At 28.1% G+C, this 57,671-nt stretch carries 54 protein-coding genes and 1 pseudogene (1 of these 55 running past the window's edge); 10 read left to right on the forward strand and 45 right to left on the reverse strand.

The genetic code is table 11. The features are described from left to right. Nucleotides 1-53: 53 nt before the first annotated feature. The 5 genes from ACX6CF_RS13760 to ACX6CF_RS13780 all read right to left on the reverse strand — a co-directional run bounded on the left by ACX6CF_RS13760 (nucleotide 54) and on the right by ACX6CF_RS13780 (nucleotide 3,171). Nucleotides 54-473, reverse strand: coding sequence for a hypothetical protein (locus ACX6CF_RS13760; RefSeq protein WP_458785918.1), 420 nt, complete (start codon nucleotides 471-473; stop codon nucleotides 54-56). Nucleotides 474-628: 155 nt separating this feature from the next. Continuing rightward, entirely contained in the window at nucleotides 629-1,063 is a 435-nt protein-coding gene (locus ACX6CF_RS13765; protein ID WP_458785919.1) for a hypothetical protein, read from the reverse strand. A 23-nt stretch (nucleotides 1,064-1,086) separates the two neighbouring features. Further along, nucleotides 1,087-1,320, reverse strand: coding sequence for a hypothetical protein (locus ACX6CF_RS13770; RefSeq protein ID WP_458785920.1), 234 nt, complete (start codon nucleotides 1,318-1,320; stop codon nucleotides 1,087-1,089). A gap of 361 nt (nucleotides 1,321-1,681) precedes the next feature. Further along, complete coding sequence (locus ACX6CF_RS13775) at nucleotides 1,682-2,308, reverse strand: GNAT family N-acetyltransferase (protein WP_458785921.1); 627 nt, start codon at nucleotides 2,306-2,308, stop codon at nucleotides 1,682-1,684. A gap of 239 nt (nucleotides 2,309-2,547) precedes the next feature. Continuing rightward, nucleotides 2,548-3,171: a GNAT family N-acetyltransferase gene (locus ACX6CF_RS13780; RefSeq protein WP_458785922.1), complete on the reverse strand. Its 624-nt coding sequence runs from the start codon at nucleotides 3,169-3,171 to the stop codon at nucleotides 2,548-2,550. Nucleotides 3,172-3,519: 348 nt separating this feature from the next. On the opposite strand from ACX6CF_RS13780, the gene ACX6CF_RS13785 reads away from it, so the two are divergent. After that, on the forward strand, nucleotides 3,520-3,858 hold the full coding sequence (locus tag ACX6CF_RS13785; protein WP_458785979.1) for an arsenate reductase family protein: 339 nt from the start codon (nucleotides 3,520-3,522) through the stop codon (nucleotides 3,856-3,858). 117 nt (nucleotides 3,859-3,975) lie between these two features. On the opposite strand, the gene ACX6CF_RS13790 is transcribed toward ACX6CF_RS13785, so the two are convergent. The 5 genes from ACX6CF_RS13790 to ACX6CF_RS13810 all read right to left on the reverse strand — a co-directional run bounded on the left by ACX6CF_RS13790 (nucleotide 3,976) and on the right by ACX6CF_RS13810 (nucleotide 9,043). After that, nucleotides 3,976-4,452 (reverse strand): DUF2691 family protein, encoded by a 477-nt coding sequence (locus ACX6CF_RS13790; RefSeq protein ID WP_458785923.1) that lies wholly within the window; start codon nucleotides 4,450-4,452, stop codon nucleotides 3,976-3,978. A gap of 112 nt (nucleotides 4,453-4,564) precedes the next feature. Continuing rightward, entirely contained in the window at nucleotides 4,565-4,900 is a 336-nt protein-coding gene (locus ACX6CF_RS13795) for a hypothetical protein (protein ID WP_458785924.1), read from the reverse strand. 40 nt (nucleotides 4,901-4,940) lie between these two features. Further along, nucleotides 4,941-5,903, reverse strand: coding sequence for a hypothetical protein (locus tag ACX6CF_RS13800; protein WP_458785925.1), 963 nt, complete (start codon nucleotides 5,901-5,903; stop codon nucleotides 4,941-4,943). A gap of 813 nt (nucleotides 5,904-6,716) precedes the next feature. Then, nucleotides 6,717-7,631: an SMODS-associated NUDIX domain-containing protein gene (locus tag ACX6CF_RS13805; RefSeq protein WP_458785926.1), complete on the reverse strand. Its 915-nt coding sequence runs from the start codon at nucleotides 7,629-7,631 to the stop codon at nucleotides 6,717-6,719. Nucleotides 7,632-7,669: 38 nt separating this feature from the next. After that, on the reverse strand, nucleotides 7,670-9,043 hold the full coding sequence (locus ACX6CF_RS13810; RefSeq protein ID WP_458785927.1) for a nucleotide-binding domain-containing protein: 1,374 nt from the start codon (nucleotides 9,041-9,043) through the stop codon (nucleotides 7,670-7,672). Between the two features lie 172 nt (nucleotides 9,044-9,215). On the opposite strand from ACX6CF_RS13810, the pseudogene ACX6CF_RS13815 reads away from it, so the two are divergent. After that, nucleotides 9,216-10,598: pseudogene (locus ACX6CF_RS13815) on the forward strand (transposase). A 442-nt stretch (nucleotides 10,599-11,040) separates the two neighbouring features. Here the strand turns inward: ACX6CF_RS13815 and ACX6CF_RS13820 are convergent. From ACX6CF_RS13820 to ACX6CF_RS13850, 7 genes are all read right to left on the reverse strand, one after another. Further along, nucleotides 11,041-11,274 carry a hypothetical protein gene (locus tag ACX6CF_RS13820; protein ID WP_458785928.1) on the reverse strand — a complete coding sequence of 78 codons (234 nt, stop codon included), beginning with the start codon at nucleotides 11,272-11,274 and terminating at the stop codon, nucleotides 11,041-11,043. A 284-nt stretch (nucleotides 11,275-11,558) separates the two neighbouring features. Further along, nucleotides 11,559-15,467: an NACHT domain-containing protein gene (locus ACX6CF_RS13825; RefSeq protein ID WP_458785929.1), complete on the reverse strand. Its 3,909-nt coding sequence runs from the start codon at nucleotides 15,465-15,467 to the stop codon at nucleotides 11,559-11,561. A 394-nt stretch (nucleotides 15,468-15,861) separates the two neighbouring features. After that, nucleotides 15,862-17,991: an AAA family ATPase gene (locus ACX6CF_RS13830; RefSeq protein ID WP_458785930.1), complete on the reverse strand. Its 2,130-nt coding sequence runs from the start codon at nucleotides 17,989-17,991 to the stop codon at nucleotides 15,862-15,864. Nucleotides 17,992-19,404: 1,413 nt separating this feature from the next. Beyond that, nucleotides 19,405-20,085, reverse strand: a complete 681-nt coding sequence (locus tag ACX6CF_RS13835) for a DUF2284 domain-containing protein (RefSeq protein WP_458785931.1) — start codon at nucleotides 20,083-20,085, stop codon at nucleotides 19,405-19,407. Between the two features lie 129 nt (nucleotides 20,086-20,214). After that, nucleotides 20,215-21,027, reverse strand: a complete 813-nt coding sequence (locus ACX6CF_RS13840) for a hypothetical protein (protein ID WP_458785932.1) — start codon at nucleotides 21,025-21,027, stop codon at nucleotides 20,215-20,217. A gap of 61 nt (nucleotides 21,028-21,088) precedes the next feature. Further along, nucleotides 21,089-21,901 (reverse strand): hypothetical protein, encoded by an 813-nt coding sequence (locus ACX6CF_RS13845; RefSeq protein ID WP_458785933.1) that lies wholly within the window; start codon nucleotides 21,899-21,901, stop codon nucleotides 21,089-21,091. Nucleotides 21,902-22,066: 165 nt separating this feature from the next. Next, entirely contained in the window at nucleotides 22,067-22,357 is a 291-nt protein-coding gene (locus ACX6CF_RS13850; RefSeq protein WP_458785934.1) for a hypothetical protein, read from the reverse strand. A 94-nt stretch (nucleotides 22,358-22,451) separates the two neighbouring features. On the opposite strand from ACX6CF_RS13850, the gene ACX6CF_RS13855 reads away from it, so the two are divergent. Then, entirely contained in the window at nucleotides 22,452-22,682 is a 231-nt protein-coding gene (locus tag ACX6CF_RS13855) for a helix-turn-helix domain-containing protein (protein WP_458785935.1), read from the forward strand. A 133-nt stretch (nucleotides 22,683-22,815) separates the two neighbouring features. Next, on the forward strand, nucleotides 22,816-23,487 hold the full coding sequence (locus ACX6CF_RS13860) for a hypothetical protein (protein WP_458785936.1): 672 nt from the start codon (nucleotides 22,816-22,818) through the stop codon (nucleotides 23,485-23,487). Between the two features lie 315 nt (nucleotides 23,488-23,802). On the opposite strand, the gene ACX6CF_RS13865 is transcribed toward ACX6CF_RS13860, so the two are convergent. Next, nucleotides 23,803-24,366 carry a hypothetical protein gene (locus ACX6CF_RS13865; protein ID WP_458785937.1) on the reverse strand — a complete coding sequence of 188 codons (564 nt, stop codon included), beginning with the start codon at nucleotides 24,364-24,366 and terminating at the stop codon, nucleotides 23,803-23,805. 76 nt (nucleotides 24,367-24,442) lie between these two features. After that, the gene (locus ACX6CF_RS13870) at nucleotides 24,443-25,246 is read right to left on the reverse strand and encodes a hypothetical protein (protein WP_458785938.1); all 804 of its coding nucleotides are present in this window, start codon (nucleotides 25,244-25,246) and stop codon (nucleotides 24,443-24,445) included. A 499-nt stretch (nucleotides 25,247-25,745) separates the two neighbouring features. Between ACX6CF_RS13870 and ACX6CF_RS13875 the strand changes: the two genes are divergently transcribed. Then, entirely contained in the window at nucleotides 25,746-26,219 is a 474-nt protein-coding gene (locus ACX6CF_RS13875) for a hypothetical protein (protein ID WP_458785939.1), read from the forward strand. A gap of 107 nt (nucleotides 26,220-26,326) precedes the next feature. Continuing rightward, nucleotides 26,327-26,695: a hypothetical protein gene (locus ACX6CF_RS13880; protein WP_458785940.1), complete on the forward strand. Its 369-nt coding sequence runs from the start codon at nucleotides 26,327-26,329 to the stop codon at nucleotides 26,693-26,695. A gap of 205 nt (nucleotides 26,696-26,900) precedes the next feature. Here ACX6CF_RS13880 and ACX6CF_RS13885 read toward each other — a convergent pair whose 3' ends face one another. The 6 genes from ACX6CF_RS13885 to ACX6CF_RS13910 all read right to left on the reverse strand — a co-directional run bounded on the left by ACX6CF_RS13885 (nucleotide 26,901) and on the right by ACX6CF_RS13910 (nucleotide 34,399). Then, entirely contained in the window at nucleotides 26,901-27,428 is a 528-nt protein-coding gene (locus ACX6CF_RS13885) for a hypothetical protein (protein WP_458785941.1), read from the reverse strand. A gap of 242 nt (nucleotides 27,429-27,670) precedes the next feature. Further along, nucleotides 27,671-28,501, reverse strand: a complete 831-nt coding sequence (locus tag ACX6CF_RS13890) for a carbohydrate ABC transporter permease (protein WP_458785942.1) — start codon at nucleotides 28,499-28,501, stop codon at nucleotides 27,671-27,673. Between the two features lie 14 nt (nucleotides 28,502-28,515). After that, nucleotides 28,516-29,385: a carbohydrate ABC transporter permease gene (locus tag ACX6CF_RS13895; RefSeq protein ID WP_458785943.1), complete on the reverse strand. Its 870-nt coding sequence runs from the start codon at nucleotides 29,383-29,385 to the stop codon at nucleotides 28,516-28,518. Between the two features lie 85 nt (nucleotides 29,386-29,470). After that, a complete protein-coding gene (locus ACX6CF_RS13900; RefSeq protein ID WP_458785944.1) occupies nucleotides 29,471-30,796 on the reverse strand; it encodes an ABC transporter substrate-binding protein in 1,326 nt (441 codons plus the stop codon). Between the two features lie 260 nt (nucleotides 30,797-31,056). After that, nucleotides 31,057-32,613: a response regulator transcription factor gene (locus tag ACX6CF_RS13905; protein WP_458785945.1), complete on the reverse strand. Its 1,557-nt coding sequence runs from the start codon at nucleotides 32,611-32,613 to the stop codon at nucleotides 31,057-31,059. Then, the gene (locus ACX6CF_RS13910; protein ID WP_458785946.1) at nucleotides 32,606-34,399 is read right to left on the reverse strand and encodes a sensor histidine kinase; all 1,794 of its coding nucleotides are present in this window, start codon (nucleotides 34,397-34,399) and stop codon (nucleotides 32,606-32,608) included. Before ACX6CF_RS13910 ends, ACX6CF_RS13905 begins: the two co-directional genes overlap by 8 nt. A 351-nt stretch (nucleotides 34,400-34,750) precedes the next feature. Between ACX6CF_RS13910 and ACX6CF_RS13915 the strand changes: the two genes are divergently transcribed. Then, nucleotides 34,751-35,107, forward strand: a complete 357-nt coding sequence (locus tag ACX6CF_RS13915; RefSeq protein ID WP_458785947.1) for a hypothetical protein — start codon at nucleotides 34,751-34,753, stop codon at nucleotides 35,105-35,107. 32 nt (nucleotides 35,108-35,139) lie between these two features. On the opposite strand, the gene ACX6CF_RS13920 is transcribed toward ACX6CF_RS13915, so the two are convergent. From ACX6CF_RS13920 to ACX6CF_RS13985, 14 genes are all read right to left on the reverse strand, one after another. After that, entirely contained in the window at nucleotides 35,140-36,675 is a 1,536-nt protein-coding gene (locus ACX6CF_RS13920) for a multicopper oxidase family protein (protein WP_458785948.1), read from the reverse strand. A 228-nt stretch (nucleotides 36,676-36,903) separates the two neighbouring features. Then, nucleotides 36,904-37,446: a hypothetical protein gene (locus ACX6CF_RS13925; protein WP_458785949.1), complete on the reverse strand. Its 543-nt coding sequence runs from the start codon at nucleotides 37,444-37,446 to the stop codon at nucleotides 36,904-36,906. A 29-nt stretch (nucleotides 37,447-37,475) separates the two neighbouring features. Then, nucleotides 37,476-38,042: a hypothetical protein gene (locus ACX6CF_RS13930; RefSeq protein ID WP_458785950.1), complete on the reverse strand. Its 567-nt coding sequence runs from the start codon at nucleotides 38,040-38,042 to the stop codon at nucleotides 37,476-37,478. Between the two features lie 27 nt (nucleotides 38,043-38,069). Continuing rightward, nucleotides 38,070-38,891, reverse strand: coding sequence for a hypothetical protein (locus tag ACX6CF_RS13935; RefSeq protein WP_458785951.1), 822 nt, complete (start codon nucleotides 38,889-38,891; stop codon nucleotides 38,070-38,072). A gap of 37 nt (nucleotides 38,892-38,928) precedes the next feature. After that, entirely contained in the window at nucleotides 38,929-39,507 is a 579-nt protein-coding gene (locus tag ACX6CF_RS13940; RefSeq protein ID WP_458785952.1) for a C39 family peptidase, read from the reverse strand. Nucleotides 39,508-39,571: 64 nt separating this feature from the next. Further along, nucleotides 39,572-39,985, reverse strand: coding sequence for a hypothetical protein (locus ACX6CF_RS13945; RefSeq protein ID WP_458785953.1), 414 nt, complete (start codon nucleotides 39,983-39,985; stop codon nucleotides 39,572-39,574). A gap of 70 nt (nucleotides 39,986-40,055) precedes the next feature. Further along, nucleotides 40,056-40,778, reverse strand: a complete 723-nt coding sequence (locus ACX6CF_RS13950) for a DUF4367 domain-containing protein (protein ID WP_458785954.1) — start codon at nucleotides 40,776-40,778, stop codon at nucleotides 40,056-40,058. After that, nucleotides 40,756-41,325: an RNA polymerase sigma factor gene (locus ACX6CF_RS13955; RefSeq protein WP_458785955.1), complete on the reverse strand. Its 570-nt coding sequence runs from the start codon at nucleotides 41,323-41,325 to the stop codon at nucleotides 40,756-40,758. Before ACX6CF_RS13955 ends, ACX6CF_RS13950 begins: the two co-directional genes overlap by 23 nt. A 356-nt stretch (nucleotides 41,326-41,681) precedes the next feature. Further along, nucleotides 41,682-43,160 (reverse strand): hypothetical protein, encoded by a 1,479-nt coding sequence (locus ACX6CF_RS13960; RefSeq protein WP_458785956.1) that lies wholly within the window; start codon nucleotides 43,158-43,160, stop codon nucleotides 41,682-41,684. Between the two features lie 12 nt (nucleotides 43,161-43,172). Further along, the gene (locus ACX6CF_RS13965) at nucleotides 43,173-44,159 is read right to left on the reverse strand and encodes a M56 family metallopeptidase (protein ID WP_458785957.1); all 987 of its coding nucleotides are present in this window, start codon (nucleotides 44,157-44,159) and stop codon (nucleotides 43,173-43,175) included. A 12-nt stretch (nucleotides 44,160-44,171) separates the two neighbouring features. Further along, entirely contained in the window at nucleotides 44,172-44,537 is a 366-nt protein-coding gene (locus ACX6CF_RS13970) for a BlaI/MecI/CopY family transcriptional regulator (protein ID WP_458785958.1), read from the reverse strand. A 107-nt stretch (nucleotides 44,538-44,644) separates the two neighbouring features. Further along, nucleotides 44,645-45,790: a hypothetical protein gene (locus tag ACX6CF_RS13975; RefSeq protein WP_458785959.1), complete on the reverse strand. Its 1,146-nt coding sequence runs from the start codon at nucleotides 45,788-45,790 to the stop codon at nucleotides 44,645-44,647. Between the two features lie 220 nt (nucleotides 45,791-46,010). Continuing rightward, on the reverse strand, nucleotides 46,011-46,982 hold the full coding sequence (locus ACX6CF_RS13980; protein ID WP_458785960.1) for a sugar kinase: 972 nt from the start codon (nucleotides 46,980-46,982) through the stop codon (nucleotides 46,011-46,013). A 124-nt stretch (nucleotides 46,983-47,106) separates the two neighbouring features. Then, on the reverse strand, nucleotides 47,107-47,787 hold the full coding sequence (locus tag ACX6CF_RS13985; protein WP_458785961.1) for a FadR/GntR family transcriptional regulator: 681 nt from the start codon (nucleotides 47,785-47,787) through the stop codon (nucleotides 47,107-47,109). Between the two features lie 286 nt (nucleotides 47,788-48,073). Between ACX6CF_RS13985 and ACX6CF_RS13990 the strand changes: the two genes are divergently transcribed. From ACX6CF_RS13990 to ACX6CF_RS14000, 3 genes are all read left to right on the forward strand, one after another. Then, a complete protein-coding gene (locus ACX6CF_RS13990) occupies nucleotides 48,074-49,021 on the forward strand; it encodes a CAP domain-containing protein (protein WP_458785962.1) in 948 nt (315 codons plus the stop codon). A 282-nt stretch (nucleotides 49,022-49,303) separates the two neighbouring features. Then, the gene (locus ACX6CF_RS13995; RefSeq protein ID WP_458785963.1) at nucleotides 49,304-49,936 is read left to right on the forward strand and encodes a hypothetical protein; all 633 of its coding nucleotides are present in this window, start codon (nucleotides 49,304-49,306) and stop codon (nucleotides 49,934-49,936) included. A gap of 82 nt (nucleotides 49,937-50,018) precedes the next feature. Then, on the forward strand, nucleotides 50,019-52,286 hold the full coding sequence (locus ACX6CF_RS14000; RefSeq protein ID WP_458785964.1) for an FAD-dependent oxidoreductase: 2,268 nt from the start codon (nucleotides 50,019-50,021) through the stop codon (nucleotides 52,284-52,286). Nucleotides 52,287-52,368: 82 nt separating this feature from the next. Here the strand turns inward: ACX6CF_RS14000 and ACX6CF_RS14005 are convergent, their stop codons facing one another. The 6 genes from ACX6CF_RS14005 to ACX6CF_RS14030 form a co-directional block, all read right to left on the reverse strand. After that, a complete protein-coding gene (locus tag ACX6CF_RS14005) occupies nucleotides 52,369-53,547 on the reverse strand; it encodes a GNAT family N-acetyltransferase (RefSeq protein WP_458785965.1) in 1,179 nt (392 codons plus the stop codon). 150 nt (nucleotides 53,548-53,697) lie between these two features. Continuing rightward, nucleotides 53,698-55,317 (reverse strand): BCCT family transporter, encoded by a 1,620-nt coding sequence (locus tag ACX6CF_RS14010; RefSeq protein ID WP_458785966.1) that lies wholly within the window; start codon nucleotides 55,315-55,317, stop codon nucleotides 53,698-53,700. 515 nt (nucleotides 55,318-55,832) lie between these two features. Continuing rightward, nucleotides 55,833-56,069, reverse strand: a complete 237-nt coding sequence (locus ACX6CF_RS14015) for a thioredoxin family protein (protein WP_458785967.1) — start codon at nucleotides 56,067-56,069, stop codon at nucleotides 55,833-55,835. Nucleotides 56,070-56,106: 37 nt separating this feature from the next. Then, complete coding sequence (locus tag ACX6CF_RS14020; RefSeq protein WP_458785968.1) at nucleotides 56,107-57,075, reverse strand: permease; 969 nt, start codon at nucleotides 57,073-57,075, stop codon at nucleotides 56,107-56,109. A gap of 2 nt (nucleotides 57,076-57,077) precedes the next feature. Beyond that, nucleotides 57,078-57,383 (reverse strand): ArsR/SmtB family transcription factor, encoded by a 306-nt coding sequence (locus ACX6CF_RS14025; RefSeq protein WP_458785969.1) that lies wholly within the window; start codon nucleotides 57,381-57,383, stop codon nucleotides 57,078-57,080. Nucleotides 57,384-57,628: 245 nt separating this feature from the next. Beyond that, a protein-coding gene (locus tag ACX6CF_RS14030) for an NAD(P)-dependent malic enzyme (RefSeq protein ID WP_458785970.1) crosses the window boundary here: on the reverse strand, nucleotides 57,629-57,671 show its 3' end. It continues 1,133 nt past the right edge of the window; 43 of the gene's 1,176 nt are visible here — the last part of the coding sequence; its start codon lies off the right edge, out of view; the stop codon is at nucleotides 57,629-57,631.

The following is a 57,671-nucleotide window of genomic DNA, read 5'->3' on the forward strand; positions in this document are numbered from 1 at the left end:
TATTTTTTCTTTCAACCTATCCCACCTCTACTAGCTTTTTTATTATCTCCCGACTAATGATCTTGATGCAAATCAATTTTTTTCACACAATGCTTACTAAGAATATTGTCTATTCTTTCAATATCCATAGATTCTACTTGAATATCTATGGATCTAGCTTCAAAATATATAGTTATATTAGCATTATCTGCATCGTCAGGATATATCTGATAACCTTTACAAATTTCCCAACTTCGAAATACTCCTCTATATATTACACCATCTTCAAATATTCCCTCACCCACTTTAATATAATTATAAATAGCACTTATACATATTATACCGAATACAACTATTGCAACTACTAATTTGTACTTGGCATCAGGGTCATATTCTAGAGATATTAGTAGAATTATTATCATTATTACTGACCAAAATACCATCAATATTTGAATCATACACGTTTTTATTATTGATGATTTAATTCTATACAACTGCTTACCCCCTAGTATTTTTTCCCAGAGGGGTAAAGTACCAAAAATTAATAGTATAGCTAAAGCAAATAGAAAAGACATTGTAATCACCACCAATTTTATATTAAATATTATTTTTATTTTAGTAATAAATAACTTAGCTTAAGTAATATCTTCTATTTTATATTTTTAGATTCATACAGTTTATCTATATAATCCAATATATCAATATCACTTTTATCAGTCATCCCATTATAATTTTTCAATCTAGCTGTATAATGTATTAAATAATATTCATCGCCATCATAAATAGCTAATCCATAATGTTTTTCATTATTCATAAATGTTAATTCATATGTAGGACCATTAGGATAATTTTTAATATTACTCTTTTTATATTGGATGTTATTAAACGTATAAATAAGATGCGTTACTTCTTCTTTATCTTTAATGGTTATGTCTTCACCACTTCTCAAGTCAAGTATTTTAACTTTGCTAACTTTATTAGAAATATGTGGTGACCTAGATGAATTAATAAAATAATAAGCTATCAAAATTACAAATAATATTACTGACATAATAAGTATGTATAGGTACTTATTTTTACCCATAACCCACCTCCATAATTAACGAATTAATAGTGTTTCATATTTTTGTTGCTTATATAACTAGTTAATTTTTTTGCTTTAATATTTTTTAGCTCTCTAATTGTAGCAAAAATAGTAAATACACTAACTCCTATTAATAAATCTATCCAAAAATCTCCAGATATTATTTTATCACTAAAACCATATCTAATTAATCGCATAAGAAAAACTGTACATATACCCATGAGTGTGTAGTACAAAATATTTTTTATTGATTTCATTAATGCAAATCAACTCCTTAATAGCTACTTTCTTAATATATCTAGTTTACTGAATATATTATAACATAATCCTCATATTTATATTAACAATTTATCTTTAGCTATATAAACTATAAAATTAATTTATGAAAATATAGAGATATATTGTTAGAATAATACAAATTATACTTGCATATCACAAATAGTTAAAATAATTTTATAAATTATGAATATACATTCAAATTTAATTGTGTTATAATTAACCAAATAAAATTATTTATTCTTTACATATAAATAATTGCTGTAAACCAAAAGGTTATTAGGTTACAAATGTTTATTTAACCCAATAACCTTTCTCCTTTTTAGTAATTCTCTTATATGTTTAATCCGTAATTACTTTTTCCATTTCAGTATATTGATAAACACCTACTGCCCATTTCCCCATACGGGTAGTTATTTTATGTACATCCTTAAATCCTAATCTCTTATATAACTTATGAGCTTTGGGATTGTCTTCAATAACTGCTAAACTTACTTTGTCTATACCATTCATGGACATAGCAGTATCAAAAGCCTTATCTATTAATATACTACCTATTCCAAGACCTCTAGCTTTTTCTGAAACTGCAATATTATCTATATAAATCTCACCTTTTTTTGGATTATGATTCATTAGTATTAGCTTAGCCATAGTTTTTAAAGTTGATATAAGTCCATATTTCTTCACTAATAGAAAAAACTTAGGTTGTGTATTCTTTTGCCTTTCTTGTCCTACCCATCTAAGAAGCATCAATCCTATAATATCACCATCAATCTCAGCAATAAAATAACCTTCCTTATAATGGGTTCCTAGGATTCCAAAATCATCTAAAAAATCATTTTTGCGTTCATCAGGTAAATCTAGTAACTTCTTCACTTTACTATTAAATCCATCTAGATAGATCTTTGAAATATCTTTTTTATCTTCTGTTTTAAAACTTCTAATTATCAATTCATTAATATTATACATATCTCAACTCCTAACAATAATTTTTTTCATAACTTCCTCAACTAACTATTTCATACTCTAATATATATTAACATATAAATTTTAAATTTTCTTAATGTTATTATACTATTCAAAAACAGATATTTCAAATTAATAATTCAATATTTTTCAAATTATATAAATACGCAAAAATACCCTAGTAAAATATTTACTAAGGCATATTATTGTTATTTAAAATAAGTTTTATTAAATTTAATTAGTTAATTATTAATAAATTTTGTATCTAATTGCTCCTTTGTAAAATGCTTTTCCTTTGGTGGAAATTGCTTTTCAAATTCATTTAGTTCATCTGTTGTTATCTTAAAAACAGGGTCTTCGTAAAACTTACCAGTAATTCCGTCTAATGAACCTTTATGTAATTCTAATGCCATAAACTCTTCAAAATTAACTCCCCATGATGTTTGAATTTTATACTTTTCAGCATTTTCAAAACCAAAGCGATGATAATATTTGGGATTCCCAAAAATAATAATTGCATTATAGCCTAATATCTTGGCAGCTTCAATAGAATGTTTCATAAGTGAACTACCAATTCCTTTACCTTGATATGATGGTAATACGCTAATAGGTCCCATACACAAAACTTCAAATTCTTCATTATCTTCATTAATTACTTTTGCTTTTGAATAAATTATATTACCAATTATTTTGTCTTCATCACACGCAACAAAATCTAATTCTTTGATAAAAGCATTAGTCTTCCTGATTTTATTAACCACTACATGTTCATCACAACCAGGTTTATATTTATCCCAAAATGCTTCTCTTGTGACATTTTCTACTTCTCGATAATCTTTTTCATTTTCTAATCTAATTACTAACATTTTTAATAACTCCTTTGATATGTTATTTTTTTACTTAACCCAATCTATACGGTGGTAAAAGAATAGCACGCAAAGTAATAATATATTCACAAATATATCTTTGGCGTGTTACTTAAATACCACGCTTAATACAATGCTCAATTTTTTCAAACAGTCTATTTCCTTTCTTTCTATGATGTTGAAATTATATCATGTTTTATACTGTAATACAATTTATTAGGATGTTTTAATATTAAGATTACATCATGTATTACGATTACTTGACAGTAACTAATAAAGTCTGGAAGTTGTTTTTTTCTGACATTACTAGTATAATTATAATACTAAAAACAGTTAAGGAGAAACATGATGAACATTCAGATATTCGGAAACAAGAAATGCTTTGATACTAAAAAAGCTGAAAGGTATTTTAAAGAACGTGGTATCAAATTTCAAAAAATTGATCTAGTACAAAAAGGTGTCAGTCCGGGTGAACTAAAATCAATTATCCAGAGCGTTAGCATTGACAACCTCATTAATAAAGATTCTTCTAATTACAAAGAAAGCGTCCTAGCATATACTCAAGACCAGGACACCATGCAAGAAATTCTTTTAGAGAATCCAAAATTATTTAAAACACCTATTGTTAGAAATGGTAAGAAAGCAAGTGTTGGTTATCAACCTGATGTTTGGAAATCTTGGGAGTAAAGAACATTTAGCTCCCTCTTTTTTTATTTCCTTATTATAAATATTTAATGTGTATTATCATAATCTTTTAGTCTCCATAGTACTTCTAATATCTTCTCTAAAACTATAATTAATAATTTACCATACTAATAACCTTGTTCTTGTATCTTTTTCATCAATAAATTCAACATTATCATATCCACTTTGCACTGCACTTTCATATATGCTCAGTATGGTATTAACATCTTTACAATATATATCATAATAAATTGAATCAACTATTAATAATACTATTTCACATTTGCTTTTTCTAAAATCTTCAAATGTATTTATCTCTGTTACTTCTAAGTCCTTAGTAAAAGCTTTGAATTCACCAAATATAGTATAATAGATGTTTTCACTTATTAACTTTTTAAATTTTTTCCCTGATAATATATTCTTTTTCTTATCTCTAGAAAATAAGTTATCTACTATTCCTTCATTATCATTGCTTATATATATTTCATCTGAATCTATATGCCAGAAATACTTTTCAACATCTATAGTATTCAGAACATCTTGTAAAAGATGTCCGTATTCATTTGGTACTAAAAATCTTACACCTCTTTTTTTCATAGTAATTTCCTTTCAATACTATCTTTAAAGCTCTTTCGATAGTTGATATTGACATTAAACAATTTCATTACTTAATATCAATATGTTTCCATTTACTTTGTATGTAAATGTATTACCTGCATTCTTCGTCAAGCATATATTTTAAATGGTCTGGTATCATACATTTAGTAATCCAATCATTTAAATCTTTGTATGTTTTTGTTTTTGGATATTTGGAATTTCCCTCTCTCTTTCTTGAGTAAGTTAAATGTACTACAGCAAAACTTAATTCAGAATCATATACTTTAAATAATACATCATCACAATCATATCTTCTTCCTATTGCCATCACCATTTTTCCATATAAAATATGTTGTTTACCAACTTCACTATATAGTTCTTTTTCAATAGAACTTGGCTCTGTACATAGGCTATCCCAAGGCTCTAACCAATTTATGTCATTGACCATTTTACTTTCTCCTTACATTTTTTACTGAATTTATTATATACTAATATAAAACAGATAATTGGTTCTTGGTCATATCAAACTGTTGATAATAAATAGGTATCTTATATAGATTCCTGATATTTTGTATATAAGATATATTAATTTTACTAGGTTTATATTTCGTAACAATAACCAATTTATTGGCTTTGCTTTTATCATGATAATGACAATATTCCAACAATTGCCCTATAGCTAATCTTATCGCATTCTTTACATCACAAGTTTTAAGTTCATAAAATATTGTTTCTCCTGTAACCGTTTTAACTGTTATATCTACATTATTTACCTCACTAGTAACTGATTTATAATTACTATCTTTTTCTAGATATTTTACCATTGCATTTTGTAATTTGTTATGATGTAAGACTTTTATGTAACTTGATGGAGATACACTCACTATCCCCTCTTGTTTTTTCTTTTCCTCAGATTTGATATTATCTTGTTGTAACCTCTTTAATACGTATTGTTTATTAAACTCACTGTTTAACATACTAATACCTGATTCTTTATGTTTTCTAATATATTCATCTATAATTGGTTTTTCATTATCTAAGAAGCTTTGTAAACTATCAAGAAAGTAAACTTCTTCGGGATAATCATACCACCATTTTGTTTCTTTTATACGGCAAAAATTAACACCTGTCCTTTGTTTTAATATATGCACTAGCTCCTCTAAATACTTTGCTTTATGTGCATTATCTTTTGAACTCATTGATATAAAACATCTACCATTAGATTTTGCTCCCCATGCAATATTATGTATCTTTTCTATAGAATCACTACCATCCCAAAAAGATATATCTAAATAATCATCATTACCAAGAAAATAATATCCTTGTTCTAATCTATTCAAATTATTAATTTTTCTTGGTGCAAAATAAAAATTCCTATCCACCTTTTGAATATTAATTAAGTGATCCCAACATTTTGCGTGCATTTCAAGTATATTATTACTACCTATCAAGTACGTTACCTCCTTGTGTTATACTATCCTCAACAAATTTATCTTGTTATTATATTATTCTAATGTTTTTATGGCTATTGCTACTAATATTTTGTCATATTCAATAAGTGTTGTTATTAATGATATTACAGAGAGTTTAACAATCTTTCTTTTACCTCAAATGAATCAATCTTATTGAATCTATATAATAATCCATGCCTATTCTGATAATTATCTCCAAGCTCTGTACTTCTATAAAATTCTCAACCTATTGTTTTTCTGTAAACTATTACTAAAAATTTAGTATATTGATGTCCCCTCATTGGTTAAGGTCTTACCAGTTCTTAAAAACTTCAATAATTACTAAAGATTTTGGGTTTCTGCTCTTAGTATTCTGTTGAATAATAGAGATGTAATATTACCAAAAATCAAATATACTGCTTCGTTTAATTCACATTTTTGTTATACGAATTGAATCTAAAATAGTATTAATTCTATTTACTTGTTTTCGTAGGTGTGCAATCCAATAATTATTTTGTTTTCTCTTTATTGCCATAACATTTAATCATGCTCTAACAAACGCAAAGTAGTAACTTGTCTAATATTATATAAAATTGAATTGTAAGTTACATCAATTCAACAATTGTACAATCAGCAAATGCTTTTGACAACTGAACCAACAGATACCACTTGTGTAACTAGACCATTTTATAGTTTATTGATTTAGTATAAATACGTTTTATATTTTTCAAAGAGACTAATACAAAAAATAAGCTATGCTTATTTTTGTACGGTAACATGGCATTATAACTTGATTATTTATATATTTTTGCTTCATAGTTGTATCTCAATCTCATTTTTGCTTCTATTACTTCGTTTTTTCGTTAAATATTGAGTATTTTGTTGCAGTATTTTAGTTGTGTGGTCGGCAATAGTCTCTTGTAGATTACTACTCCCCACTCTCACTCCCAATGATTTAATTTCATCTTCTGTAGCAAAACAGTATTTATCCGAATTTGTGCTAAGTAATAAAAGGAACTCTTGTTCTTGATTAGCAGTTAAATCCACATCAACCACATCTGCCAACAACAATTCGTAGCATTGAAAATGCTCACTGTATTGGAGTTCAGTCATATGTCGACCGCAGTAATTATATCTCAGCACTCCAAACTTAGATGCATTTAAAATACCAGTGTCAAACAATTCTTCTTTAAATTCTCTGCTCAAATCCTGTACAACTTCACGATTTTTCGTTTTATTAAATCGACGAACGAACCTTCGAATATACTTGTCCTGTAATTGCAATCGATAATCTCTTTTTGATGACTGGTTAATAGGAATTCTATGATCATCTTCTACAAAATAATGTGTTTTTAAATACTGAGCTTCAGCTTGATCCATTTTATACACACCACCAACTGGTTGATATTTTTCAGTTCCACGAGCATTTTTTACAAGAAAATATCTTCCGTTAACTTTAATTCTGAACAAGTAAGCAAATGAAATTCTTACATTATCAGTTTTTTTAATAAAGTTCTTACGCACAAGTTTTCTTTGTGATGTTTTCCAATTTTCAGTATCCATAATATCTACAAAGCTTGATTTCAGAAAAGGAACAATTATACCTACCACTAAACCACCTAATGAGCTGCCTACCGGCCAACATTCCAATTCAAATAATATTATAATTGCAATACAGCCTAAACAAATTACCAAAAAAATAATCATTTTAAAAATCTTCTTAATCAAGCTACCTCAAATCCTTCCTATTACAGCTATGTATACTTTTACTCTATTCCAATTGGAATACTAATATGTCCAATTGCTACACAAATGTTGTTTTTTATTAAATAGCATTCTATATAATGAGATCCATTAAATAACGTATTCTCGCTAATCCAAGTACCTCTATCCTTAATTTGCCCACGAATATCGTTACGTCGTTCAGCTTCCTCCCCGACATTTCTTACTTTCCACAGCACTTTATCATAAGAATGAGCTGTTGTTTTTCCAACTTTACATTTCACCGTAAAATTATGTGGAATAAATCTTTTAAATTTAGGAGCATATGTTTCTATAAATTGATAAATAGGCGTTAGCATAAATCCATTCCCACTGACCATACAGTCTATGTATACATCATACCGCTCATTTATATCATACATATCTTCAATGAACTGCTCTGTATCAGTATAACCACAAGATTTTTTAATGCTAAAACTTTCACTTAATTGAGCCGTAGCCAATTCACTCCAGTAATTATGATTGAAAAATTCACTCCACGATGTAACAGCCTGACTATATGTACACTCCCCATCAAATAAGATATCCAGTTCTTTCAGTTTGGAATCACATCGGTTTTTCCAATTATTCATCTTCTGTCGATCACTATCTCGTGTTACAAGCAAACGGCCATTGTCTACAGGAGCGCTTACCTCGACATCATCATTCAAACGAATTTTAATCAGTTTCATTGTATGATAGAACAATTCATCAATTCTAGTATAACCTGCAAGTTGCTCATCACACAAAACTGTTTGAATCAATCCGCTCGGCATATTCTTCCATGAATCTCTTGATTTACAAAACATCTTTGAGAAGCGAATTACTTTTCTTAAATCCTTTCCCTTTTCCTCAATCTCACCTTTAAACCAATCATCAATAGCTCGAATATCACGAGATGTCCATTCAATTCCAGCATGTTCATATTTATACTCTACATCTGTTTCTGAATTTTTATACCTCCTATAAACTGCAAAGTCAACATGATAGCCATCTTCATATTTTATACGAACACAACTCGTTTTCACTTCTGGCTCTGCATTAAACTGCCTTGTTTTTCTTCTCAGTGCATTTGCAACAATATTACGCGTTGCCAATGGTCCTAAATTTCCTAATTTACTTTTTTCAAAAACAATTGCAACATCAATGTCATAATCGTTATTATCATTTTGCACCACAGTGTGCATTGCCATGCTTCCCTGAACTCGATTTTCACATATTTTATAATCTGTACCATTTTCCTCGTTATATTCAGTTAAGCCATTTTCTAATCGTTTGATATTAAGTTTTCTTTTTTCTCTAAGTTCATTTTGAACAGTGGCTGGTAAAACTACTTTAGTACGATAAAACTTATCAAATTCAGTTGAAAGATCATACATTCTAATATCTCCTTTCATCAAATATATATTATTTAAGAGTTTGCAAAACGCCATAACCCGCATAAGTATGGGATATTTTTTTCTTTAAATTAATATAACTCCTCACCGATTTATGGTAAAATTGAATTGCTAAGAAACAAATCCACCAAAACCCGAAAGGAATTATACACGTATGATAACATATAATCAGCTTTCTTTGGCAGAAATTTTTTCTGATTGCCAAGATTTTTTTGAAAATGATAAGCACCACTTTCTTTCATTACTTGAAAATACCATCAATCTTAGTGAGTTTATTTCCTATTCTTTTCATTATCATTATTATGCATATACTGGAAGACCTAGAAAATATCCACTTACTGCCATGCTCTGGGCTCTTTTGATTCAAAGAATCTTTTCTATTCCTACTGACTCTCTACTAATAACTTTCCTTAAGTTTTCAAAAGAACTTAGAGAATTTTGTGGTTTTACTAAAGTTCCAGATGCTTCTAAATTTACACGTTTCAAACAAAATTTTTTGTTGGACTTACAATCGATGTTTGATGACCTTGTTGATATTACTGAACCGATTTGCCAAAGTATTAATCCTCATAAAGCTTCTATGACAGTTTTTGATACTTCTGGAATTGAAGCTTTTGTCACTGAAAACAATCCTAAATATGCCAATAAGATTATTAAACAACTTAAAACGTATAAGAAAAATGCTAGTCTTGATAAGTCTTTTGATCCCTACAAGGCGGCTTATAAATCAATGCCTTCACATGCTTCTTCTAATCCTGAAATAAAACAACTTTATATCAACGGACATTTTTGTTATGTTTTTAAGTTTGGCATTATTACCAACGGTCTTGGCATTGTTAGGGATATTTCTTTTTATAATAAGGATTTTATTGATGCTCATCCTGATATTGTTATTGATAAAAAATCTGATTCCCCTAATGAAGATAAGTCTCTTTCTGATTCAAAAGCACTTATTCCTGTTCTTTCAGATTTTTTTGCTAAACATCCTCTTATCAATCCAAGTGTTTTTATTGGTGATGCTGCTTTTGATACCATTGATATTTATAATAATCTTCTTTCAGATATACAGTTTAATAAAGCTTATATTCCTTTAAATCATCGTTCTTCATTGAGCGATACTGATTATACTCTTACTGTTGATGGAATTCCCTGTTGTCCTCACAATCCAGAGCTTCCCATGAAACCTGAAGGAAATACTTCCCATTTACGTTGTGGTTTTCCTACCTTCAAATTTGTATGTCCTAAAATGAAATGGACTAAATGTGAAGATGACAAATGGCGAAGAAAACATAATTGTGATAATCCCTGCACTTCATCTCTTTGTGGAAGAATGATATATATTTATCTGAAAAAGACCTACTGGCTTATCCTGGAACATTACGTGGTACTGATGAATGGAGTACAATATATAAAATCCGTTCTGTCGTAGAGCAATCAATCAATCATTTCAAAGAAAGCTTTTGTATTGCTAAACGTAAAACAAGGAATGCAAAAACACTTCATGCGGATTTATTACTATCAAGTATTACACAATTAATTACAGTCTTACTTGCTCATAAAATCAATAAGCATGAATATATAAGAAGCTTAAAACCATTAATTGCGTAAGTATAACATTTAAGGTTCAATAAAATGAGATACGTTTATTTCTTGAGCCTATTTTTATTCATAGTTACATCCACTATCTTAAAATACTATATTTAACATTACTAAAGTGTTTTTTTGCAGTAATAATTCTCCTGTCCTTCATACTCAACTAAAAGTTTTGCAATTACCTAACTATCTTTAAAGCTCTTTTGATAGTTGATATTGACACTACACAATTTTATTACTTAATATCAATATGTTTCCATTTACTTTGTATGTAAATGTATTACCTGCCTTCTTCTTTCGTCAAGCATATATTTCAAATGGTCTGGCATCATACATTCAGTAATCCAATTGTTTAAATCTTCATAAATTTTCGTTCTTGGATATTTCTAATTTTTCTCTCTCTTATTTGAGTAAGTTAAATGTACTACTGCAAAACTTAATTCAGAATCATATACTTTAAATAATATGTCATCACGATCATATCTTCTTCCTATTGCCATCACCATTTTCCCATATAAAATATGTTGTTTGCCAACTTCACTATATAGTTCTTTTTCAAAAAAACTTGGCTCTGTACGTAGGCTATCCCAAGGCTCCAACCAATTTATGTCATTGACCATTTTACTATCTCCTTACGTTTACAAGCCATGTCTGAAAAATTTAATAATACTTTAATTTATAATAAATTTAAATAATCTCTTGCATTTGGAATTCTATTAATCCATTTTTTTCTGAATCTATTATATCAATAATATAAAACAGATAATTGGTTTTAAGTCATATCAAACTGTTGATAATAAATAGGTATCTTATATAGATTCCTGATATTTTGTATATAAGATATATTAATTTTACTAGGTTTATATTTCGTAATAATGACTAATTTATGCTTTGTTTTTATACATTAATAGATAATATTACCTTCCTTATTTTTAAGGTAACTTTCTTTTAAATTATCTAATGCATTATTTATAAATCCTATCTTTAAAATTTCATTTTCTGACTTACTAGTATTATCTGTTTTAGAAAGAGCTTCTCTTAATTCTTTATTTACTTTTTTATAGCTTTCTTTATTTTGAGTTCCTAGTAAATATAAGGAATCTGATAAACTTCTATATAAACTTTGTAAACTACAATCTTTAAATCCATTAGAGAAGCGAATATCAATAATTCTTATAATATATGACAAATTATTTATATCATTAATCATAGCTATAGATTTTGTCATTTCTTCACCACATGAAAATTTTGTAGGAGTTTGTTTCTCTTTTTCAATTAAACTAATATAATATTCTATCCCTATTTTTGAGTTCATTTTTATAAGATAAGCCATTAGTTTGTATTTAGCTTCTGAAATATCAACTCTACTAATTAATATATCTTTTAGTTCTTTATCATTATGATTATATAATGTTTCACTAACATAAAATAATAATTTTTCGTCTATTTTCGAAACTATTTTATTGTAAAATTTATCTTTGCTCAACATATTATCTTTTAATAACATAATTAAATAATCAATAGTTATTCTTTTAACAGACTCATTTCTTGTTTTATCAATACAAACTTCTTTTGCTATATATTCAACATAGTAAATATTATGTTTTATGCAAAACTTAATATGTTCTTCATATACTTCTCCCATAAGATTTTTACTTTCAAGATTATATATAACACGCTTTTTCATATTTTCTAAATTAACTCGTTGCTCAATATATAAAAAATATGATTGTCTTTCATTATTGGTATCATAAGGGAAAATAAGCGTATTTAATAATATTTTTTCTTCACAATCCAAATTAAAATATGTTAAGAAAAAAAGTAGTTGAGGAACACATCTTTCAATTGAATAATTATTGTCATTTTTATATATAATTGCTTTTGAAAAATTAATACTAGTTATTTTTACATAAAAATAATTCTGTATATAATATTTTTGCTCGCAACTAATTTCAACTTCATAATCTTTATTATTCAACACTTCGTAAATCTGATAAGATGAGAAGTCTATCCATATTACTTCATGTAAAAAATCAGATAATAACATTTGTTGTTGTTTTGTATCCAGATAAATAGCCCATACTGTAAGATCTAAATCTTTACGTTGATTTATGTTTTTTCTATAATTTATAGAATCTTTTATAGTTACATTATTATCTTTACTCAAATTAATAAATTCATATATTAATTTATTAAATTTGTCTTGATCAAAAAGAGCATTGAAAAATTTTTGAGTTCCTACTTTATGTAGTTCATAGTAATCTATATGTTCTCTTTTAATTATTATTTTTCCTGTTTTTGCTTTTATTAACTCAGTTAATTTAATAAACTCTTTAGCATTTTGGTTCATTTTAATTGCAAAACTTATGGCAGTATCATCTTTTAATTTACCTTGTTGGTACATTTTTACAAATTTATTATAACAACCATCATAATAAAAATTATGTATTATATAATGAAACTTATAATTATCATCTTTTGCTAATTTTCCAAATACTTTTTCACGTGAATTAGTATTCGTAAAAAAAGTAATAAAATTTTTATTTAGCCCGATATACCTTTCATATGTATTTATAGTTAAAATATAAACTCTATTAAATACAATAGTGCGGCTTTTGCAATATAACTTTTCAGCTAATTTCAAAGTGGTTTTTATTAATGTTTCAATTGAATATATACAATTACTTTTATTATAAATAATTAAAGCTTTTATTATTTTTTCAAAAGCTTTTATAGTACTTATTTTGCTAATACCATTTAATAACTCCAAAGACTCATTACTAACTCTAATTTCTTTATTATCAATTTTTATCCAATAACAATATTTAATACCATCAACAAAAAAATGGATATTTTCATCAAGATATTGTGATGTATTTAAGTACTTATATATACTATATCGTATATAAGACTTATCACTATTTTTAAAATATTTCATTAATTTTATGGTTAAATTTTTATTTTGTATTCTTAAATTTGCCAAAGCTAAAATTCCTCTGTTTATTATATATTCATCATTTTTATCATCAAATATATAAACTGATAGTATTTCAATTATTTCTGGACTTAAATTAAATGTCTTATTAAATTCCCCTAATAAATCAAGGGAGTTTTTCAGTGATTGAATATTTTTAGGTTTTTTTATTTCGTTAAGTAAAAACAATAAAGTTCTTCTGCTTTCATCAAAAGCCACTAAATCTTTCTTAACATCATACTCTATCCATATTGCTTTATCTGAATATGTATGAAATATTTTTTTGAATATTTCAACCCTCTCTTTATTGGTAAATCTATCTTTCTCAAATTTAATTAGTTGTTTAGGCGAATTTTTGTATAACCAATTTTTCAAATTATTATCTTTATATATATTTGTAATGTATGAGAGAGTATTAACCCATGAAGGTTTTATTGATTTTCTATTACTATAAGTAATTAACCTTACAATTTCTTCTATAGATTTTTTTGAAATTAATTTAGCAGCTAGATATTCACAAAAATTATTATGTATAAATCGCCAATTATTATCGTTATTTTTCTTCCAGATACCACTATATTTTAATAATTCCCTTTCCGCTTTATTAAACTCTTTTTGATATTCATCATCACTTAAATAGTTCTTTTCTAAGCAAACAAGAGAAAAACTAACTTTTTCAAGTAAATTAAATAGTTCCATTTTTTCTTCTGATATATCTTTAGTTGTTATATAATGGTTACTATCAAAATTAAAACTATCATCAATTAATTCATCCATTAATTCTGTTTTCTTTGGCAAAGATTTACTTTGAGAGTATAAATCAACTATTCTAGTTAAATAAAAAGGTTTTTTAAGTAATTCTTTTAATCTGTTTTTGTTAATATCTTTATAAAATTCATCAATATTAATACTTTTTTTATTTAAATAGTTTAATATATCTTCATATTCTAAATCCAAAATATAATATTGTTTAAATTTTTTAAATATAGCACTCTTGTAAAAATTTGTCCTTGTAGAAATTACAAGCTTTATATTGTGATTAATAAAACTATTTATTCTTCTTATAAAGTTCCGAGAATCTTTATCTTGTATTTCATCATAGCCATCTAAAATAAGCGTCAAAATTTTATCACTATATAAAATATCAGTATATTCTTTTGGTATTATGTCTTCAATCTCTTTATCTATATAGTTATATAAACTTATTAAAGCTGGATATAGATTATTTTTACTATCAGATAAATCATAAGCTAGCTGTTGTAATTGATAGGATTTTCCGCTACCTGCTTCACCCAACAATATTATTAAATTATTTTCTTCTACAGTCTTAATAAGTGTAGTGTTTTTATTTATATAGCAAACTCTATTTTCAGAATAATTATCATTGTAATTATCAATTGATATAATTTTTCGGTTTATATAGTTTTCAACAGTAGAGTACTGAATTTTAGATGTCATGCTACTAATTGTCTTCAATTTAGTCTTTTTTTCAAGTAATAATGTTGCACAAGCTTCGGCATCGGTTTTCCATCTATAAAGAAGTTCAACAGGATAATTTATTGGATCTTTATCAATCATTGTAGAGCAAGTGCAACAAAGCCATATTCCATTTGTAATACTACATCTTTCTTCAGAAGTCATATCGCAATCATACCTAGGCCCACCAGGAGCTGCTGCTTTTATATGTGCAGCAACACCAGTAATTGTAGATTTATTACTATCTTTATTAGGTCCTACGGTCATATTACGGCAATTAGGATTAGAACATATATACGCAACACGTTGTGCTAATTTTATTTTAGTTTTTTCATTAAAATCATCTCTATTGTTATTTTTCATATTTTTCATCCTTCAAAAAAAATTACTATTCTTATTTAGCCAACTTAGGATTCATTATGGACCGCTGTAGTTTGAATTTCTTATAATTACTATAATTAATACTCATTTAAGCTTTCATTATAGACACTAATAACCTGTGCCTAATATGTTTTTCATCCCATTATGTACCATCTTTAGCAAAAGGTATAAACTCTACTTAACTAGTGATATACTAAGGTAATAAAAAGGTAAATCACCATGATCATTATCTAATATAAATTACTCTTAATAATTATCGCCAACATGACCTGTATTATATAGAAACTAAGAAATTGAAAAACTGAAGATTATAGCACATATAATTATGACTAAAAATCTGTAAAATCAAATAAAATCCAACTGCTATTCAATATTTTCAATCATTTAATTTATTCATCATTTCTTTTACATTATTCGAGATATAGCTAGGTACAATATTAAATTTTCTTATGTCTAAGTAGTGTAAGAAGTCATTTTCAATATGATATGTTTCATCTATGAATTTATACCAGCCACTATCTAAAGGAGATAATTTCAACTTATTTTTATCTGCAATTTCACAGATTGTTCTAAAAAGCTGAACTTGTAAATACGCATTAGATTCAATAGTATAGATATCTTTAATTCCTGATATCGTATAAGTATTGTCTTGCAAGTTATCATAATTAAAGCTTCTGATATATTCTTTAATTTTTGATATGCCATCACTTTTATCAGCTTCACTCATCTCTATAAAACGATCATTTGCTATTTTGCGTTTTATTTCGTTTCCATGAATTAAACATGATAAGATTTCATAAGCATTTCCCCATGAATTTTTACGATCATTAAGTTCGCATAATTTTCTTAAAAAAGCAATTCTACTAACAATATTAATGCTATCATTTTTAGCAATTTCCTCACATTCTGCAACGATCAATTTTACATCAGTATCAGCATCTATCGCTTTTTCCTGTATCACACCATTCTCATTCCAAATAAAAGAAGCTGTAGCATTTTCAGACGATAATTTTCCAACTACAATAAAATCCGTTATTGGTTCAAAATCATGTGTTAATAAGAGGACCGTTTTTCCTACCAAAGATATATCCCTTTTCCCAATATTTTTAAACATTCTGTGCATAATAGCAAATTTTTTATTGCTATCAAATGAGGAAATAGGGTCATCTAAGATAATTAAGTCCGGATTTTGGGTTTGTGAATAGTACATAAACAAAATAAGTGAAAATGCATTTTTTTCGCCCCAACTTAAATGTTGCCTTATATTGGATACATCTGTCTTTTCTCCACCAAAACACTGTTTCAATATAGTTCTACTCTTTATCTCATCTTCAGCTAAAATTTCTAGCTCATAATTTATTCCAGCAGTTTTAAGAAATTCATTAATATCATTTTGTGAAGCTTGTATAGTAGCTTGTACAACCCCTTTTAAAGCTCCCATTTCTCTTTTTAAAACAGATACTTCTTCTTTTAATGTAGCAACATTCGCATTAACAACAGCAAAAACATTCTCTATTTTTTCTCCACCAAACATTTCAAAAAGTGATATCGGAAATTCCATGTTATTAATTTGCTGTTCAAGTTTTGAGATATCAGCTATTGCTATTTTTCTATCTCCAAACTCAGAAATTTCATAAAATCTTGATAAAATCAGGTCAAATTCTGTAGTTAACTTTGTCATAATAGTTTTAATAATATCTTCTGATGTATCATTTTTTATATATCCAATTAGTTCAATGTATTTGTCTTCCCTAATAAATGTTTTTAGATTCTGCAACAATTCCAAAGCTTCTTTTAGGTTTTGAGAATCTGATTTTGTATACGTCTTTGTAAATATTTTTTTTTTAATTGTATGTTTTGGTATATCTAACTTTTCAGAACAGTAAGGACAATGATCGGTATTATCATAGGCATCACCTTTATTTTTCCAATCAATCCAAGGTATATTGATCTCTTTGTTACTAATAAAAGGTTTATAATCTTCTAACTCAACAGGTATATTGTATATATTTTGTTTTGATAATAAACTTTTAAAAGTACCTGTTTTACTTAAGGTCCCAGTTGATGTACGTTTAAATTTGCTATTTATTTTTAACAGACTAGCACGTAGTTCAGTAATATCTTGATGCTCATCCATTATTTCCTTAAGCGACAGTAAATGATTATCTAGCTGTTGTTTTTTTTGATCATAATTCGGTGTTTTTAAAAAAACTTCAAAAGTATTTTCAATTACATTATCTTCCTTAAAAACAACTTGATTTACAAAATTCTCATCAAAAACCAATACATTTGATAATTCAGGAATAACACTAACCTCTGCAGGATTTTCAGAATAGTAAGTTCTTAAAGACTGTAATTTGTCATTATCTTTGGCAAAAAATATAGCCTTCGACAAGGTAGTTTTTCCAGCCCCGTTAATTCCATATTTAATATTAAGCTTATTCTTTTGAATTTTAATTGTACCGTTTTCAATATTATTACAATTTGTTATTGTAACTCTATACATTAATAATACCTCCAAAATTTTTATGGATTCTACGCAAACCTTCTTATAATATAATTTGCTTACTTATTGCTAAAATACAATATCCTAATACATTAATATTATTACATTTCTTTTATTTATAACCATATAAAACTTCTAATTATTAGACTAATGGGTTATTAATTTATTCTTGTTTTCTTATAATAGTTTATCATTTATTTTCATTTATTTAATTTTCAGTAATACTAATAATTATTATTATATTACTCTTATGTTTTTGAACTATTACATAAAACCAATTTAACAAAGATTAAATTTTTTCAAACCATGCATAAATCATAAAATCTTATCTAATGATTTATTAAATTATTATCTATATACTTAATGTCTATATTTACCAATAATATTTCCCAAGTACCCTATGTTTTTTTTGATTCAATTTCTTGTACTCGTCCTAATGTTCATTTATTGCTTTAATTAATCTATCATGTAAAATAAATCCACCTAAAAGTCATGACCTACTTTATTTCTTAAAACAATGCAATGATAAAAATATTTTTCAACAAGTTAATTAGGATATGTATAGTGATCTTCATATGTCCATCTATATAAATATACATTTTTAGTCATATTATATTCTTCTTAATGTGATTACCAAATTATCATTCAATCTATCTTCAATTAAATCTTTTAATAAGCAACCCAAATAATTCATTCAAATACTATGAATATGTTTACCATCTCTTTTCAACTTAGCAAAAAATGTTAAATCAAAAGCCAGTTCTTTTTAAGCTAATTTAAAATACTCTTTTATAAATTACCATGAATCTTTTGGTTTTTAATTGGGTTAAATATAATATCTCCATAATAATAAACTCTACAATTTAAATCTTTTATATAAACATACATTCTTCCCCCATTATTTAATAAAGTAATTATAAACACTATTGCTTAGTAGTTTTATAGATTCTAAAAGAACATATTAAATCTTAATAAATTTTGGTCAAATACTTAATTATGTTGCTTTTTCCTTTTAAATTCTCACTATAGACATTATAGTCACCTACTATAAAGTTACAAATAACTAATATAATATATTTAATTATACTCTTTAATACAAAACACTTCAAATTAATTCTATTATATTTATATTCAATTACATATTTTAATATTTGAATGTTAAACTTTCTTTAAGAATAACATCTAATTTAACACAAATCTTAACTCTTAAAATAATTCTTATTATTTACAAACCATTCAACAACTCACCTTGCTTTTAATACTCCTCTAAAACCTACCGATCTTAAATCATTTTAGTTTAACTTTACTGGTTTTTACTTTCTAGTTTTTACCTATATAATATCAAATTATCACCACTAAAAAAGCAAAGCTTTATTAAGAAAATAAAGTCTTGCTTCTAAAATTACATCTTTTCTATTCCTTATAATTAATATTCAATACTATCCCATCCAATTCATCTAAAATAACAGCTTCACTTATTTTCTCTTTTGTCATCAACGCACTACAACTATTAAAAACTACAGGCAACTCACCCTTTGTCCAACCAAGTTCTAAGTCGAACCACTTCTTATATATATCAGACACCATAAAACCTAATGCTTCAAGAGAATACCTTAGTGTCTCTGGATAAACACAGGGTTTCCCTTGTTGTTTAAAACAAGTACTACATCTTGTACATGAGCCTGGTGGTAGTCCAATTGTATTATCTATATCTTTTTCAATCTGAATTAATTTATCTGTCATCTGATTTTTTATATTATTGAATGCATACATAGAAATAACACTACTAATATCAATAACTTCATCAGGTTTGATTTTTATATAATTGTTAAATACATCTGACCTAAAGTCGCCTATGTCAAACCTATCTATTTGTGCTTTAATAGGTTGTGTATCTATTTCAGTCATAATAATTGTGGCGTAATTATACGGTTCTAAATACCTTATTGTATTAAATTCAAATTCAGGACAGCTATAGTTCTTACCATAATTACTACATCTCTTACAATACCCCAAGACTTCCTCTCTTTTATATGCTTCAAATAATGTTTCTTTTGTCAATTGCTTTAATCTTACTTTTACAGTCAATTTCATCTTCATACCTCATTCATATAAGTATATTATACTTTTCTAAAACAATTACCTTTAACTTTAACTTAAATTATACTATATACTAAGAGAATTTTTTATTAATCATCTAAATCATATCTCCTTATTAATGTTTTACACTTTGGTACATTTTACAACTTTGAACTCAATAGCTAAAATATCATTTGTAAATAATATAACGGTGCTTATACTTTTTTCAGGTTTTATTATAATAATATTATTATTTCGAGTTATAAACTTAGCATCTTCATATATAATACCATTCTTCATTTTTACGCAAACACATTCTTTATAAGGGTATAATACCTGAAAAGTTTTTATTAAAGTAGATAATATTAATATTCTATAAAATATGTAAAAAGTAAAGTAATAGATAATAACTATTAACCTTACAGAATTCAAACTACCTACAATGCTTTCATCAATTTGTATATTTCTTATAAAGAGCTCAATAATAGTACATATATCTAGACCGTATTGTCTATATTCTAGAATAAATCTTAAAAGCATATTATCTAATATCACTACTGAGAAGATAGTTAATACTAAAAATAATATACTAATTAAAATAATATATCTTTTACTGATATTTTTTATAGTATTAAAAAATTTATACTGTTTATTATGTAACTCATTTGAAACTCTATATACTGTCAGAAATAATGTTATCATCAATAATATTATAATTATTATTATTGCAAAAGCAGATGAATTTAAGATACATAAATGACTATATTTTATAATAGAAACATAGAAAAAAATTAATAACATTATTGTAATTTCAAATATGCCTTTATGGAGTATTCTTAGATAATATGGTCCAATTTTTCTTTCTGTTTCAGGAATTAATAATATTTTACCTAATCCAATAGAAGAAATTACAAATGTTAATATCAAATGTATATTATTTAACAATATACTCACCATAATCACCCCTTCCATAATAAGTTAGTGTAATGTTAAAAATAATTGATTCAATGTATTTAACTTAATTGTAGGTTTCAACATTGATTAACCCCAAACCTTCGCATTCAAGTAATCTATTCAATATTTCTCTAAACTGTCTCACTGTAATAACAGAAACTTTACTCAACATTTTAAATGTTGGTAATTGTTTTAAATCCTGTATAGTCTTATTATATTTAAGCATATTCATTAAATTATTAATATTTGATTCTGGCACTACAATTACTGGTATTTTTGAAAGGTTTATTGCATTAAAAAAATCTCCCATCAAATGTTTAGTATTTTTTTGGTTTTCTATTTCGATTCCAAATAAATGTAGTGGTCTTTTATTTGGGTAATTCCAATTTGATATTCCAATATCACATCTTGGTAACCTGAATTCATTCATATTCTTATTTGATACATCTCTAATAAGCTTTTCCAAGTTTCTAATAAAATCTAGGTTATGTACAAAATCGAATAATTTTACATCATCTGTAAGACTGTATACCCCTATACTTTCACTTTTAGAATTATTCTTTTTAATTATTGGTGAAAATGATAAATCTATTCTTGGTGAATATATACTATCTAAATTCCCACTTTGTATAAAATTATCGTTTGTATAATAAGTACATGGTTCACTCAAAGCGGAGATAATAACTTCGCAAATATCATAATCAGCAAATCTCTTAGCCTTTGTTTTATAATTTGTACAAATTAATTTTAATTGTTTTTCATATTCTTTTTTTAATCTATCTTCACTATTATTAAAATCTATTTCTGTGAGTTTCTTAATAAAATATGATTTCATTTTATCAACCACATCTTTTTGAAATTTTTGAGTATCGTTCATAGCTCTTTCCCTTTCAGGCTAAAATTAGTATTTAATATTATTAAATTTGGTTATCAAATAAATATATAATTAATATAGTTGATATTATTATACTATTTAATACAAAATACTTCAATTTAATTATATTATAATAATATTAAATAACATAGTACTACATTATAATATTTAAATCACCTTAAAATACTTTAATACCTTAACACAATCCTTAACCCCTTGAACATAAATCTTGTTATTATACTCTCCGTTTATACACTGCACTTGTTCCATATAATCCTCTATAACCTTTCTATCTCTACTATCCAAATGAATTAACACATCTTGCATTTTTTTACTGTGAACACATAATTTTTTCTCCATTTCTCTAAACTCTTCATCATTATTTAATATACCTTCATATGCATACCCAATTAAATCTTCTATTATTTTATTAATAATTTTATCGTATTCTACTTTCATTAAAAACACCTCCAAAATTATTTTAGGCTTATTAAGCCTATTTGTCAATACTACTAATATGCCTAAGATATAATTCAACCAAGAGGTGATTGAAATGGTATTTGAACGTATAAGAAATATTAGAGAAGATAATGATTTAACTCAATCTCAAATAGCAGAATTTCTAAACATTAACCAAAGAACTTATTCAAGATATGAACGAGGCGAAATTTCCATAACAGTAGAGACCTTATATAAATTAGCAGATTATTATGGAACTAGCCTTGACTATTTAGCTGGTAGAACTGATATAAAAACACCTTATTCATCTAAGAAAATAAAATAATGCTAATTAATTTTAAAAGATTCTTACCAATATAGAAACAATCTTTTATGTTGAATTGATTAAATAATTATGCTAATATAATTAGGTATGTAATACACTAAATTTCATTCACAGTGAATTCAGGAGATAATTTATGAAAAAAGCACTAGTTATAATCTTTGCAATTGTAATAATAGTAATATCTTTTCTAATAGCTAATAATATCTCAAATGATAAGAATGAAAGTAATTATGATGATAATTCAAAAATATCATCACAGACTGATACCAAAATTACCGATAAAGAAATAGTTAACCCCTATTTTTTTACCAACAATATTTCTGAACAAAACTATAAAGGGAAATTTTTATTTGATGATATTATTGAACAAGATGTAACCTTGAATATTAATGAATTAGCTAATCTTAAATACGGAAAATTATATGAGTTAAAACCAGACCCTATAGAAGGCATTAATGATGAACGCTTGAACTTAGGTTATTTTTATGTTCAAGAAGATAAGATATATAAAATAGAACCAACTGAACAAAACCTTGATATGTTAAAGACAAATGAAGAATTACCAGAAGATAGTGTAATCGTTTGTCAAGATACCCAAATTGAAGATTCATTAGATGATAACGAACAAGGATTTCATCATTACCTAAATGTAAATAATGACGAAAGAGAATATCATTCATATAATAATCAAGTCTCTACAGGATATTACGAATCATTCACATGGAAAAAAGATATAGGACTCACTAACTACCGTAGTGGATATGGTGCTGAAAATGATTCCATCGAACTACAATTAGTTGAATAAATACTTGCTTAAATATAATTTAACGGTCACCTATTAGATGACCGTATTTTTAATGATGCTAGAATATCAACTTTGTTCATTACACGTTCAATATACCACTAACCATACTATCTACTCTTCTTAAATCATCTTCATTCGGTCTACCTGTAATGTCCCCCATACGTCCTCTAGTGTTAAACTGTGTGTAAAAGCTGTCATTACTATTGAACTGTCCTTCAAAAAACCATTCCGTAACAACTTTAGATCCTAAATGGTCAAGAAATGAGATTACACAAAAATATTTACACTCTTAAGGTTCCATCTAATATACTCTTATTATTTTTCAATCATAAGATTTGCAATTAACTCACTTTCAGTCTTGAAATAAGTTGCCTTCCAAATAAAAAAGAATTTCTTTTCAAATGTAACTGTATACTCATAATATATTTCATCTTTACTATTCTCTAAGGCTTCATCATTATTGCTAGATAATGTTAATTTTCCACTTACTAAAATATTAAATTCATTTTTTTTGTGATTAATAATTGTAGATTTGCTACTACTAGGTAATATTATGATATTATCATTTTTTTTATTCTTTTTTATTATTGTATTTTTTATATCTTCACTATATATATAATTATTATTATCCAAAACTATTTTACATTTTTTATCAAAATAATTATCTAAGTTTTTTATTGAATAATTGTTATTATAATAGAAACTTATTCTAGGAACAAACTCACTAGCCTTTGATAAAACCATTTTATCAACGCTAAATCCAGGCTCAAATTGTAATTGATTATAAAATAAATATACATCTGATTTGTATCTATTCCAAAACATAATAATTGATATAATTACTACCACTAACAAAGATATTAATATTTTTTTTCGCATTACATATACTCCTCATATATATATATTATTTTAACATATTATATATTACTCTCATTATACAAAATCATCATTAATTTTATTTATATTCTTTTAATGGGAATTCATGTGTTCCATTTATATATGTTTGTGAATTGATATTACTCATACCAGGTACAAACGCTCTTGCTATCTTCTTTAAGGTATCCTCATCATCAAAATACCTTGCCGTATCAATTCTAATTGTACCTACTTTTCTAGTTTTAGCTACATGCTCAGGTATATATGCTGATATAACATAAAATCCATCAACTTTTCTTTTTTCAGTTCTTGCTGCAATATACCAAGTATTTCCATCCCAATACACTGCTGTCTTTATTGTGACTTTATACGAATATTGTTCTTTAAACCCAACGCTGTCTGCAGTTGTAGCTTGTTCTATTTGTATCACACTCTTTATAAGTGAAATCACTGAAATTACTACTCCAATTTTAGGAACAAAACCTAGAAATCCCATAAATGTATCGGTATAATCTTTAGGTTTTCCACTTGATACTGCTCCAATATTAAAATTTTCACCTGTATCTTTATTATGTACGTATACATATTTTTCTCTAATTGCAACTTCTCCTATATAATTTCCATCATCTGCTAATCTAGTTAATTTTGTATCTCTTTCAGTTGTTACATAATATTTTTTAAGCGCATTATCAAGTCCAATTACATCATCTTTATATTTATTCCGTATTATATTATATTCATCCATACTCAGCACTTTATTTTGAGCAATTGCTAAATTCCTCAATTCAATATCATTAATACTACTATTTTCTGCAGCAAATGAAGTATTCATGCTGCTCAATGCAATTAAAATACAAATAATTAAACATAAATATTTTTTCATTCAAAATTCCTCCCTTTTTCTTATCTTGTATTAAAAATTCCAACAGTATAATAAGTATCATTTTATGTTTTTGTACTATATATGTTTTGCAATAAAAACATCTATGCTAATTATAATTATTATTATATACATTGTCAATTATATTTTTTATTTTTTGCTCTTTTTTAAATTTCTTCTTGTTTTATCACCTAATTTTTATTTATATTCAGGAGCCAAAGGAGATTATAATAGATTAGAAAATCTTATTGAAGGATCATAAATTAAAATATATTATAACACTGCTTAATTATATTGATTGTATCTGTAGATACGATAAAATATATATGAATTACTTATATCTCTAAATCATAAGCTATGTGCCTAAATATGCTGTCATAATAACAATAGAATTAATTAACTACTTATGATAATATAATGGAGTGATGCAACTCATAAAAATACATATACATGAAGCAGATTTAATTAATGGTTCATATGGATTAAATGAAAGGAATAAGAATTGAAAAAAAACACAAAGAATAAAGTATATTCCTTAAAACTAGGAAAAGAAGCATTTAAAAATTCAATATGCTGTTTAGGTGAACAATTTAATATGATACTTAATAATATCATTGATGATACTAAAGATATGTGCTGGTATTGTTCCGACATAGAATATGCAGGTTTAAAATCTATTGAAGAATTATTTCCTTACACAATACAAAATAATTTGTGCTATATAGAAAACACATCAAGTTTAATTAAAAAATTACAATATGTTGACCAATTTAGTTCAGGAGTGTTCATCGCTTTTACAAAAGAAATAAAGGTAAGTTGGGATAATAATTTAATACCTAACACAGAAGAACCTGAGGGCATACAACACGAATTGGGTAAAATTGAAATCAGAGCTTTTGACTATAGCTATTTTGAAATATATTGTACTAATAAATCAATTCTAGATAAGCTAAAATTGTCTATTAGCAAAAGTTAAATACTGCTCTAATATCAAACGGAGATAATTATGGATATGATGAAGGTTTCAGATTCATATCAGAAATTGATAATTTAGAATTATTTAATAATAAATTACGTTTACAAATGAATGAAATAATTAATAACTATTACAAAGGATTTGAAGGTGAACCAGAAATTAAATTTATTTGGGTAAAACCTGATAATGAAAACTTAATCTTAAAAATCTGGATAGGATATTTTGATACAATTATGAATGCAGTAGAACCAATAAACAATGTATGGTCAGGATTATCCTACTATTACCACTTAGATAAAGGTTGGTATGATGAAAGCCCATGGGAAATACCTAATCTTAAACCAGTAATTGATGAATTATTAAGTGTTGATACAACAGCTTTTAATTCAGTTACAAAAAACGTTTTTAATGAACTTCTACCTCTTTTAGTAAATGCCAAAGAAAAAAACGATAAAATATTGATATGTTACGATTAACACTTGAATTTGATACATTATGATATAGATAAAAAACGTGTCATTACAGCATTTCACTGTTAGACACGTTTTTTATTTCATCTTATTTCACATGAATAGACATAAGTAAAGTTACTTTCACTTTCTCAATACTAGAATTCATAACAACACCTATACAGGTTATTCATAATACAAATATAATTTTAATCAGTAATCTCTACTGTTATCACTCAAATACTATTTCTCCATCGCTATCTAACCCTTTAATACGAGGTACATAACTTATCCCTTCATCCAAGAACAGATACCATATCCTTCCTAACTCAGTTTCAACAATAGTACCATTCTTAGCTTCTTCACCTTTTAAAGTAACTTTTACTTCTGATATTTCATCATTCGCAACAATACCATGTACTACTTGAAAAAGGTCAGGACTTCCTTTTTCATTAGATTTACCAATGTTGGAACATCCACAAGTCAAATCCTTATTTACATCAAAACTGTCCCTTCCACCACCATCAATCCATTTATACTTGTTAAATGATTTTCCGACTAGACCAATACTATTGCTATAAGGATACTCTTCAACTTCATAAAAAACCACAATCCCCTTGTCAGTTTCAACCTGATGCAATATCTGCCTAACATTTATATTAGTCTTCTCCATCGCATCCTCTATAGTATTCTTATTCTGAGTCTCAAAAAAAATCAAAAGCAATATTAATACTCCAACTACCAAAATTTCCTTTTTCATACTACCTAACCCCTATCATAACATTTTCTAGATTTAATTTATTTCAACATATCAATTATAACACAAATACCTCATATTAATTTTAATATATTATTAAATCCAATAAATATATCTAAAAAATGACATAAAAGCAACAAAAAAGATTTCTTATTCAACCTGCCCAGTCAAAACAAGAAATCTCTATTATAATATCTCAAGCAATATCCTTCACTCTAATCTCTAAGTCCCTTTTTTTACACTTATTAACCCTTTACTGATCCAGAAACAAGCCCTGAAATAATCTGTTTCTGCATAAGCATATATATGATAATACTTGGAATTGTAACTAACACTGTTGCCGCGAACATAGCACCATAATCACTGGCAAATGAACTTTTGAAATAATATAGTGCTATAGGAACTGTTCTATTCATCTTGTCCCCTGTCAAAGTAAGTCCGAACTGAAATTCATTCCAACAGAATAGAAATTGTAATACACCTGCTGTTGCAAATGCAGGACGTGTAAGTGGTAATATAATCTGTACAAACGTTCTAAAGAATCCTGCTCCATCAATATAAGCCGCTTCTTCCAACGTATAAGGTATGGTCTGAATATAACTCATCATTATATAAAATGTTGTTGGCATACCAAGTGCCGCATATACGATAATAAGTCCTGCCAGAGTATCATACATATGTGTTGCCGAAAGTGTATTATAAAGTGGTTGCAATAGTGCCGCCCCTGGAATTACAAGTGCAAGTGAAAACGCAATGATGATCGTCTTCTTCAACTTGAACTTGCATCTAACTATTACATAAGCCGCCATCGAAAATATGATAAGATTAATTCCTGTAGCTATGATTGACACAACCACACTGTTTTTATAAAAAATGAGTAATGGTGCAATATTGAATGCAGCCACATAGTTGTCAAAATGTAATCCGCTAGGAAATCCTGATACTGATGACATAATCTCTGCATTACCTCTAAAAGAAGATGCAAACACCCAGATAAAAGGAACTACGGATATTATGACAATAAATGAAATAAATATGAATGTTAATGTTTTTTTGATTGGTGTAATTGCTTTCACTATTTTGTTCCTCCTTAATGTTCTTTATCCATTCTATAAATCTTACGAACAGAAATAAGTGTAATAAGGCCTAATATTATTAAAATTACACCTTGTGCGTTTGCAAGTCCATAGTTATTATCTACAAGAGCTGTGTTATAGAGATACATTGGCATATTCATGGTTCTAGCACCAGGTCCACCGCCTGTAGTCATAATGATGATATCAAGTTTTTGTAACATACTGGTTGCCGCTAATATAGTAGCTGTACCAATGATATTTCTCATCATAGGAAGTACAATATATAGATCCTGTTGAAAAGATGATGCACCGTCTATTGATGCCGCTTCATATATTTCCTTGGATATTGATGCCATCTCTGCCATAACCAGAATAGTAACCAATCCTGCATATGGTAACCAAGTCATAGTTACTGAGAAGAATGCTGTATCAGGATTCATAAACCAGTTGTGAACAAACTGCTCTCCTAGAATCTTACTAATAACATTGTTCACCATTCCGAATTGAGGATTCATTACACATAAGAACAATAAACCAAGTGCCGCACTTGAAATGATATTTGGTATAAAAAATACTGTTCTCACAAGTGAGGTATACCATTTTGATTTTGCTAATAAAAGCGCTAAACCAACACCAATAAGTATATGTATCGTTGATTGTAATGCAATCCATTTAATTGTATTGAAAATGCTTGTTATAAAATCTTTATCTTTAGTAAATAGGTATATATAATTCTTAATTCCTGAAAATGATATACTTGAACCGATTGACCAGTTAGTAAATGATGTGCCTACCAACAAAACTATTGAGATAAGAAACACAAATATGAAAAGTATAATACCAGGAGTTAAAAATAAAATTATCCATTTTCTATTTTTAGTCATATTGTCCTCCACTGCTATTTGTTTTTTTAAAAACCTCATCTTACATAATAGTAAGACAAGGTTTTAATTGTATTAACTTATATATTTATTGTTCTTTATGCTTGTTAGCAGCTTGTGTAAGTTTTGAAGCCATTTCCTCTGGAGTAATACCACCGTATACTAACTCTGGGTAGTTTAATGAGAATTCTTCAATTACACTTGAATAAGCTGTGTTATCCATATTTTCAAATCCGTATTTTGCTTCATCAGCAATATTGATTAAGTCAACAACAAGTGGATTAGCCGCTTTGTACTCGTCTGATATTTCTACATTTGCTGTTAATGGTAAAGCACCTGATTTTTCTAAGAATATTTTTTGTGCTTCTTTTCCTGTCTTGAATTTTAGGAACTCAAGAGCAGCATCTTGTTCTTCTTTTGATTTGTTTTGAGTACATAATACATATCCGATTTCGTATTGTGCAACTACACCATCATTAGGATATAGTGAAACTCCAACTCTATCTACTAATCCTTCTTTTGCTTTTGATGTATCCGTGAAATCTGGAACCATCCAAGGACCATTAGCAATGATAGCTGTATTTTCTTGTAAGAAGTTATTGGCAGCATTAGCGTAGATAGCTCCTATTGCATCAGGAGTTGTATAATCTTTTAAACACTTTTGAACCATTGTAAGAGCATTGACTACTAATTCATTATCATAGCTATCAGGATAATTGGTATTCATGAATTCGTTACCTTCTTCACCATTAGTACCTATCATAGCTGCAAGCCATAGATTAGTTGTCCATGCATTTTCTCCAGTCATCATAGCTAGTGGTGTGAATCCAGCTTCTTTTAATTTTTCGTTGTTTGACATGAATTCTTCCCATGTCTTAGCTGGTGTGATACCAGTTGTTTCAAACATGTCTTTGTTATAGAAATAACCTACTATTTGCTTTTGGTTAGCTATTGAATATAATTTACCATCTTCTGTTTTACTATAGTTGATAGCACCTTCACCTACATATTTGTTCCATTCTTCATCAGCTTCAACTAGAGGCATAACGTCTACTGCTTGACCATTTTTAATTGCAAGTTCTCTAAGTCCATTTTTACCATTAATAACATCTGGTAATGCTCCAGCAGCAGCAAGAGCTTTCATTTTATTTACATAAGCATCATCACTTGGTAATTCTTCAACTTTAACTTTTATCTTACCTTCATACTTTTTATTGAATGCATCTAGAACTTCTTTTTCAGCAGCCGCTGATACATGTGAACCTACCATAAATGTTGCATATGAAATTTCAACTGTTTTATCTTTTGATGCACTTTCATCTGATTTTTCAGTTTTGCTACCACATGCAGCTAAAGTGAACACCATCGTAAGAGTTACCATCAAAGCCATTACTTTTTTTAACATAGATTTCATAAAAAAATATCCTCCCTTAATTGTTAACTAGTTATTTTTTTTTCGTAATCTTAGTATATATGTAAATCTTCATTAGCAAAATGGTCTACTTTTCCTTTTGATTGTTTAATTTTGACCAAAAAAGCAAAGTATTATTCTAGATTTTATAGTCTTGTATTATTTTTACCTAATATCTCCTTAAAAGGTAAAAAAAATACTTGCTTTAATATTATTATCAGAATTTCTAATGATTATAATAGGTTATTAAAGCAAGTTATTTGTTACATATTACTATTTCTATATTCTGTTGGATTTTGATCATTATATTTCACGAAGACATGTGAAAAATATGCAGGGTCACTGAATCCAACTTCCATACCTATCTCATATATCTTTAACTCACTGTTTTTCAGTAATGATTTCGCCTTCGTTATTCGATACATATTGATTGCATCTGTTACTGTTATACCTGTTAGTTTCTTATAAGCTCGGCTTAGATAACTACTGTTGAGAAATAGTGCGTTACTGATATCTTGTAGTGAAATGTTATTTCTATAATTATTCTTAATAAAATTATCTACATTGGTTACTAGTTGATTTCTGATATCTTTTTTATCTCTGCATACATTTATTGCTATCTCAACAATATCTTTGCATATGGCTATAAGACTAAACATGGTCTTGGCATCATTAATGCTTTTATATAATTTTTTCTCTATTTGGTTAAGGTCTTGACTTATATCGTATTTAACAACATTTCGGATTATTGAACTACAGATAATAAGAATGTCCATTTTACATTGTTCAAAGCTTTTATTGGTTTTGACTAATTCCTCACCCAAGTCTTTTATTTTAACTTCTGCATTTTCTTTATCACCTTTTAACGCTATATCACATATTTCCTTTGTATAATGTTCTATATTTATATTGAGGGTATTTTCATCTATCGTCTGTCCATTATCATAGATGTATAATGTATTACCCTTTGCTGTAATTCTAGATAAAGCTTCATTTGCTTTTTTGTAAGCAGAACTTATTTCATCAGTTTCATCAATAATCTGACTTACTCCTAACTTGATATCCAGACGCATAAATTCTTCTACCATAAGAAGAATCTCGTTAAAATGTTGTACTATCTTATTTAATGTAACCTGTTTATTCTTATTAATCAGTATTACAATCATAATGTGATTATCTTTTATTGGTACTACTTCTGAATCATAATCTTTCATAGTAATGTTCAAGAAGTTTTTTATCATCTTTATGGAAGCTTCATTATTCTTCTCACCATCGTAATAATTAATCTCACAAGCATTGATACAATAATTATATTTCAATAGATTATATTTTTCTATGTCATCTATACTTACTTTTTGTGAAAGAGCTAATCTTACTAGTAGATGTAAACGGTATTCATTATAATCATTTTGGGATAATTGTATTTTTTTACTTTCTTTTCTTTTTTCATTAATAATCAGCTTGGCTTTATCTATTGCACTTGGTAATTCTTCTATGAATTCATTTTTTATAACAAAGTCAATTACATTGTATTTGATGGCTTTCTGGGCAAATGTAAAATCTGAATAGGCGGTTAAAATAATCATTTCTACGTTATATTTATTTTCTTTGATTTTTTTACATAATTCTAATCCGTCAATAACAGGCATTTTTATATCTGTTACAACAATGTCAACTTCTTTTTCTGCTATATAATCAAGAGCTTCTTTACCGTTTCTACAATCTGATACAACTTCACAATCTAATCCATCCCAATCAATGAGGTGTTTTATACCATTTCTAATATTACGTTCATCATCAACAAGCATTATTTTATACATTTTCTGCTCTCCCTTTATTCTTTGGAATTATTATTTCTATAGTGGTTCCTACATTTTTTTGACTCTGTATATTCAGTCCATACTGTGAACCATAAATAAGCTTTAATCTCTGATCTGTATTTTTTAATCCCATCTTTTCACGTTGTACTTTTCTATCTGTTATATCGCTATTTTCAGTTTTCATTATCTCCTGAACGTCGAACCCAATACCATTATCCACTACTTTAATATATATCTTATCATCATCGTTACTTATCTTTACTGAAACTACAGCTTGGTTGTCGCTTTCTTCAACACCGTGAACAATTGCATTTTCAACTATAGGTTCGATTACAAGCCTAGGTATTTCACAATTCTTTATATCTTCATCATCTATTTCAATAGTATAGCTCAACCTATCTTCATATCTCATTTTTTGCAGGGACAAATAGTATTCTACATATTTCAGTTCTTCTTGTATAGTGATAATGGAACGTTTATCTCCGTATATTCCTGCTCTTAGTAGAGCCGATAATGATGATATCATCTGATATATGGTTTCATCTTTGCACATCTTTGCTTTGATCTGGATGGTAAGTAATATATTAAATAAAAAATGTGGATTCATCTGGTACTGCAAAAATTTTATTTCCATTTCGTTAAGTAATATTTTTGACTCATATGTTGTTTTTAAAAGTGTTTGAATCTCTGACGTCATGGAATTAAATGTTGTCACAAGGGTATCTAATGTTACATCCTCATATTTGACCATTCTATAATCATAGTTTTTTTCTCTTACCTTATTCATTGCAGTTGTAAAGTCTTTTATAAATACCGTAGTTCTCATAGATAAGATAATGACAAATGTAATGAATACGATTGATAATATTATTGATATGAGTATAAAAGAGTTCATACCGGTAACTGTTTCTTTGATCAAATTTGATTTTGGTAACATATATATTAGTTTGAATTCATTCTCTTTTATTTCTCTAGAGACTGTTACATATTTTTTACTATCATAATTAATTTCATTTATTCTGTTGATATCAATGTTGCTAGTTATATCTTCTGATAATTTTCCACCTAATAATGAGTTATCATTAGAAGAATATATGGTTCCTTCTTCATCTACTATAAAAATTAGTGATCCATCATAACTTAGGAGACTGCTATATTTATCATTTATAAACTGTTCGTCTATGGCAGCTATAATTATAAGGCTGTCATCATTTGTAAAGTCCGATTTCAATTTCCTAGTATAATATATGGTGTCATTATTTGGGGACGGTGGTATATAACTTATATATTTTTCTGTATCAGTTACGATACGTTCATTTATCCTTTTGGAATCATCTACTATTTTCTTGGTACTTACCTGTTTCGTATAAGTATATCCAAGGAGATCTCTATTTTCATATACAGTAACATACGTTAAGGAATTTAGTTCCCATACGTTGTTGTATGTTAATATATTCTGGAATTGTTTATTGAGATTCTGTACATTAAGATAGTACTTTTCATTATCTTTGTTGAAGTAATTATCATCTTTTATCCATTCTTGTACAGCATCACTTGCAGATAGGGCAATTGATGTATTGGTAATTATGCTAAAGGATTGATTTAGGTTTTCATTATTGGCATCAATCATTAGATTCATGTTTTTATATGTGTTCTTCATTATATTGTTGTACATATTATAAGTAGCATATGTACCGAACACTAATATTGTTATTAGCATTATTGCAATAAACATGGTAACTATACGCCCTCTAACAGAAAGCCTCTTGGCTGGTATTTTTTTCATGATTCACGCACCTTATATAACATTCTAAGCTTTGGATTGATATAAATCTATTCTAAAGGTAAATTATTTTGTTTAAGTTAGCTTCATAATAGATAAAATTATAACATTGATTTTATATTATTAAAAGGATATTATTTATAACAATAAAGCATTCCGACCAATTATTAGTCAAAATGCTTTTTACTGTTATTTATTTCATTATAAGAATAGTACTTTACTATCTTTATAGAATCTAAACAATTCTCTAAAACTTTTCTGCATTAATTATTCAATATTGTTTATAGTAAAATATTTTTGTGTTAATATATATCTTGTTGAGGACAGCAAATAAATAAATCAGGAGAGACAAAAATGATAAATAAATTTTATTGTCCAATTTGTGGTAATCAATTGGTAGAAGCCTTTTCCATAGGGGATATATGTTCTTGTTGTGGAAATGAATGTGGATGTGATGAAAGAATAATTAGAGAGTTGGTAGACGGAACTTATGATAAAATAACTCTTGATACATTAAAGAACATATCCTATCTAACTAAAGAAGAAGCTCATGAATATTTAAGAAAACAATGGATTTTACAAGGTTTAAATTGGAAATATAATGATTGCAATGAAAAACCTGAAGCTTGGAATTTTGAAATGGCTAGAAAACAATTAACGAATATAAATATAAATTTAGATGATTACCTTGATAATAATGGTACTAAATAGAAATCACAACCACCCATTTTGGGTGGTTGATACTAAGTTATTATCTCGTAAGGTCTCATCATCTCATGATCTTCATGCTCTAATATATGGCAATGCCAAGGATATAATCCTGAATATGGGACAAATCTCATTATGATTCTGGTAATTTCACTAGGATTGGCTCTTACTGTATCCTTCCATCCTCTTTCATTGAGTGCTGGTAATACAGCGGGTCCAGTAGTACGAATTTCACCTGTTTCCTTATAATGATCAACATCAAATGGCTGTCTATCTAGGATTTGGAAATTAACTAAATGAATATGTATTGGATGAGTAGAATTAGCTAAATTAATTAGAGTCCATACTTCTATGCTACCAAGAAGAGGTTTAATAGTTATCGGGTCATCCCATCTTTTATCATCCAGCAGAAGAAATGCTCTACCGTATTTATCTGTTTCCCTAACAAGAGTAAGATTTCTCTCTAATCTGGCATCCCTTTCAAGAAGAGGTTTTATAGAGGTCAACCTATATGGGATAGAGCTATAATCATAACTTGTTAAATGTTTTGCTACTCTAAATTGCATAATCTGACCCTCTGTAATTATATTTACTGGATTTCCTCTCGGGAATGGTGATGGGGCATTGTTGGTCAATACTATATTTTCTCCTCTTAACTGTGAAAAATCTATTATTACATCTACTCTTTCACCGGGAGATATTAATATTTTTTTAGTTATTATAGGCGATTCCAAGAATCCGCCATCAGTTCCTATTTGATAAAAAGGTTGACCAGAAGATAGTCCTATCCTATAGAATCTTGAATTAGAACCATTAACAATTCGAAACCTATATTTTCTAGGCTCAACTTCTAGATATGGCCAAACCTTACCATTAACCAATATATTATCTCCAAAAAAATCAGATACAACCGATGGACACACATTGGGTATAGGTGGTTTTGGACCACATGGATAGTATAGAGAACCATCATCATTGAATGATCTATCTTGAATTATTAACGTAACCTCGTATTTTCCTTTTGGTAGATTTAGACGTTTTTCCCATGGATCACGAATGATATAGGCACCTGCTAATCCTGCATATACATTAAGACGTGTTATACCTATTGCATGAGAATGATACCATAGAGTAGTACCCCTTTGCATATTTGGATAATCATATATCTTCTTTTTAAAATCTGGACCTACTATTTTATATCCATTAGTAAACCATGCGTCTGGATATCCATCACTTTCTGGTTGTACTACTGCTCCATGAAGATGAATGACTGTTCTTACTCTCGGTTTATCAGGTCCAGCACCATGTATTGTCGTATCAACTGGTAGTAGATGTTTTGGGGGAAGTTCATTGATCCATTGGATTTTTATTAATTGATTTCTATTAGCCTCAATAGTTGGACCTGGATAATTACCTTCTAATCCCCATACAGTAGTTTTCGGAAGATCCCTATGCAATTTTTGCTTGAATTGCTGTATTCTCATTTGGTAATAAGGAACTCCATCCATTCTACCCTTAGGTTTTATAGTTCTTATTATTGGTAACTTATCAACAAATTTAGATAAAGTCATTTCTTACTTACCTTTCATAATACATTCATATTATATTATGATTTTTTTTGTTATCCTATGAATATTATAGATAATTAACTATTTTAATATCTATTATTGAATTTTATATTATTAATATAAGCAATTAAAAAAGCAAAGGTAGTATCTATATATATCCACCTTTACTTTTTTTCTCTCTATATTTAAAATCTAATAAAAATATATATCTATCTCTCTATCTGTTAATAATTAATAATATCTTTTTACATTTGTTTCCCCTTTTTGATTACAGAAAATTTTTATGATAACACTATTATTTACTGTATCATCATCATTATATAGAGTAAAAGTAACATGTCCATATACATTTGTTGGAGTAAGATTATTTCTACCCTCATTTTCTGCTTTTGGACGGTAAGGAGCATCATCATCAATCATTTTTACAGATGAATCCGTCTCATAGCAAGAAGCCATTGTATTATCGTAACTAAATTTGGCTGTAAAATTATGTTTTGATATTTTATCTGTAGTTTCTGTATAATAAAAATACCCATCATAACTATCTTCTGTAAATTCTTTGGTTCCAGTTGTTTTAATTGAATGATTTATATTATTAATGTTTTCATCTTTAAACAAAGCAAAAGAAATTCCATTATCAAATGATATAACATCAATAGCAGTACTCAACTTATTCTTGGTTAATTTATCATTATCTTCTATGTGAGCAGCATAAGCAACAGTATTAATACAAAGCACTAGTATAAAACAAGTTAGCATAAATATTTTTTTCATATATATCAACCTTTCCAATTAACGGTAATCTAATTAATACTTATATCACCATAATTACCTTCTGTTTCCCAATTACCATCTTTCTTAATAATTATTGTAATTTTAGCTATATCAGATTCCCATTCTCCTGTTTTCTTATTTTTTAATTTATAAGTTCCTTTCAACTTAACACCATCACTGATGGTGCTTTTTGTTTTAGCAGCAGAAGAATTATAATTATCTTGGTGTTCTGGTTTCACATTATGATATACATCATAAATAACATTCTCTACTTCATCTCCTGTACAATCAGCACTACCTTCTATTCCATAATTTGAAACTGTATCATCATTGGATACCAAATAGTATCTTCCTGATAAAACAAAATTAACTGTTTCTGTAGAATTAAATTTAGTTTTTGTAATCTCCATTACTATCTCATTTTTTATTGCTGGATTAGAAGTAGATAATGTTTTAGATATCACAACGGTATCACAATTTTGATACTCTTCGCTTCTTATTATAAAAGATTCATCATCTATTTCACATGCAAAAATGGGCGTTGTACAAATGATAACACTTATTAATACTAATAACACAAATGATCTAATCTTCATATATATCAACCCTCTTTTATATTTGTTTTATTTTACCGAATAACGTTTTCTAATGTATATTGTAGCTAATATAGCTAGTGAAATAATTAAAAGAACTGCTACAATATAATAACCTTTATCAACAGCAGAATCCACACTAGCAGCAGAACCTTCAGTGTCTCCTGTTTTAGGTGCATCAATCAATTGCTGTAAAACATCTTTTCCAGAAATTGATTTAGATTTAATAGCTATCTTATATTTCTCAGTAAAAGGAACAAATTCATCTTTATCTTCTAAGACATATAACAATCCCTTTGTTTGTATAATTGGAAATTCAACATACATAATTGATTCTATTGAACTATCAACAGCTAAATCTAAATATTCTTTATTTGTGAATGTTTCATAATTCCAATCTTTATAATATTTAACAACTTCCCATTCTCCTACATGATTAGTGTGTAAATCTATTGTTGATTTTTTGTCTTTTATCTTATCAGAAACTTCTTCTAGAGGAACAATTTTTTTCACTTCTGCCATTCCAATATTATTACCTTTTTCATCTAATACCGGAATCAGATATCGACCTTCATCAATAAGTAAATCGGATAAACGCTGATTTTTTTCTGTATTAGAAGCATCAATAAGGAAATTTATTTTTACTACATGAGAATAATCAAATTTAGCATTTTCATTCTCAAACATTTTAACAAAAACAATATCTTTATTATATAGATTGTTTTCAATTTCAGTTGTAATTCCAGTATCTTCGAATAAAAGCCCTTGTTTTTTAATTGAATCGTCATTGGCGTATGCTGTCAATGAAAAAACAAAAGCAAATATAATTACAAATGTTAAAAGCTTTTTCATATTATTATCATCCTTTCAATATTAATAATATCTTTCCCTAATCTATATCTACCGTAGCATCATATTTTTTCGATGAACTAGAAAATAAATCATCATATTTAATAGTAATAGTACTTCCATCTCCTCCTGGATCTTTTATTTTTAGGTATTCTGTAGATGAATCAACAGCATATATTACGTTAGCATGACCACCAGTCCTATCGCCAGAAGAATTATAATATCCCCAAGACATTATAATTGGTGTACTATTGGAATCTATTTCATCATCAATTTCATCCAATGTCCAAGTTTCAAACACTCTTGATGCAGTATACATGTCATCAGTTATATATTCCATTCCGTCTTTATAATCACTACTACCTCCAGGCTTATTTGGATAAGAGTTACTTGATGTTCCTTTTACTTCTTTAACGATATCCCATTGATCTAATTCTGTATCCACAAGCGCTTTTGCTGACATCTCTAAGCACGCTGCCCAGCACCAGTTACTTTTGGCTTGATTAATCAATGTAACATCCAAAGTTGTATATGAAGCATAAATAGTTATTGTTCCAACCATAATAACAGCAAGTATCCATACTAAAGAAATCGAAATATTTTTTTTTGATTTATTCATAACTAACTCACCTTTCTATTATAATATTCAATGCTACTAATTATTCTTATCACTTAATACTAATTTAATATTCTTTACTCTCACTAATATAAACCGTACTTTCTACAAATTCATCATCCTTATAAGTATATCCATATGAAGTTATTCTGTAAGTATTACCACTTGCTATGTACCATTTCCCCCCTGTTAAGCAACTTGTGTCATCTTCACTACCTGACCAACTCTTGATTGTTTTCCAGTCCCCATCTGTATACTTTTGTAAATTAGCAGTTATTTTAACTTTATTAACATTTCTAGCAAATAAATAACTGGTAACAGACGCTCTCCCATACGTGGATATCTCAAAAGTATTTTCAAAAGTAATTATTGAAACAAAGTATGGTTGATAGTCCATTGTTTTCATTCCAATGCCATAAGTAGTAGTGCTAAAAAAAACAAGTAAAAAACATAGACTTGCTAGAATTTTATGTTTTTTCATATATATAAAACCTCCCTTTATCTTATTAACAATAAAGGAAGGTGCTTTGTTACACTTTTATGATATTTTTTTATCTTTTTTCTAATTTTTTTACTACTTTCATCAATTCATCGCTTATTATGTTGGATATTATATTAAAACTACATTCTTCATTATGCCAAATAATAGTATTATTTTCTTGCTTTTCAATCAATAATCCTTCATAATCATTGATTATAATTTTATCTGCTTTAGCTTCTTCTGTATCCATTTGATAGTTGGTTCCATTTGGAGATTGGGTAATTAATATAAATTTATCTCCTTTAACGAATCTTAATATTTTCTTGTCATTCAAAATCTCTGATTTATCCAATACAAAATCTTGTGGTAGATATTCGGGATAATAATAATTACTCCAACTATTTGGTATGCTTTCTTCATCTTCTTTTACTTGTACACTAGTGTATTCATTATTATTTTCAACAAAAAGATTAAATATTTTAATTCTGAAAGCTTCAACCGTACATGATAAAACTGTTCCTATACCTATTATTAATATCATTAATACAGCTACCTTGCAACCTACTTTTTTGAATTTTAGATTAAACTTTTTCAATCTTTCTTGTCTTCTATATTTTTTCTGAAATTTTACAAACCATTTATCTATGCTTATTGGAAATTCTACTTCATTTATTTCTTTTTTCTGAATATCTACATCAGTAATGATATTTTCTATATGACAAGAACCTATGTACCCATAGTATGATTCAAGGATTTTATTTTTTTGTCTGTTATCCATATCTGTTTGCTTCATTTAAAGCACCTTCCTTCAGGCATTCTTTTTTCAATGCTTGTTTTGCTCTATGGATTTTAACTCTAACATTTCCCTCTGTCATATTAATCAACTGAGCTATTTCTGAGTTTGAATACTCGTAATAATATTTCAATGTTAATATATCAGCATATGTTTTGTTGATATTAGAAAGTAATCTTGCCATTTCTTTTGCTTGATCCAATCTTATCATATGTAACTCTGGTCCAATATCCTCTTCAGGTATTATTTCTTCTATACTATCTAGTGGCATTGTATTTCTTCGCTTTCTTTGATTATATATATTGTAAGAGATATTCCTAACTATTATAACAAGAAAGGCTCTGGTTTTGTTACACTTTATAGTTTCAATTCTATCTAAATATGAAGAAATTTTTATAATTGCTGTTTGTACAATATCTTGTGCTTCATGATAGTCCTTTATTATATTATAGGCGATATAAAACATTTCTTTGTTATATTGATAATACAATTCTTCCAGTTTACTACGAATAATTTCATTGTCAATAACTAATAAAAAACCTACCACAAAAATCACTTCTTTCTTAATATAAAATATATCAAAGTAATTACTTTTAAAATTCTAATATTTCTCCAATAATTTACATTATATTTGCATTCATATATGTCTTTTGTTCTATTATACTATCTTGTCTAACATTTATCTACATATTAAATCATTTTTTCATAAATAAAATATTCTAAAAATAAAAAAACACAAACAATTAGCACCCTAATCAATTTCTTAATTAAAGTGCTATATATTATATCCCTCACATATTAAGTATGCCAAATATTATTAATTTCATACATACCATCTGATTTCTACTAATAAAATTTTACGCTTTTAATCTATCCTTATTAAAATTATTAATTATCTATACTTTATTTTTCAACAATTACATTACCATTTTCTAATGGTATGACTTTATCAATATCTTTACTTTCCTTATAATTGTCATATGTCTTACGCCACTCAACATTATAATCACTATCATATTTTACTATAACCACTTCATGGTCGAACCATAAACATGATATAACTGGAGGTTGAGGAATAGTTTTGATTTCTCTTACACTTTTAAGAATGAATCCCCCATCATCGATTGGTATAATTTCATTAGGTGACAACTTAAGATTCTTGATTATTTTCTTTTCTTTCCCTGATTTGTAAAATATTCTTAATGTACCAACGTTTCGATTACCACACCCCACAATTACATCGTCATTTTCTAGTATAATCATGGATTCTGCCCAGCTCTCATGTTCTTCATAGATATGTGTTATACTATTAGATACTTTTCCCTCATCATCAATAGTTATTATCAGACCTTTGTTTTCTTTTGAGTGAGTTGATTCTCCATCAACAGCTACATATACTAGATCCTCATCAATATATAATTGATCATATGACGAGAAATTTTCTTCAAAATGATTAACCCATTTGACTTTTAGGTGCTTCTCGTCAATACATGCTACGAAAATCATATCATCTTTTTTACTATCTATTGCAAAATATCCATCTTGTGAACTAGTACGACCTTTTATTACGATACCCATGTCTTTATCATATTTTGATACATAAAGAGTATCATAATCACTACCTCCAAAACTCTTTTGTTTTATAATATTGCCTTTTGAACTAAGTTTTGTTATAACAATATCATTACTACCCTTCATCCATTCTCCAATAACCAATATTTCTTCAGAATCAGTTAGAAAGATATCTCGAAACATATTATTAGAATAATTATCAAATTCTTGTTTCCATAGTTGATTTCCCTCTTTATCAAATTTAATAATATAGTTATTTTCATGAGTTCGTTTTCCACCATTCATCCATGTTTGATATGAATCAATTGCAAATAAAAAACTGTCATCTTCAAAAGCCAGTAGATGCTTTATAGATCCTGAAGGTATTTTCTGATTCAACTCTTTTTCCCATACTATCTTACCTGTTTCATCAAGTTTTTGTAATATAGGTTTATAGTAAAAAGTGGCTTTACTTTTTGTTAACCTTTCACTTTCCACATATTTTTTTAGACCAACAACTATGTAACCATCTGATACTTCTCTTATAGAAGAAGATTTACCTAATAAAGTAAAGTCCACTTCTATCTCTTTTATATCTTCTTTATTTATATCTTCTAATTTCACATAATTAGTATCATATTGTTCTATTCTATTCCAATATTTTTTATCCCCAAATATATCATCAATGATTTTTACTTCTTCTTGTACTATCTCAGGCTCTTCTTTTTTATCTAGTACTATTGCATTTTGTTTAGCTAGAATATTTTGTTTACATGATGTCAACAACAATGTTATTAAGACTAGAGTAATTAATATCCTATTTCTTTTCATTATATACACCCCTTATGTAATAGGATTTGTAATTAACAATATCGTAACTATCATACATAGAATAGAAGTGATTATTACCATAATAGTAGATATGCTTTTATAAGTTGTAATGTTGATTAACCTTTGTTTTACTGCTGTATTACCTAATGCAGGAAATGGTAATCTTTGATTGTCAGCTAATTCTACTAATGATAATGCATATTTCTTTCTTTTATTATCTGGAATGTTTTTTAATACTTTATAGTCACAAGCATTCTCCATGTCACGTTCTGAAATCCATAGAAACAACCATGCGAATGGATTAAACCAATGGATACATACTGCTAATATAGTCAATAGCTTCCATATATTATCTTTTCTTTTGATATGGGATAATTCATGAATCAGTATATATTCCAAGGTATCTGGTTTAATATTTTTGGGTACTATAATCTTAGTTTTTATTATACCGCTTACAATTGGAGTATTTACATAACCGGATTCATAGACTCCTATTTCACTATTAACCTTTAATACTTTCTTACATTCTTCTAAGATTCTGGTATCATAATTTAATTTTACAGCTCGGTTAAGACGTCTTATGGTTATTCTGTAGATAACAATTGCTATTATGATAAATGAAATAGCTCCTGTCAGCCATATGATGCCAAATATATTAAAAATTTTTTCTATCTTATGGTTCTTATATTCTATGGGATCATATTCTTCTGCCAGTTGAACCACATTAGTTACACTATAGGTTATATCTGGTACACCATTATTGTTATCAGAGACAGCAATAGCCTTAGCAAAATCAGGGTTTACAATATTTATTAGACTGTATTCGCTTGATATGGATATTGGAATCAATAAACGAAATAAAACAATACCCCATAGAGCATATATCAACGATTTTTGCAACCACATCCCGAAGACAGCTCTAATTAATAAAAGTATAACTACTATGATAGCTGCTATTATACTCATATTCAAGATGTAGTAAAATATATTGTTTATCATAGTAATCACCCTCTATAGCTCTTTATCAATAATGTCTTTGAGCTCTTCTATCTCTTCTTTGGACAAATGCTCTTTCTTGATAAACGAAGTAAAGAAAGTCCTTATGGAACCATCATATAATTTGTCTATCAGCTTTCTAGTCTCGTCAAGCTGCACCCTCTCTCTCGTAATAAGAGGTTTACACACAAAATTAGGTTCTATCCGCTCAATTGCTCCTTTTGCTATCAGCTTCTTCAAGATTGTATAAGTCGTATTCTTATTCCACCCGATAACCTCAGCTGCAATAAGGCTTAATTGCTTAGCTGTTGTACTTTCCTCCTGCTGCCAGATTAGTTCCATTAACCTTAATTCCGAGTCATATAACTTAATTAGTTCCATAAAACCACTCCAGACTATTATAATAGTTTACATTTTTATACTACTACAATAGTCTGGAGCTGTCAACAATTTATTCTGAATTTTACATTGCTTTAATATTAGATACTTTATTGTGCTTCAACAATAATTCTTCCGTCTCTTAATGGTATAACACAATCAACATATTTGCTGTCTTTATATTTATCATATGTCTTGCGCCATTGAACTTCATGATTACTGTCATATTTTTCTATAACAACTTCAGTATCATATTTAACATTAGACGAGAATATTGATAAAGGTAATTCTGTTATATTTCTTATGCTTTTCTCAATAAATCCTCCATCTTGAGTTGGAAAAATTTTATCTTGAGGACATTTTAAACTTTCAATTATTTTCTTTTTGTTATCATCATCAATTTCAATTAGTGTTTCATCATTAAAACCATCTTCATCATAATGATAAATCCACTTCACCTCAAGATTATTCTCATCTATACATGCTACATAATCATTTCTTTCTTGACCCTTCTTTGCAAAACTTCCATCAATCGATGACGAACATCCTTTTATGATAATACCAATATCCTTATGATATTTTGCTATATTAAAAATATCATAACCAGTACCTCCAAACCCCTTTTGACATATCTTCTTACTTTTTTGATCTAATTTAGTTATGAAAACATCCCCAACACCATATCCTTCAATAACTTGCTGTCCATTTATATATTTTTTTTCATATTCTCTTTCAATCCATAATTCAATAACCAATATCTCTTTAGAATCAGTTAGTAATACCTCCGGTGTATTATAAGGTATAGAACTATCAAATTCTTTTACCCAAAGTTGTTTACCCTTTTCATCACATTTGATAATATTCATGTATTCCATAGATTTAACTGAGAATAGAAAACTATCGTCATCAAGAACATATAAATGATCTATTTGCCCTTTCTGATCAAATTCCTTTTCCCAAATGATTTTATAATCTTCATCAAGTTTCCTTATTATAGGTAACCAATAACTATATCCAACCTTCTTTACTTCTTTGTCAGGTTCTTCATATTCTTTATGAGTAGCACATATATATCCACTAGATATCTCTTTTATTATAAGAGGATTACCTAATAATTCGAATTCAAGTTTTATTTCTGGGACAGCTTTTGAGTTTATATCTTTTAACCTCACATAATCTTTATTATTTAGACTTTTTTGTTTACACGATGTCAATAAAAATATTGTTATAATTATTAAAATTCCTTTTTTCTTCATTAAATCTCCCCTCTTTATATAATATTTTATTTATACACCCTATTCCCGATATTGTTACATACTTTCTATTTATTTTGCTTTATATCTATATTAACAGTAAATCTCACATGTCTCAACAATATGGTTACATCTCTAAAGTTATCTAAAGAATTACAAAATCAGTCAAGTAGGGGCTAAATAAATATTTTATTTAGCCCCTCTAATAACACTGTACTTTAATTTATCTATCCACATATTCTTTCTTATTAATAAAAGTAAGTAGTTGGTCATATGTTGGCAAACCTTCTACATCACCTTTTACAAGAGTAGCCATGGCTCCTACCCCATTAGCATATTCTCCACATTCTCTAAAATCTCTGTTTTTCAATAATCCGCTTAGGAAACCAGCAGCGAATCCATCCCCAGCACCAACGCTGTCTTCCATAGTATTTACCGTATATCCATTAACAAAATATTCTTCGTCTTTATTAGAAATTCTACATCCTGCTTTACCTAATTTTAACGCTACAATATCAGATCCCATATCATGAAAAGTTTTAATGATTTCTGTAGGTTCTTTTATTCCTAGTAACATCTCAGCTTCATCAATTCCAGGAAATAATATATCAGCTTTTTTACATAAATCTAATATAACGGGTTTTGCTTCTTCTATTGGCCATAACTTCAACCTAATATTCGGGTCAAATGAAAATAACACACCGTTTTCTTTTGCAAAGTCAACTACTTTTATAACTGTTTCTCTAGCACTCTCTGATAGAGCAGGCGTTATTCCAGTTATATGTAATATCTTAGCACTTTTAATATACTCATAATCTATATCATCAGGAGTTAAATAACTTGCCGCTGAGTTTTTTCTATAATAATAAACGTTAGGATTAACATGAGCGAATCTTTCTTTGAAAAGAAGACCTGTGCTCTTGGTATCATCTTTTATGACTCTAGATATATCTACGCCTTCACCTCTAATAAAACACTCAATATATCTGCCAAACTCATCATTACCTAATTTTGAAAACCAACCCACTTTATGTTCTAACCTTGCCAAAGCTATAGCAACATTAGATTCAGCACCAGCTAGTGCCTTAGAAAAAGTATGTATATATCTAAGAGGACCTTTTGCGTCAGGGTTAAACAAAACCATACTTTCACCAAAAGTAATTACCTCCATCTTTTTATCTACCATATCTACCATTTTTATTACCTCCTCAATTGTATTGTCTGATGTCTGATGTCTCTGATTACATTATATTAAATATCAAGTACAAATGCAAGTTATTTTGTCTAATTATATGTTTATCACAATGGCATCAATTACATTAATATTGTTTATTGACTATCTGTTCCATACCATATCTTAGGTGGTCTGTCATACATTTTTTTGCTAATTCTGAATCCCCTTGTTTAATAGCTTCTAAAATATTTTTATGATGATACAAAACAGTGTCTCCACTTTCTGATATATCTTTCGTTTCTCTATACCCTTCTGAAATACCTTCATTAATGATAGGTAATATACGATTGATAATAGGATTCTGACTGCTTTTAGCTATTATATTGTGGAACTGTATATCAGTCTCTGTATGGTCTTTGCCGCTCAAAATTTCTTTTTCAATCTTGGTATAACTATCTTCTAATTGAGATATATTCTCTTTTGTAGCTCTTATAGCCGCTAGAGCACATATGCCCGGCTCAATAATCATTCTTGACTCATATAGATCTTTTAATAGATTTTTCTTATCCATAAAACATACCCCTAAAGGATCCTTGGATAATCCTGGTTTTTTCGAAACAAAAGTCCCTTTACCTCTGCGTACCTCCAATACATTAGTTGAAACTAGAATTTTTATTGCTTCTCTAATAGTTGAACGACTAACATTCAATTCACTTGTCAATTCTATTTCATTAGCAAGTTTATCCCCTGGTTTTAATTTTTTATTTATAATCATTTCTTTTATGGTATTTGCAACTTTTTCTGAAAGAATTCCTTTATCGTACATGTTACTACCTCTACTTTAGATTTTTTTATTAGATTATCATATTTTTGCGTGATAGGCAAATTTTTGTAATTTATGTTTTATTTGTAATTATATAGTAATACTTACATATATTAGGTCATAACGGCGTTTATTAGGTAAAATAATACTTATTTACTTATTTTTATTTTAATAAAAAATCTCTCATTTCTAATAATAATGTTATAAGTTTTTTTTTAGTTTAACAACTGAATAATACTCATAAAAAAATAGTCATGTATAAAACATTTTTTTAGATAAGGAGGATAATATGAAAAAAATAAAATCACTATTAGTCTTAACTCTATTTACAACTGTGATTCTAACATCCTGTGCAACAAATGAAGAACCTGTTAAAGGTGTAGAGTCTTCAGTCAATGCAACAGGAGATGTAAAAGCTGTTAAAATAACAGCAAACAATTGTAATGTAACTCAAGGATGCGATCCTAGCTCAAAAGTATTACAAACTGCTAATAAAAATGCTAATCTTAATGTTGTTAATAAAGTAAATGATGATTGGTATTGTGTCAAATTGCCTAATAATCAATTAGGTTTTGTTCCTCAACAGCAGTGTACACCTGTATTACCTGACAATGCTATTAATAAAGGTAACGCTTCACAAACTCCAGTAGCAGGTAAAGCACCAGCAACTCCAGGTACTACTGGAAAAACACCCGGAACTCAAACACCTGGTGCTGCAAATCAAATGCAACCCCCAAAAACAGGTACAGGAGCTAATAATCGTCAACCAATACCTGGAGATACAACAACCACAGATAATGATTCTGTAGCTAATGATAATGCAGAAAACGAAAATACAACAACCAATAAAAATATATCTAACGAAGAACAACAACTTATTAATTTGATCAATGAATCAAGAAAACAAAACGGTCTGAAAGCATTAACAGCTGACAATCAACTATCCGAAGTTGCGAGAATCAAATCAAAAGACATGATTGATAATAATTATTTCAGTCATAACTCGCCTACCTATGGTAATCCATTTGATATGTTGAAAAGCTTTGGTATCCAATACCTAAGTGCCGCTGAAAACATTGCAGGTAATAAGTCAGTACAAGAAGCACACGAAGCATTAATGAATTCACCAGGACATAGAAAAAATATTCTTAATCCTGATTTAACACATGTTGGAGTTGGAATTCAAAAAGGAAGTAAATACGGATATATGTTTACTGAACTATTTCTTAAAAAATAACTTTACGCTAATTAATTTCTAATAATTGATAATATAATTTACCAAGTACCTTCCTACCCAAAGCTAGTAAAAATTCTTACCATCAAGAATACTTTACTAGCTTTAAAATTATTACTTATGATATAATGGACATATGATTCACACATTTCTCTAACAATTACTCAAACCATTCCATAAGACTACTCAATGCATACTAGATAATTTACTAATAAATTATTATACTTCTACCTAAAAAATACGACATAATATTATTTTTTGTTATTAAAAAAGGGAGGTAATAGTATGACTGATTCTGCTATACAATCATTAAAAATTTTAAGAACCACGTCAAACTTCCAATGGTATATTATTCCCATCTTAATTATTGTTATCTATATATATGCCGTTGAAGTAGAAAAAAGAAATTGGAACGTTTTGTTAGCCGGACTTGCTTTTTGGGGAATGGATTGGTTTAATGAGATATGGAATTCATTAGTATTTCATTTCTCAGGCTATGCCCCTGTCTGGGGAGCACCTACCAAAAGCGCTTATCTAATACTTATAGGTCTTAACATTGAAATAACGTTCATGTTCCTAGTTGCAGGAATTGCCTGTGCTAAGATGTTACCAAAAGATAAAAAGAAAAAGATATTATGTATTCCTAACAGATATTTTCTTGTAGTATCCAATTCAATTTTATTTGTTATAGTCGAAATAATATTAAATAGAATTGGTGTTCTTTCTTGGGAATATTCATGGTGGCAATCTTATTGTCCTTGGTTGATATTTCTTATTGGTTATATGCCTTTTATTGCTATGTGTTACCTAGTCCATGATATGAAAACAATAAAAAGCAAACTGATAACAGTAGGTACTATATTTTCTGTAGATATAATAGGCTTAATTGTATTCGGAGCCATATTAAAATGGATTTAATAATATACATATATACCTTGTAAAAAGTAATTTTAGCATAATAACTAATAAGGAATTAAGTATTTACTTAAGGAGGATAAATATGATATCTTATCAAGAACGTATTAAAAATTTGACTAGTAGTTATGGAAATTGGTTTCAAGACGATATGCTTCTAGAATGGGGAAAAATGACATCTTCACTATATCCTTACACTAATATGTTTTCTCCAATAACAATTAACAAAACGAAAATAAAGAATAGGTTAATAATGGCACCAATGGGCAACATATCTATGTGCGACGAATCTGGTAGACCCAGCGAAAAAATGATAAGTTATTTTACCGAAAGAGCTAAAGGGGGTGTTGGTTTAATAACTACAGGTTTAATACCCATTAGTTATGGTATCGATAATTCAATAATTGAAAAAGGCGACCTAACTTACTTTCCTAGGATTGATAGATCCAGAACAACTTTTGCCCCTTGGAGAGATATCGCAGAAAACTGTCACTCATTTGGAGCCAAGATATTTCTTCAGATAAGTCCTGGTCTTGGCAGAGTCGGGAACCCTCAATGTGTTGTTAGTATGCATAAATTCCCTGTATCTGCCTCATTCAATCCTAATTATTATATGCCAGGTGTACCTTCGTTAAGATTGTCTGATAGAAAGCTAAAAAAGATTATTAAAAAATCTGGTCAAGCTGCTGCTGATTCAAAAGCAGCACTAATTGACGGAGTTTATTTACATGGACACGAAGGATACCTATTAGAGCAATTAACTAATCCTGCCTTTAATAGAAGAAAGTTAGGTAAATACTCTGATTGGCAGAGATTTGGTATAGAATTAATTGAAGAAATCAGAAATAGATGTGGAAAGAATTATCCAATAATGTATAGGATTGATTTATCATTAGTACTTAATGAAACCTATGGAGAAAAAATGTCAACAGTTAAATCTCTCAAGAAATTCAAGAATGAAAGAACTGTGGAAATGACTCTTGATTATATGAAGAATCTAGTAAAAGCTGGTGTGGATATTTTTGATGTTGACCTTGGATGTTATGATAACTGGTGGCTTCCTCATCCACCTGGACCAATGCCTCCTGGATGTTTCTTGGAAGTATCTAAGATAGTTAAGCAGTATTTTACTGATAATGATATTCTCTCAAATGCGGGTATTGTAGTTCCTATTGCTGGTGTAGGTAAATTAGGCTATCCTGATCTTGCGGAAAAAGCATTGCGTGACAATTCATGTGATATGATAATGTTAGGAAGACCTCTTCTATGTGATCCATATTGGCCTAACAAAGTATATGCTAACAAAGTAGATGAGATTATACCTTGTATCGGATGTCAAGAAGGATGTATCAATGAATTCGTGGATGGTGGTCATCCTCAATGTGCTATCAATCCAAGAACCGGTTTTGAAAACATGTACGAAGAAGAATTCCCTATCACATCTAATAAAAAGAAAATAGCTGTTATAGGTGCTGGACCTGCTGGTGTTACTTGTGCTGTGACTGCAGCAAAAAGAGGTCATGAAGTAACACTTATAGATAAAAATGAAAAAGCTGGTGGTTTACTGATCTCTGGTGGAGTTCCAAAAATAAAATTTGATATTCAAAACTATAACAATTATCTCAGTAACTTAATAAGAAAAACCAGTTCCAATTATGGATTGGTATATAGACCAGCTACTTCTGCTACAGTCGATGAACTGAAATCAGAAAACTTCGATGTAATAGTTACAGCTATAGGTGTAAAACAGATTATTCCCAAGCTACCAGGCTATGACAGAGATAATGTTATATTAGCCACGAACCTACTGCTTAATAAAGACCTTGCAAAAGATTCTAAGAATATTGTAGTCATCGGCGGCGGTGTTGTGGGATGTGAAACAGCTTATATGCTAAAAAGTGAAATGGATAAAAATGTCGATATTATAGAAATGGATATTTATTTCATGAATCATGTTTGTACTGCCAACAGAGGATATATGCTACATTATCTTGAAGACAGTAATGTTAGATTACATAACTGTACCAAACTAAAAAGTATTGAAGAAGATGGCGTTGTAGTTTCCAAGAATATCTCTAAGACAGTACCGAATCCTTATATAACTTGGGCACCATTATTACCAGAGAATGTAGTCAATCCTCTTGCCAAAGAAATTAAATCAGAAGAAAAAGAAATGAAAATCAAAGCTGACCTAGTTGTAATGGCTATAGGCGGTAGACCTATTGACAATTTATATTATGACCTTGTTAAGGAGACTGCTGCTACCGAAATATATAATATAGGAGATTCCTTCAAGCAAGGCAAAGTTTTTGAGGCTACGAAATCAGGATATCTACTGGCTAGAAATCTGTAACAATTAAATAGCAGTAGATGTATAATAGCGTTCTATATACATCTACTGCTTTATTATTAATAAATTAACTCATGTAATTATATTAGAATGGGTCTGTTATGTATGAACATCTCTTAGGCATAGCACTATTTAACTTACCTATTAACCCTTCATTATTACATGCAATCAGTTCTAGTTTAACTGCCTCTTCCCAACTTAAAAACCCAAATACTATTTGTGATAAAACCTGAATTGAACAGCTGATATCAGATTCATTATCTTCACTCTCTTCAACTAAAGTATTATTATCCTTAATATTCACTTCAAATACATTGTTGTTCCACGGTGCATACTTATCCTCTATTGATATACTAAATTTCAAATTGTCCATAATCTCATATGGATACATTCCAAGTATTTTTTTAACATTTATTATACGAACCATCATGCCAGATGATATTTCCATATGCTGTCTTGGATTATTTAATAATATATCCAAGTCATTATTATTAGGAACTGTCAATGTAACTTTATCAAACTGGGCTCTATGCACATATATGAATCTTAATATTTGTTTTCTTGCTTTTAATGAATCATATGCTACCTCTTGAACAATCATACCATCACTTTTCAATTCATAAAAGATATATCCTCTAATTTTATCATCATGATCAAAAACACCATAACTATAAACATTATTCTTATCATTTCTAGCAAAAATATGTTCCCATCTAAGATTAGATCTTTTATCCGCTCCATTATAATTACAATAAAAATTTTCGTAAACCTGTTTAATTTGATTAATATAATCTTTACCAATTGGTTTTACGGTGAAATCTCCACTTTTAAAATGTGATAAGTCACTAATTTTTATTTCTAATTTCTTATTCTTACTAGCATACTCCCAACCATACTTTTTGTAAAAAGAATATGCAAAAGGAGCAAGCAATGAAAAAACTTGATTATTATCATTCATCATCTTAATTGATTCTATCAATAACTTCTCAACAACATGGTTTTGTCTAGCTTCTGGAAAAGTGGCTACACCACCAATACCACCCATTTTTACATTCAGTCCATGCCAATAGATATCAAAATCATTAATTACTAATGCACCTTGTAACAGATTATCTTCAAATGCACCTAATATGATTGAGTCATCTTTTCCAAACAAATTATCTAATTCAAATTTAACTAAATCTTTATCTACCCCAAAACAATAACTCTGTAATTCAGCAAACCTATCCAAATATTTATTATCAACAATGTTATATAAATCCATAATTCACCCCTCCAAAATAAGTTATAGTATTAAATATAACATTGTTTCTATTCAATTTCAATTACAATATTTATTTTTTAACAATACATCTTGATTATAGATTTTCTCTTAGTAACTTATCAAAAATCATATAAGTCATTACTTCTAAAATTATTTATAGTCAACATCATCATCTAATTTATCCATTCTTCTCTTAAGCTTAAGAATTGTATTATATTCATGTTTTTTATAACTCTTTTTAAGCTCTTTTGAAAGAGAATACATCATTATTATTAAAAGTATAGCAAATGGTAATCCTGTAATAACCACCGCTGACTGTATAGTCTTAAGAGCATTTTCTCCACCTAATAATAAAACGGATAATGCAATAAGCCCTTCCATCAATGCCCAAAATACTCTTTGAGTTTTTGGAGAATCCTGTTTACCTCCACTAGTTAAATTATCAACAACCAATGAACCAGAGTCACTACTTGTAACGAAGAATAAAACAATAGCTACTATCGCTACAAAAGAGAATATGGTCTGAATTACTGGTGAATCAGTAAGGTATTTGAACATTTCAAACATTGCTGTGGCAATATTATTATCTATAGCTTTTTTAATTACTCCGTCATATAAATTATTAGTATAAACACCTGACGCTCCTAGAATAGTCATTGCAATTGTGATAATAAGTGTTGGTAATGCAACGGTTCCTATAGCTATCTCTCTTATAGTTCTTCCCTTAGAAATACGCGCTATGAATGTTCCTACGAATGGTGTCCAAGATATCCACCAAGCCCAATAAAATACAGTCCAAGAACCTTGCCATGCAACATCTTCCGGCAAAGTAGCAGTAAAAAATCCTACATTAAAGAATTCTTTTATATAGAGACCCATACTTGACATGTATGTTGATAAAATATACACTGTTGGTCCTATTAATAATATGGCTAATAACAGAATTCCACTAATAATTGTATTAGCTTGACTTAATAACTTGATACCTTTTGCAATACCACTTACTACAGAAAGTGTTGCAATAAATGTAATAACTACAATCAGTATAATTTGCACTGTTGAATTAATAGGTACCCCAAAAACATAATTCATTCCTGAATTGATTTGCTTAGCACCTAATCCTAATGAAGTTGCAAGACCAAATAATACTGCCATTACCGCAAAAGTATCAATTATGTCTCCCCATATTCCAAAAATCTTTTCTTTAATTAATGGATAAAATAAACTTCTAAATGAAAAAGGTAATTTCTTATTATATGCAAAGTAACCCAAACCTACAGCTACTAGTCCATAAAGTGCCCATGCATGAGCTCCCCAATGCATATACATTATCTTAAAATTATCAAATGTTGAACCCGAATTAAGTTCTTGTGGAATATCTAAATGATAGATAGGTTCAGCTACACCATAAAAGAATATACCAATACCGATACCTGCACTAAATAACATTGCATACCATGAAAAAGTATTATACTCTGGTTTTGCATTAAATCCACCTAATCTTATTCTTCCAAGTTTTGATGTTCCAACAACTATTAAAAATATAAATGACAAATTAATTGTTAACACATATAACCAATTAAAGTTTTTATTTAAACTATTGTTAATGTTACTAAAAGTATTTGCTGATAATTCTGGCTTAACAATAGTAAATATAATAAATCCTAATACTAATATGGCTGATACTATTGATACGAACAAGTTCATATCAAATCCCCATTTTTTGAAATTTTTCGAATATAATTGTTTACTTAAATCTTTTACTTCCATATAATCCTCCATTCTATTATTTATATATAAAGTGACATTGTCACATAAAAGCTACAGGGTAATTATATAAATGAACTTTTATATAGTTAAAAAAAGCACCTAACTCTTAAAGGGATAAGAGTTAGAGTGCTTATGTTTCATATAATAAATATATTCACATTATGCCACTACATAGAGTAGCATAGCTTTTTGCCTAATAAATAGACCCAAAACAAACCCCAGTTCTAATCTAATATTTTCAAAAGTACTTTCTTTTTTTAAAAAAACGATCATTAGAATATGTCCAATAAAATTAAATCATTTTTTTGACATGTTTGAATATATACTGCTCTAAAACATTATATACCTTGCATGTCAAATACTAGTATTTTTTACTTCTATTTTTTCTACCATTAATATTATACACTAATTTAGAGGTTTTATCAAGTTTTCTACTTATTCAAATGTCATTTGATGACTTTTATAGGAGTTTTTAGCATATCATTTTTATTACATTTAATGCATAAAATATCAATTTAATAAGATTTTAACAATTTTACCAATTCTTTAGACTTTGGAACACGTCCCATAATCTTCAACTCATCATCAATAATTAATGCCGGTGTCTTCATAACGCCATAAGACATTATCTCACTAATATCTTCAACCTTTAATACTTCAGCTTCTAAGTCTAAAGTTTTTAGTGCTTCTAATGTATTCTTGTAAAGAGTTTGACAGTTTTTACAACCGCCTCCAAGAATTTTAATAATCATTTGTATTACCTCCACTTTTATAATTTTTATAGATTAATCAAATCAATAAATGCCCAATGAAATTGAATAAATAGCCTGTTATCAATATACCTATACCAGTTACAATAACAAACCAAACTATTAACTTGGGTTTTATTACCTTTCTAAGAAGAACCAACTCAGGTGCGGATAGAGCTGTTACCGCCATCATAAATGCAAGTGCTGTACCAATACCAACACCTTTCCCAATAAGTGCCTGAGCAATAGGAATTGTACCCATAGCATTTGAATAAAGTGGGATACCACATACAACTGCAATAAGTACAGCGAAAGGATTATTATCACCTGCATACTGAGCAAGAAAATCTTCAGGTACCCATCCATGTATTGCTGCTCCTATTCCAATACCTATTATTAAGAATAACCAAATTCGTTTAACTATATCTCTTACATTTTGAGCAGCAAATGAAATTCTTTCATTTATAGTTAATTTCTTCAGGTCGATCTGTGCTACTTTTGTGTTATATACATACTCTTCTACTTGTTTTTCCATCTTCATTTTTCCAATAATAAGTCCACCAAGGACTCCTACGATTACTCCTGTAATTACATAGATAACGGCTAATTTCCAACCAAATAAACCTAGCAATATAATAAAAGCAGCTTCATTTACAATTGGTGATGTAATAAGAAATGAAAATGTAAGTCCCAATGGCACTCCTGCTTCTACAAAACCTATAAAAATAGGAACAGATGAACAGGAGCAAAAAGGAGTGACAATACCTAAAAGTGAAGCCATTATATTACCTTTAATACCATTAAACTTAGCAAGAATTCTTTTTGTTTTTTCTGGTGGAAAATAACTGCGAATATATGAAATCAAAAATATCATTATACTTAACAAAATAATAATCTTGATAGTATCGTAGATGAAGAAATGTATACTACTTCCCCATTTACTTTCCATAGATAATCCAAATAATTTAGTTACAAAAAATTGTGCCAAATGATCTAACCAATTAAACATGACTATACCTCGCTATTAAGTAATTTATTAATCTCTGTCCTTACTAATTTATTCACTAACGTAATAATATCTTTAACTTCATCGTGCTTTATATTATATATAACCTTGTTACCATCTTTTCTGGTAGTAACTACATCTGCATCTTTTAGAAGTTTTAGATGTTGTGACATATTAGCTTGTGAATACTCATTATCATCACATAGTTCACATACACATCTTTCTCCATCAAATAGCTTTTTTACTATTTCAAGCCTTACCGGATGTGCCAATGCTTTTAACACATTAACTTCCATTGTATCAATCTTCATTAGTTACCTCCTTAAGTATATAATAATATTCTTATATAGTTATTTACTAATATTATATGTTTGTTTAGTTATTTTGTCAATATAGAATTTGAGTGTATTTCATAATGATAATATTATTTGTGCAAGTAGGTCAGTAAAATTGTTCTGTTCTGACTTGGTTTTTGCAAAAAAGTGAATTACGAATTACACGCAACTCACTTTTTATATTATTTCACATTATCGAGAAACATAAAATTATCAATAATTTATTTTTCCCTTACTACACCAGTTTCAACGGCTTTTTGTGTG

This window comes from Vallitalea sediminicola (assembly GCF_054408565.1).

Coding starts and splice junctions, on each gene's coding strand:
- ACX6CF_RS14020 (WP_458785968.1), bottom strand. CDS start 57,075: ATGTTTAATTGGTTAGATCATTTGGCACAATTTTTTGTAACTAAATTA.
- ACX6CF_RS13780 (WP_458785922.1), bottom strand. CDS start 3,171: ATGTTAGTAATTAGATTAGAAAATGAAAAAGATTATCGAGAAGTAGAA.
- ACX6CF_RS14000 (WP_458785964.1), top strand. CDS start 50,019: ATGATATCTTATCAAGAACGTATTAAAAATTTGACTAGTAGTTATGGA.
- ACX6CF_RS13855 (WP_458785935.1), top strand. CDS start 22,452: ATGGTATTTGAACGTATAAGAAATATTAGAGAAGATAATGATTTAACT.
- ACX6CF_RS13940 (WP_458785952.1), bottom strand. CDS start 39,507: ATGAATAAATCAAAAAAAAATATTTCGATTTCTTTAGTATGGATACTT.
- ACX6CF_RS14015 (WP_458785967.1), bottom strand. CDS start 56,069: ATGATTATTAAAATTCTTGGAGGCGGTTGTAAAAACTGTCAAACTCTT.
- ACX6CF_RS13915 (WP_458785947.1), top strand. CDS start 34,751: ATGATAAATAAATTTTATTGTCCAATTTGTGGTAATCAATTGGTAGAA.
- ACX6CF_RS13785 (WP_458785979.1), top strand. CDS start 3,520: ATGAACATTCAGATATTCGGAAACAAGAAATGCTTTGATACTAAAAAA.
- ACX6CF_RS13980 (WP_458785960.1), bottom strand. CDS start 46,982: ATGGTAGATATGGTAGATAAAAAGATGGAGGTAATTACTTTTGGTGAA.
- ACX6CF_RS13885 (WP_458785941.1), bottom strand. CDS start 27,428: ATGAAAAAGGAAATTTTGGTAGTTGGAGTATTAATATTGCTTTTGATT.
- ACX6CF_RS13995 (WP_458785963.1), top strand. CDS start 49,304: ATGACTGATTCTGCTATACAATCATTAAAAATTTTAAGAACCACGTCA.
- ACX6CF_RS13865 (WP_458785937.1), bottom strand. CDS start 24,366: ATGCGAAAAAAAATATTAATATCTTTGTTAGTGGTAGTAATTATATCA.
- ACX6CF_RS13910 (WP_458785946.1), bottom strand. CDS start 34,399: ATGAAAAAAATACCAGCCAAGAGGCTTTCTGTTAGAGGGCGTATAGTT.
- ACX6CF_RS13775 (WP_458785921.1), bottom strand. CDS start 2,308: ATGTATAATATTAATGAATTGATAATTAGAAGTTTTAAAACAGAAGAT.
- ACX6CF_RS13985 (WP_458785961.1), bottom strand. CDS start 47,787: ATGTACGATAAAGGAATTCTTTCAGAAAAAGTTGCAAATACCATAAAA.
- ACX6CF_RS13825 (WP_458785929.1), bottom strand. CDS start 15,467: ATGAAAAATAACAATAGAGATGATTTTAATGAAAAAACTAAAATAAAA.
- ACX6CF_RS13970 (WP_458785958.1), bottom strand. CDS start 44,537: ATGGAACTAATTAAGTTATATGACTCGGAATTAAGGTTAATGGAACTA.
- ACX6CF_RS13790 (WP_458785923.1), bottom strand. CDS start 4,452: ATGAAAAAAAGAGGTGTAAGATTTTTAGTACCAAATGAATACGGACAT.
- ACX6CF_RS13880 (WP_458785940.1), top strand. CDS start 26,327: ATGAATGAAATAATTAATAACTATTACAAAGGATTTGAAGGTGAACCA.
- ACX6CF_RS13920 (WP_458785948.1), bottom strand. CDS start 36,675: ATGACTTTATCTAAATTTGTTGATAAGTTACCAATAATAAGAACTATA.
- ACX6CF_RS14010 (WP_458785966.1), bottom strand. CDS start 55,317: ATGGAAGTAAAAGATTTAAGTAAACAATTATATTCGAAAAATTTCAAA.
- ACX6CF_RS13870 (WP_458785938.1), bottom strand. CDS start 25,246: ATGAAAAAATATTTATGTTTAATTATTTGTATTTTAATTGCATTGAGC.
- ACX6CF_RS14005 (WP_458785965.1), bottom strand. CDS start 53,547: ATGGATTTATATAACATTGTTGATAATAAATATTTGGATAGGTTTGCT.
- ACX6CF_RS13765 (WP_458785919.1), bottom strand. CDS start 1,063: ATGGGTAAAAATAAGTACCTATACATACTTATTATGTCAGTAATATTA.
- ACX6CF_RS13795 (WP_458785924.1), bottom strand. CDS start 4,900: ATGGTCAATGACATAAATTGGTTAGAGCCTTGGGATAGCCTATGTACA.
- ACX6CF_RS13930 (WP_458785950.1), bottom strand. CDS start 38,042: ATGAAGATTAGATCATTTGTGTTATTAGTATTAATAAGTGTTATCATT.
- ACX6CF_RS13945 (WP_458785953.1), bottom strand. CDS start 39,985: ATGAAAAAACATAAAATTCTAGCAAGTCTATGTTTTTTACTTGTTTTT.
- ACX6CF_RS13810 (WP_458785927.1), bottom strand. CDS start 9,043: ATGTATGATCTTTCAACTGAATTTGATAAGTTTTATCGTACTAAAGTA.
- ACX6CF_RS13950 (WP_458785954.1), bottom strand. CDS start 40,778: ATGAAGCAAACAGATATGGATAACAGACAAAAAAATAAAATCCTTGAA.
- ACX6CF_RS13895 (WP_458785943.1), bottom strand. CDS start 29,385: ATGACTAAAAATAGAAAATGGATAATTTTATTTTTAACTCCTGGTATT.
- ACX6CF_RS13835 (WP_458785931.1), bottom strand. CDS start 20,085: ATGAAATTGACTGTAAAAGTAAGATTAAAGCAATTGACAAAAGAAACA.
- ACX6CF_RS13965 (WP_458785957.1), bottom strand. CDS start 44,159: ATGATAAACAATATATTTTACTACATCTTGAATATGAGTATAATAGCA.
- ACX6CF_RS13860 (WP_458785936.1), top strand. CDS start 22,816: ATGAAAAAAGCACTAGTTATAATCTTTGCAATTGTAATAATAGTAATA.
- ACX6CF_RS13975 (WP_458785959.1), bottom strand. CDS start 45,790: ATGAAGAAAAAAGGAATTTTAATAATTATAACAATATTTTTATTGACA.
- ACX6CF_RS13830 (WP_458785930.1), bottom strand. CDS start 17,991: ATGTATAGAGTTACAATAACAAATTGTAATAATATTGAAAACGGTACA.
- ACX6CF_RS13820 (WP_458785928.1), bottom strand. CDS start 11,274: ATGGTCAATGACATAAATTGGTTGGAGCCTTGGGATAGCCTACGTACA.
- ACX6CF_RS13925 (WP_458785949.1), bottom strand. CDS start 37,446: ATGAAAAAAATATTTATGCTAACTTGTTTTATACTAGTGCTTTGTATT.
- ACX6CF_RS13935 (WP_458785951.1), bottom strand. CDS start 38,891: ATGAAAAAGCTTTTAACATTTGTAATTATATTTGCTTTTGTTTTTTCA.
- ACX6CF_RS13845 (WP_458785933.1), bottom strand. CDS start 21,901: ATGAACGATACTCAAAAATTTCAAAAAGATGTGGTTGATAAAATGAAA.
- ACX6CF_RS13905 (WP_458785945.1), bottom strand. CDS start 32,613: ATGTATAAAATAATGCTTGTTGATGATGAACGTAATATTAGAAATGGT.
- ACX6CF_RS14025 (WP_458785969.1), bottom strand. CDS start 57,383: ATGAAGATTGATACAATGGAAGTTAATGTGTTAAAAGCATTGGCACAT.
- ACX6CF_RS13850 (WP_458785934.1), bottom strand. CDS start 22,357: ATGAAAGTAGAATACGATAAAATTATTAATAAAATAATAGAAGATTTA.
- ACX6CF_RS13840 (WP_458785932.1), bottom strand. CDS start 21,027: ATGGTGAGTATATTGTTAAATAATATACATTTGATATTAACATTTGTA.
- ACX6CF_RS13770 (WP_458785920.1), bottom strand. CDS start 1,320: ATGAAATCAATAAAAAATATTTTGTACTACACACTCATGGGTATATGT.
- ACX6CF_RS13900 (WP_458785944.1), bottom strand. CDS start 30,796: ATGAAATCTATGTTAAAAAAAGTAATGGCTTTGATGGTAACTCTTACG.
- ACX6CF_RS13990 (WP_458785962.1), top strand. CDS start 48,074: ATGAAAAAAATAAAATCACTATTAGTCTTAACTCTATTTACAACTGTG.
- ACX6CF_RS13960 (WP_458785956.1), bottom strand. CDS start 43,160: ATGAAAAGAAATAGGATATTAATTACTCTAGTCTTAATAACATTGTTG.